Raw genomic sequence first — 57,671 nt, 5'->3', positions numbered from 1 at the left:
CTCAGAAAGCTGGACAAGCCTGCTCAAACCGGACGCCAAAAGTCCGAATAGCCGCTGATCAAGGTCCGGTAAAGCGGGATGGATCGCCCTTATACTGAAGGTGTCCCAAGCGGATGGCGAATCCGGCAGAGGACGCCGGTTATTTTTCAGACTATATAAACAAAGAAAGAAGGAGGGGATGTCATGAAAGCCGGCCAAAGCCAAACCTTAAGCCGAGGGCGGAGAATCGGGCAGATCCGGAGAAACTGGGGCCTGTATGTGCTGCTGCTTCCCGCCGTGGTGCTGTCGCTGCTGTTCGCTTACAAGCCGATGTACGGCGTGCTGATTGCCTTTAAGGACTACAGTCCGGCGCTTGGCATTGGAGGCAGCCCGTGGGCGGGATTTAAATATTTTGAGAAGTTTTTTCACTCGTACCAATTCTCGGCCACCATCAAAAATACGCTGATTATCAGCTTGTACAGCCTGGTCACGTTCCCGATTCCGATCCTGCTGGCGCTGATGGTCAACCAGATGCGGGCGAACCGGTTCAAGCGGTTCTTCCAGACGGTGTCGTACATGCCGCACTTTATCTCAACTGTCGTCATGGTCGGCCTGATGCTCATTCTGCTGTCGCCAAGCACCGGCCTGCTTGGAAGTGTATACCGGCTGTTCGGCGCCGAAGCGCCTGATCTGATGGGCTCCTCCGGCTGGTTCAGCAGCCTGTATGTCTGGTCGGACGTCTGGCAGCATGTCGGCTGGGACAGCATCATCTACATCGCCGCTTTGTCCGCGGTGGACCCGAGCTTGTATGAAGCCGCAACGGTGGACGGGGCGAGCCGCTGGCACAAGATCCGCTACATTGATATTCCGATGCTGATGCCGACGGCAATTACGCTGCTCATTCTGCGGGTAGGCGGCCTGCTGGGGGTAGGCTTTGAAAAAGTATACCTGATGCAGAACGACCTCAACATCACGTCCAGCGAAATTTTATCTACCTATGTATATAAGATCGGCCTGCTGAGCAGCCAGTACAGCTTCTCCTCGGCGATCAACCTGTTTAACACCGTCATTAACTTTATTCTGCTGATTATGGTCAACCAAATCTCCAAAAAATTCAGCGAAAACAGTCTTTGGTAGAAAGGGGGATGAAGGATGGCGATGCTGGAGGCAGAACTTAACAAGAGGGCGGATTCAGGAAAGCTTGATAACAAGAAATCCCATAACAAAAGGATCAAAAATAACCGGTCCTCGGACACCGTCATGGAAGTGCTGCTGTACGTGTTTGCGGTGCTCTTCCTGATCGTCCTGATGTATCCGCTCTATTTCATTATTATCGCGTCATTCAGTGATCCGTCTTCGGTGGCGAACGGGCAGGTCTGGCTCTTTCCGAAGGGTTTTACGCTGGAGGGTTACCAGGAGCTGCTGAAGCATAAGAACATCTGGGTCGGCTACCGCAACACCATTCTGTATACGGTCGTGGGCACGCTGATCGGGCTGGCCGTGAACATTTCGGCGGCTTATGCGCTGTCACGGAAGGATCTCGTCGGCCGCAAGTTCTTGTCCTTGTTCTTCATCTTCACGATGTTCTTCAGCGGCGGACTGATTCCAACGTTCCTGACGATCCGGGACTTCCATATGTATAATACCTTCCTCGTCATGGTGCTGCCGTTCTCGGTGATCGTGTACGACATTATCGTAGCGAGGACCTTTTTCCAGACGAGTATCCCGGGCGATTTGTGGGAAGCGGCGCAGATCGACGGCTGCGGCAACCTGCGGTATTTTTTCCTGGTTGTGCTGCCGCTCTCTAAAGCGATCATTGCGGTGCTCGGCTTATGGATTGCAGTCGGGTATTGGAATTCTTATTTTAACGCCTTGATTTATCTAAAAGATCCGAACCTGTTCCCGCTGCAGCTCATCCTGCGCAACATTCTGATCACCAACCAGATGCAGTCAGCCATGGGTACGGGCGAAGCGGCGCAAATTGCGCTGCGGCTGGCCAGCATGATGAAATATTCCGTCATTATCGTGGCAACGGTGCCGATTCTGTGTGTTTATCCGTTCATCCAGAAGTATTTCAACCAGGGGGTGATGATCGGCGCCGTAAAGGAATAGCGGACAAGGAATAGCGGACAAGGAATAGCTGTCTTATCTTCTAATTTAGAATGGGGGAGTATCCATGGGCAAACTGTTAAACCGAAAGTCCGGCAAAATGCTCAGCGCCGTTGTGCTGGCAGGCTCGCTGGTGCTGGGCCTCGCCGGCTGCGGCGGCTCGAACAGCGCGAACAACACGGCGGCAAGCACGTCCGATAATTTCAATAAAGAAGGGCTGCCGATCGTCAATGAGCCGGTGACCCTGAAAGTGCTGACCATGCGCTGGGGCAGTATGGGCGATACTTTTACACAGAACCAGTGGCTGAAGGACCTTGAGAAGAATTCGAATGTCAAGATCGAATGGCAGGTCGTTTCTTCGAACGACTGGTCCGAGCAGAAATCGATTATGCTGGCCAGCGGCACGCTGCCGGATATTATTTTGGGCGACCAGACTTTTTCAGACTCCGATATTGTCAACAATCTGAGCTATTTCCGCCCGCTGGACGACTATATTGACCAGTACATGCCAAACCTGAAAGCGGCCATGGCCGAGACGCCGGAGCTGAAGAAGATCAGCACGTTCCCTGACGGCAAAATCTATTCGCTGCCAACCCGCCTGCCATCCCGTCCAAAGACGAAGAACCAGCCGGTCATCAACAAAACGTGGCTCGACAAGCTCGGCCTGCAGGTGCCGGACAACACCGATGATCTGTACAACGTCCTGAAAGCGTTTAAAACCCAGGACCCGAACGGCAACGGCAAAGCGGACGAAATTCCTTACACAGAAACCGGACTCGGCATGGACTTCCTGAACCCGTTCGGCATTACCGACATCAACGCGAACAACATGATGGTGAAAGACGGCAAGCCGGTTTATTATCCGATCTCCGATGAATACAAGGAAGCGCTGAAATACGCCAATAAATTGTACTCGGAAGGCCTGCTGGACAAAGAATTGTTCACCCAGGACGCGAGCATGACCTCGGCCAAGCAGCAGAATGCCGACGCGCCAATCGTAGGCTTCACCAACCAATGGACGCCCGACGCCGTCTTCGGCAAATGGAGCGACCAATATGTAACAATTCCGCCGATTGCGGGACCGGACGGCAAACGCTATGCTCCCGGCGATCCAAACGGCATGAGCTATAACCGCAACGAGCTGCTGATCACCACATCCTGCAAATATCCGGAAGTCGCTGCACGCTGGGCTGACCAGTTCTACACGAACGAAGCCAGCATCCAGAACTTCTGGGGCGCGATCGGTACGGTTATCCAGAAAAATGACGACGGCACCTTCTCGCTCATGGATCCGCCTGCCGGAACAAGCGCGGACGCCTGGTATTGGGACCAATCCCTGCGCGATTTCGGACCTAAATACGTAAGCCCATCCTTTGAGCAGAACATCAAGCTGAGCGAAAAAACCGGCGACGGCCTCAAGCTCCAGCTCGACAAGCTCGGCAATGAATACGTAACAACGCCATTCCCGAACGTCATGTACACGGCCGATGAATTCAAAGAGCTGCCGACGCTGACGACGGACATCGACACCTACGTAGCTACGACGCGTGCGGTATGGGTAACCAAAGGCGGCATCGACGAGGGTTGGGACGCTTATGTGAAGAAGCTGAACGACATGGGCCTCGAGCAGCTGATGAAGATCCGGACCGATGCGTATGACCGGTATATGAGCGTGAAGTAGCATGCTTTAAAAATAGTCATCATCAAGGGCCGTCCCGCGGCGTGTCTGCGGGACGGCCTTGTATTAAGTGCGCCTAATGCCGCGAGGGCCGGTCTGCTAGGCGCAGAATTATCAGAACTTTCAGGATTTTCTCCAGCGAAGTGGACGGATGATTCTGAAAAGCGAAGCGTTCGCCTTTGCTGCCGGATTTCTACCTTGTCATCAATTAAGGAAATCCGGCAGCAACAGCGATTGCAAGAACATCCGGGAACGGAGCGGTGCTCGAAAGAACATTTTTCCTAGAGAGGAGTTAGAGAAATGAATCACGTTATTAAGGAGCAGGAAGCCGCCGGCCTGCCGGAGCATCTGAAGCTGGGGGGCGTCCAGCCGGCTGCCCACGAGGATGCTATGGTGATCGGTGGCCGTTACCGGTTCACCGTGCTCACACCGCAGCTGATCCGCATGGAATACTGCGAACATGGCCGGTTTGAGGACCGGGCGACGCAGACGGTGGTGAACCGTCTTTTTCCAGTGCCGGAATTTCAGGTCGTAGATCAGGAGAACCGGCTGCAGATCATCACGCAAAAGATGCAGGTGGAATATGACAAGGGGCCGTTCACGCGCCACGGGCTGAGCGTTCAGGTCCGGAACGGGGCAGGCCGCCTGATGAGCGTCTGGCGTTTCGGCGATACCGCGCCTAATTGGGACGGAAGGCCGTCTAATCTGGGCGGGACTGCCCGTACTCTGGATAATGCCGATGGGGCGATCCCGCTGGAGCCGGGCTTGCTGTCGCGTTCCGGCCATACGGTGGTGGACGACAGCCGCTCTCTTGTGCTGAAGGAAGACGGGGAGGTGGAGGTTCGGGAGGCAGGCGGGCTGGACCTTTATTTGTTTGGCTACGGGCATGAATATTTGGCCTGCCTCAAAGATTTCTACCATTTGTGCGGCCGAACGCCGCTGCTGCCGCGCTACGCGCTGGGCAACTGGTGGAGCCGGTATTACCGGTATACGGAGGAAGAATATAAAGCTTTGTTCGAGCGGTTCGGGCGCGAGCAGATTCCTTTTTCCGTGGCGGTGCTGGATATGGACTGGCATCTCGTCGACGTCGATCCGAAGTACGGCAGCGGGTGGACGGGGTACACGTGGAACCGGGAGCTATTTCCCGATCCGAAGGGACTGCTGGAATGGCTGCATGAAAATGGGCAGCGCGTGACCTTGAACGTCCACCCGGCTGACGGGGTGAGGGCGTTTGAGGAGCCTTATCTGGCGATGGCCGCAGACCTCGGTAAAAATGTGGAAGAGGGCGAAGCCGTCGAATTCGATATCGCCGACCCGAAATTTCTGCAGGCTTATTTCAAATACCTGCACCATCCGCTGGAGGAAGAAGGGGTCGACTTCTGGTGGATCGACTGGCAGCAGGGCGGCGTCACCAAGGTGCCGGGGCTGGACCCGCTGTGGATGCTGAACCATTATCATTTTCTGGACAGCAGGCGGCGCGGCGGCAGGCCAATCACCTTCTCCCGTTACGCGGGCCTGGGCAGCCACCGGTACCCGGTGGGTTTTTCCGGGGATACGATTGTGACGTGGGAGTCGCTGGACTTCCAGCCATATTTCACGGCCAATGCCTCCAATGCCGGTTACGGCTGGTGGAGCCACGATATCGGCGGGCATATGCTCGGCTATCTGGACGATGAGCTGGCGGCGCGCTGGGTGCAGTTCGGCGTGTTCTCCCCGATTATGCGTCTGCACAGCTCGGCGAGCCCTTTTAACAGCAAGGAGCCTTGGCGCTTCAACCCGATCGCGGAAAAAGTCATCAAGCAGCATCTGCGCCTCCGCCACCGTCTGCTGCCATATCTCTACACCATGAACCGCTATGCCAGCCGCGACGGTCTGCCGCTGGTACAGCCGGTGTACTATCGGCATCCCGAGAAGCACGAGGCTTACGAAGTGCCTAACCAGTATTACTTCGGCACCGAGCTGGTCGCCTGCCCGGTTACCCGGCCGATGAACCGGGAGATTGGCGTGGCCGAGGCCAAAGCCTGGCTGCCCGAAGGGCGCTGGATCGACTTCTTCAACGGCCGGATTTATGACGGCGGGCGCAAGCTGTCGCTGTACCGGGATTTGGAGCATATCCCGGTACTGGCCAAGGCTGGGGCGATCGTGCCTATGGCCGATTTTGCCGAATTTACCCATTCAACCGAGAATCCGGCGCAGCTGGAGGTCCGTATTTTTACCGGGGCCGACGGCCGGTTTGAGCTTTGGGAGGATGCCGGGAACACGGCGGAGGACCTGGATGAGAACTGGTGCCGGACGGAGATGGTTTGGAAGTGGGAAGCGGCGGGTGGATTGGTTGATAGAGAAGGGGAGGGAAGAGCTGGGGGAGCAGGCCGAACAAATCGAGTTCGTCAAGTCGATGAAAACTTGAAAATATTGGAAGAATCCTCTCAAGGCAGCTCTTTCCCCCTTCTGCCTGCGGAAGGGAATTTGAGCGTAATACCGGAACGGCGGAGTTGGAAGCTGGTGTTCTGCGGGATAGCGGAGACCGAGGTTGCGGCGGCGGTTAGCGGTGCTGGCTATGAAACGGCTAGTGCGTTCGAATCCAGTTATGACAATCAAAAGCATACGTTGACGGTCACAGTGCCGGAAGTACCCGTTGGTGCTTCCTTTACGGTCCGCTTGGCAGACGCCCGATTGGCGGCGAACAACGTAGTCGGTGAAGTATTTGCCCTGCTGGACCGGGCTCAGATCCGCTTCCAGCTGAAGGAGCAGCTCTATCTGCTTGTGAAAAAGGCATCGGCTCCAGCTCCGCTGTTGGCGTCTTTGTCTTCGATGGGGCTTGAACCAGCGCTGTATGGGGCGCTGTGTGAGATTTTGTGTGCTAGGGTTTAAGGGGTCAAGGATTGTCATGTATATTTATTAAAATGCTGAAGAAGCGCCTTTCTGATTTCGAGTCGGAAGGGCTTTTTCTGTGAGTAGAACGGGCAGAAGAAGGATGTAAAAAGGATTTAGGGATTTTTGGTCAGTCATATAAGGTAGATATTAATTGGTTTGGAAGGAAAAGGATATTTAGGGAGAGAATTTATTGAATTACGTGAATATCTAGGTTGTGGTAATATTTGCGAAGTTCGTGAATAAGACGTTATGTGAAACTTCCTAGGTCAAGAACATATGGGTAAACCCTCAAAGCCAGAAGCATCTAAGGTCAAGATCGGATAAGGGTATAAAAAGATCAAGACAAATTTCGGAGGGTTACTCGAAGAAGAGGAAGCATCGGATAACACCGTCATTCTCGCTTCGGTCTAAGCCCTCAATCCTGACCGGAATTGAGATGCAAGGTAGCAGATTCAGTTGGACACATCCGACTCCGTCGGACGTCGAGAATTCAAGAACGTTAGCCGAAAGAAGTTCGTACATGTTTAGGAGGAGTATATATGATATTAGAAAAAGTCATAAGTCATAAATAGAATTGCAATACAAAGTGAATATAAGGATTTTGTTGATAAGTATATAGATAATTTACTTGCCGAATTTAACGGTAAGATTCATAGCATTTATATGTGTGGCTCTATTCCAAAAGGAACTGCTAAACCTTTTAAGTCAGATGCAGACTTTACTATTGTATGTGTAAATCCCAAAGATATTGATTACGAAAGATTGTCAAATATTAAAGACAGGCTTTTGAAAGAATATCCAGTATTAACTAAGATTGATACGATAATTTGCTCGATTGACGATGTATTAAGTAAACCGCATGAGTGGGGTTTTTGGGTTAAGATAATTTGTGTTTGCATATATGGTCATGACATTGGTGAAAAAGTACCACCGATAATTATTTCTCCAGAGTTCATTATAGACTTAAATACAGAGACCAAGGAGGAGGTAGATCGAATACATAGTTTACTTACTAATGCTAGAGATAACACAATGAAAACTAGATATATTAAAGGTTATTCTAAGAGATTAATTCGTGCATTATACTCTCCGGTTTTAGAAGATACAGGTGTGTGGCAAGATGACATTATTAAGATGAAGAATGCCATATTAAACTATTGCGAGATTGACTCCGCTTTAGTTGATTATCTGTATGCTTGTTACTTGGATAGTCATGTACTTGTTGAAGAGTTTCTGGGAATTGCAGATGAAGTATATAGCTATTTTGAGAACGCCTTAAATACAATGGCTTCTTCCAGAAGTTCCTTCAACTAACACCAATAGGTGTTCGGCAAGCCTCACAACTATAAGCAGCGGCTCTAAGGGGCCAGGACGTCGTCAATACAAAACGTTAGCCGAAATTTCCTTGGTCAAGAACATATGGTTAAACCCTCAAAGCAAGTAACATCTAAGGTCAAGATCGGATAAGGAGATAAGAAGATCAAGACATATTCGGTGGGTAACTCGAAGAAGAGGAAGCATCGGCTAACACCGTATTCACGCGGCGGGCCTGAAGGCCCTTGGTCTGCAGAGGCATTTCGGGGAAGCGGATTCAGCAGACAACCCTGCGAGGCTAAGTGGCGGAGCCACCCGGCAGCTGATGCTGCCTTAAGCCTCTCGGGTTCGTGAATACAACAACGTTATACGAAACCCTCTGACAATACTTAAAACCTAATTTCATAAAAATCATTGAAACAAATCATTTTTATTGGGAGGGCTTTACATGGATGATTGTTTAATTTGTAATCGAATTAGAATGATAAAAGAAGGGACAAACCCATATTTTGTTGCAGAACTCGATACGGGATATGTTGTTATTGGGGATCATCAGTACTTCGAAGGGTATACGCTGTTTCTTTGTAAATATCACATACACGAACTTCATTTATTAGATTCTAGTACGAAAGAACATTTTTTAAACGAAATGAGCATTGTCGCAGAGGCTATGTATAATGCATTTACCCCAAATAAATTGAATTATGAAATGCTCGGGAATGGGGATGCACATATGCATTGGCATCTTTTCCCTCGAAGAAACACAGAACCTAATTTTAGGGAACCAGTCTGGTGGACTGATCGAGAAATAATGTATTCAGATGATGTTAAGCCTAACGAAGATAAATTGAAAGAACTTAAACAAAGTCTATTAGTAGAATTAAAGAAAATTTGCACGAACATAAGGCGTGTGGGTGAATTCTAAGAAGAGAGGGCTTCGTATAACACCGCATTCACGCTGCGGATCAGCAAGCTGATCCTTGGTCCGCCCGAGGAATTTCGGGAGGTGGAATCAGACGGACACATTCAACCGGCTAAGTGGCAGAGCCACCCGGACCTGACGGTCCTTAAGCCGCTTGAACGTCGTGAATGCACGAACGTTATATGAAAGATATGCAGATTTATAAACAGAAGGGATGTTATCAATTGAAACGAGTGGATATTACTTATTCTCTAATAACTAATAATTCAAAATCTAAAGTCCTCATGGTACACAATATTGATCGTGATAGTTGGTCTCTACCAGGAGGAGCCGTTGAAACCAATGAAACTTTAGAGCAAGCAGTAATAAGAGAAGCAAAAGAAGAAACGGGGTTAGATATCAAGATATTTGGATTAGTAGCTCTAAATGAATGCAAATTTGAAAAGATTAGTGAACATGCAATCTTTTTTACGTTTAGGGCTGAAATCATTGGAGGGAACGAAGAGATTGTTAGACCTGATGAAATTTCAAAGATAGCTTGGATGGATATTCATAAGGCTGAGAAATTAATGCCGTATTATAAAGATGGACTTAGAAAATTAATTGAAGGAAATGAAATAACATATGCAAATGAGGGAAACAAGTAATCTGTGAGGGTATTTCTTCGAAGGCATATCCTTCATATAACACAGTATCTACGCTGCGGGCTTCGCCCTTGGTTCACATGAGGCAGTAGTCAGAGAAGTGGATTCAGCTCACAACCCTGCGAGGCTAAGTCCGTCGGACCCGGTCGCATACCCTCCCTTAAGCCTCTCGGGTTCGTAGATACCCAAACGTTATATGAAATAGCATGAAATAATAAGGAACAGATTTAGGAGGTATATTCATGGAAGTTGGAAAGATACTGGGAATTGCCTATAACGTCATTCCCGTTAAAAATATTAAGAACTCCGCAGAATGGTTTGTAAAACACTTTGGTTTTAATATTAGGAATCAAAGAAAAGACTACTTGAGTTTGTTTAGGGATAACAGACCAATCCTTGATTTAATACAAAGCGATAATGAATCTAGAGCAGTATTTGAAATAAATAATAAGAAGAGATGGGTTATTACCTTTTTTACTAATGATATTACATCTTTACATACCTATTTAAAATCAGAAGATGTGAAGGTTGGAAATATTGTTGATGAAGGAAAGTATGGGAAATTCTTTGTTCTAGAAGATCTTGATGGAAATTTATTTGATGTATGGGAACATCATGACTGTGAGTTGATTTACTGAAAGTAATTCAAGATGTCATGCTACTTCATATAACACCGTATTCACGCAATGGGGCTATCGCCCTTCGGTTGTCCAGATGTATAATCGTGGAAGAAGCTCAGACAACAAACGACCCAGCCTAAGATAAGAGCTATCTAGGGCTGGGTCGTTTCGTGAATACAAGAACGTTATACGCAAGTTCGTTAAAGATTATTTTAATAACTCTAAATTTTCAAAATCTATCTTCAAACCATATTTGAACATGACATCTACACCAAGTATAGCCTCAAAACCGTAGGATTCTTTTGTAATTCCAAGTTGTATAGAGAATTTATTGAGGAATAGATTGTCTATAGTCAAATTTGAAATTGTTTGTTGGTAACATAATTCACTTTGTTCACCGACACCGTACATGCGAACAGATTTACCGTTAATAAAGTCAATGTCTAAACCAATTGGTTCAACGACATCAGTATCAAAGATTGTAGTGGAACAACCCGTATCTAAGAGGACATTATTTAAGTGAGTGGATCGTTTGATTATTGTATGTCAGGAGGAAGGAGATGATAGGGAGACCGTTGATTAGTTCAATTTTCATTGAAGACCCCTGATTCCTGTGAATGGTTGTTCAATAACTTCAATAATTTCATTACCTGTATAGAATACATAAAGTTCTCTTGAAGGATCAGATAAGTGAAGTTTTTTATATGAGGACCATGCATCTTTTGGATCTAAGAAGTCCAAGATAACTGACATGTTATTAATGCTTCTTTTATGGTTAGAAGATTCAGCCGACAGAGCCTCAACTAAAACCCATCTATCTGGATATTTATCTCGAACGGTAGACCAATTCATGTAACTCACCTCCAAGGAGAAGACTTATAAAATAATTGTACAATTCATTAAAGGAACAAGCAATGTGGGAAACTCGAAGAAGAACGAACCAGCGTATAACACCGTATTCACGCGGCGGGCCTGACGGCCCTTGGTCTGCCAGAGGGATTTCGGGGAAGCGGAGTCAGGCAGACAACCCTGCGAGGCTAAGTGGCGGAGCCACCCGGCAGCAAGCTGCCTTAAGCCTCTCGGGTTCGTGAATACAAGAACGTTATCGGAAATTACTGTAAACATATTCAAAATCCATATTATTAGGAGGCAATCAAATGAGTAAAGTCCAATTCTCAGTTCAAGTACTATTGGTTTCCGATTTAGAAGTCTCGAAAGCATTTTATAAAGATGTCTTAGGTTGTGATGTAACAGATTGGTGGGCAGTAAGAGATGATTTTAGATTAGGATTCAAGTTAATTCAAGCAAACAACCCGCTTGATGTAATTCCAAACAAACCTGGTAAAGGGCAATACAAATCATGGGATACATACGCTTATGTTGATACGCATGATGACATAGATTTTTTATTTGAACAACTTAAAGGCAAGGGAGCAATAATTGTTCAAGAACCTGAAGTTTATGATTTAGAGTGGGGCTCATGGAAAGAGTTCTCAATTAATGATCCAGATAATTATGTAATTGCTTTTGGATCAGGAAAGAAGAATGTGTGAGTATTTCAAGGAAGGCAGTAACTTCTGATAACACTGTATTCACGTTGCGGAGCCTTGCGGCTCCTTGGTTCGCCCGAAGGGATTAGCAAGGAAGAAAGCTCAGGCGAACAACCCTGCGAACCTAACCGCAGTCGCGGTCGCCCCTTTGGGGCTTAAGGCTCTCGGGTTCGTGAATACACGAACGTTATACGACAGAACGAAGAGATTATAATTAAAGTGGGTGATGACAATGGAGCAGGAAACGTAACCTATAAGAAATTAATTTTATAAGGAGATTATATGACTAAGAACGAATATAAAACAATAAATAGAATACCTACAATCGAGGAATATAAGAACCTTTGTACAGCTGTTGGATGGGAAGACTATATGAATTTTGATGTTGCAGAAGAGTCTTTAAAGGAATCAATATTCAGCGTTGTCATTCAATTTAAAGATGAGATTGTAGGTATGGGAAGAGTAGTTGGAGACGGTAAGATTTATTTTTATATTCAAGACGTGGCTGTGGATCCGGAACATCAAAACAAAGGGTTAGGTAGTCTAATTATGGTTGAAATTACAGAGTACTTAAAGGAAAATGCACCAGAAAAATCTTTTGTAGGCTTATTCGCATCAGAAGGAAAAGAGTCTTTCTATACAAAATACGGATTTAATAAGCACGAAGGAATGACTGGGATGTTTGGAGTTATTCATGAAAGTGAAATAAAGTGATCGTGTGAGTATCTCAAAGTTCCGTCGTATAACATTATATTCGCGCTGCGGGTCGGCTGGCGCCGCCCCTTGGTCCGCCAATTGCATTTCGAGAATTGTATCAGGTGGACAACCCTGCGAACCTAACCGCGTCGCGGCCGCCCTCCGTAGGGGCTTAAGGTCTCGGGTTTGTGAATACGGGAACGTTATAAGATTGGCGCAAGATCGGCTTTGTCTGGGGTATCTCGATGAAGGGGGTACAAATCATGAGTGTCCCAAATGATGAACTCGAACAAATTTTAAAGGCAATTGAGCAAGGGCAAATCGATTTTCAAAGCGGTAAAACTTAATCCTTGGAGGACTTGCGACGTGAGCTCGGAATATAAAGAAAATGAAGGGTAAGATGGTAATTATTATAGATTACGTGTTGGGAATTATCGAATAATCTATGAAATCAGAAATAATGAATCAGTTATATTTGTAGTACGCTTAGGTCCTAGAGGAGATATATACAAATAACAACAAGTGCCCTGACATTATACGTTAGGATTATTTTTATATGGATAACAGGAATGATAATGAAAGTAACTCAAGAAGGGGCCAACATCTTATACCATCATATTCACGCTTCGGGCTTTGGCCCTCGGTCCGCAAAAGCTGATCCATGAAGCCGATGCTGCGGACACATCCATCTCCCTAAGATAGGAGCTATCTAAGGGAGATGGACGTCGTGAATATACGAACGTTATATGACATCTCTGTATTGCATTAGTGGAGATAGGGCAAAGCTGAAATAATAATTATGATAGGTGGATTTACAATGAAGATCTATTTAAAAAAAGCTAATGATAATGAATTTGCAAATCACAACTTTTATGCTGCTTATGATGGATTTAAGCAAATGGGATTTGAGATGAAGCATTTTTATAATGTAGATGAATTAATTGATCTTCAACGTGAAGATATAATTGTGGGATTCGTTGATGATGTCAGGAGAGCGCTTCAAAAGTTTGATGTTATTGCGCCAGAAATTGATTATCCGGAAGAGGTTACTGGATATCTTGGTAGACGTGTTTGGAAATCCCGATTAAGTACCATAGCTAATAATCCAGAAAACTGGAATGTCTTTATTAAACCTATTGAGGATAAAAAATTTACTGGAATTGTGGTTAGAAATAAAGCATAGTAAAGCAATATTTGTCTGCTCCTAATGGATATGCCGTTGATATTGGATTAACCGATAAAGGAGAAACGTTATTAATAGAGGTCAATGACGGATATGCCTTGGGGCAATACGGGTTGAATACTCTTGATTATGCAAAGTTATTGTCGGCCCGATGGTCAGAGCTTACAAATACTATAGATGGGTGTAATTTTTAGAATGAAAGTTTGATAGTAATTCGGAAGTCAGAGACGTCATATAACACAACACCGTGTTCACGCTTCGGGATGACGCCCTCGGTCTGGAGAGGAGTAGTCGGGGAAGTGGGAGCAGCCAGACAACCCTGCGAGGCTAAGTCTTCGCCCCGTCTCCCTTCGGTCGCCTTAAACCTCTCGGGTTCGTGAATATCCAAACGTTAGGCGAAATGTCTGCAATTTGGGTAAAACCATAGTTATAAATCAGTTTAATCAAGTTGCTCTATTATTTGTTTCAAAGAATAACTATCATAAATTGTCCGGCGGTGGGGTTGAAGAGAATGAAGGTATTCTTGAAGCCTTAATTCGTGAAGTCGATTAAGAAGTATTCGACGAAGCAATATCTTTACTACAATATGATAAACCACTAGATTATATGGGCAAGTTTATTCAGAAGAGAGACTATACATTTTATTAAAGATAATATTTAAGGAGATCATTTATGAAAGGTAAGATACTCTTATTATTTTTTATTACGATAGTGTGTTCATCCTGCCAAAATATTAATCATTCGACTGCCTTGAGCAGCGAAACGAAATCAGGTCAATCAGGTTCTTCAAATAATGAAGTGTTATCCATGAGCATTGGGGACTATGATTTGAAAGGAGAATTTTATGATGAAATGCTCAGAAATCCTATAGATCATGATTATGAAGTAGAATTTAATGAATTTCAAAATTCCAAAGAGACTATTACAACATTAGAATGGGGAGCGTTGGAAAGCAAATATGCAGAGATTTGGGATAAAGAGTTGAATCAAATCTATCAAACGCTTCTTTCTAAGCTGGATAGAGAACCAAGAGAAGCGCTAATTAAATCGCAGAAAGAATGGTTACAGTATCACTTAGGAGAAACAGAATTTGTAGAGAAGACATTTATTAATAATGGTTACCTTGGCTCACAAGGATCGGTAAGCTTAGGCAGGGTTATAAAGGAGAGAATTAGGCAAAGAACAATGCAATTATTTGAATATCGATATTTGCTAGATGGTGAAGTAGAGTTTTTATACCAAAGCAACAAATAGAGTTGGAGACTTGATTATATTCACGCTGTGACTACCACTCCTTGGTCCGTCAGATGTATAATCATGGAAGAACACTCAGACAACAAATGACCCAGCCTAAGATAAGAGTTATCTAAAGGCTGGGTCGTTTTGGGAATACAGGGACGTTATGCGAAATCGCTGAGAGATAAACAAGAAAGAATGCAAATCCAATGGCGCCAAAAGATGGCTCAATACCGAGACTAGTAAGCTGAAAATTTGATGATTAAGTTGTAGAAGATCCAACGGAATGGAATTGGATTGAAATACACCAGGACTACATATAGGACATATGATAATAGTAAGGAGTTATTCGGAAAGAGATATTCAAAGAGTATTGGAAGATCTAGAAATGAATAATAAATTAATGGAAGCATCAAGAATATATGAAAGTTGAATCAAGAAGTCAGCAGCATCGGATAACATTGTTTTCGCGCAGCGTGCCGTAGGCCTTTGGAGTGCCAGAAGTTATGAAGTCAGGAAGTGGAATAGGCAATTAACCTGCAAGGCTAAGCGGCGGAGCCGCACGGAACCTGAGCTACCTTAAGCCTTTCGAGTTCGTGAACTCTGAGAACGTTATGTGAAATTATCATAATAATTTCTTTTTCACTTTTACCTCTCCCCTACAAAATAGTGCATATTTTTCTAGGGCCTGTATGCAAACCTAAGCAAGCCATAACATAATGGAAGCCAGCGATAAAAAAGCCATGAAGGAACAGGCCAATTTATCATAACGGGTTGGTTGCTAACCGGCAGTCATGTTTAACCTTATTGAATGGTTTGCATACACTGCCTAATTTAATATAGAGAAAAGTTTAAAGAATTGTTTTAGCAATTTGATCTTTCTCAGATAGTCGCTTTATCAATTCGGTGACCGTTTATTTACTAACCGCCATAATCCTCTATTTTAAAAATAACTATGCAATGTTACTATTAAATAAAAAAAGGTAACGGAGGAAAAATGAGTAACGAATTCTCGGAGTCTGGACAACCGATTTATCGTCATACAGAACGAACAAGAGAGTTTGAATTTGCTGTTGAGAATGAAGCGGCCTTGACTGCCATTTCCAAGCATGTAGAGCAACACATTGGTCCCATAGACTATGTACTTCATGAAATCATCTCGGATCTCATCCATCTAGACATTCTTGTCGTGAATCCATCAAAGGAAAGAAATTATTATACCTTTGTAACTTGCGGCATGAGCAATCTGCCAATGACGGTTCCTGAAGGGGCAGAGGATTATAAATTTGCAGAGCTAATGATCTGTCTTCCAGCTGATTGGAAGGTGTCTCAGGAATCATTTGATATTGAAGAGAACTACTGGCCGATTCGTTGGTTGAAAACGCTTGCCAGGCTGCCTCACGAATATGAGACTTGGCTCTATTGGGGGCACACGGTGCCGAACGGCGATCCCGCGCAGCCTTTTGCAGCGAACACCTCTTTTTCCGGGATGATTCTATCTTTTCCAACGGTGGTTGAGGAAGTAAACAGCTTTTTCACACTAAGATTGGCAGATGATAGGGATGTGCACTTTCTTGGCTTGATTCCGCTTTATAAAGAAGAAATGGATTTGAAGCTAAAGAGCGGAGCAGAGGTTCTCTTCGAGAAATTGGAAAAGGCCGGAGTTAATGAAATAGTAAATATTAAGCGGAAAAATACAGCTAAGAAAGGATTTTTGTTTTTTTAAGGGGGCCAGGGGTTCCCTTTTTTTAAATTATTAAGTTGTAAAAGAGCTGTCTGCATCGTAAGAAAGGCCGGGAATAGACCGTTACAAAGCCGTCACTGGGAAGGGGCGAGGGATCTGATTAACTTGAAGAATTATCATAACAAAAAAGAAGTAAGAAATTTATTAGCGGAATGTATGTGGCCGGATGATGAGAGAATAGAGAACGAATATTTAAAGTACTGTGAAGATAACGACAGGGATTTATTCGGCATGCTTATTAACGACAATTTAGTGGGATTGATGGGGATCCTGCATCTTTCGGAAGAAGTGAAGGAAATAAAACATATTGCAATAAAAGGTAATTTTAGAAGACAGGGCATAGGCAGAGCCATGATTATGGAATACATAAGACTAAACACATCGAGCGAATTGACTGCGGAGACAGATAGGGAAGCAGTAGGCTTTTATGAGCAGATGGGCTTTGAAATCACCAGTCTAGGGGAGAAATATCCTGGAGTAGAGAGATTTAGGTGCATTTTAAACACGATTGAATGATGGAATATGAAAAATAATTTACGAGGTTGATATGGAAAACAATTTTCGTAAGCTGCTAGAGTTGAATCAATCCAACAGATTAATAATTGGGTTAGACGGATTAAGCCGTTCGGGCAAAACAACTTATGTAAAGTCACTACTCAAAGAGGGGTGGGAAGCCCCTAAAGAGATTAGAATTTTTCATCTAGATGATCATATAGAGACTAAAAGTAAAAGGTACAATACAGGAAATGAAGAGTGGCGGGAGTACTATTATTGCCAATGGAATGTCCACGACTTAAGAGCACGGCTATTTGAAAAGCTTCATGAGGATGACGAGGTAAATCTTCACTATTATGAACCAGAGTTAGATAAGCAGTACTTGAAGACAGTAAGAATACCTGATCAATGCGTGATCATTATAGAAGGGGTGTTCCTTCAAAGACCGGAATGGAGAGCATTTTTGGATTATGTGATTTATTTGGATTGTCCCAGAGAAGTTCGATTCCTGCGTGAAGCAGCAGATACAAGGAACAATATTCAAAAGTTTAAAGATAGATACTGGAAGGCAGAGGATTATTATTTGGAAACAGTAAGACCGCAGGAGATTGCAGATTTTACAATTAAGAATTAGTAATGTCCATAAACAGTGAGGCCGCGTAAACAAGGAAACCGTTATTTAACCTGCCCGCAAAAAAGATTTAAGAGAAAAGATTGGGAATCAGTTATTGTTCATGCCTGCAGTCGTAGGCATCATTCGCAATGAAAATAAGGAAATACTCTTTGGCAGAAAGCATGGGGAAGAGAACTGGGGTTTAATCGCTGGTGCAATAGAACCTGGTGAGACTCCAGCTGAGGCTGTTATTCGAGAAGTATTTGAGGAAACTGGTTTGCATGTTAATCCAGAATCAATTATTGGGGTTTATGGCGGAAAGGATCAGAGACATATCTATCCCAATGGTCATCAAGTGGAATATTTGACGATTGTGTTTAAATGCACGATCAATGGTGGAAGGCGGATACAGAGAATGAAGAAATGAAAGAATTGCGTTTCTTCCAATCTGATAAATTACCGAAAATTATGAACAATATTCCTGAATATATCTTTCAGGCTGACCTAAAGGAAAAAGCAGACTTTAAGTAAGCTGAAAGAAGAAGCCCAGCCAACAAACGACCCTGCCAGATAAGTATTTGTTCCAGCAGGAGCTTGAGGAATATTGGGAGGAATATTGGGGAGCTATTGTATCCGGGATGGAATCACCGAATGAGAGCGATGCATGCAAGGGATTTTAAAGGGAATCCGGAGGGGCAGGGACATCAGGGACATTTGGGGCATCAGCTAATGCCTTGTTCATGCTGCGGCACCTAACGAAGCCGAGGCCTGCCCGCAACGTTTTGAATTGGATGTAGTCAGCACTGCTCCTTCTTTAGATCATATCTCGGAGCCTCTTCTTTAGATCATATAAAAGTATTCTTTAACACGCCAAGCCCTTCAATCCGCACTTCCACTTCATCTCCCGGTTTGAGCCACTCTTGATCCTCTTCAGGCACGCCAAGCATGACCCCTTCCGGAGTTCCGGTGAAGATCAGGTCGCCCGGCTTGAGCGTCAGATGAGAGGAGATATAGCTGATTAAATACTCGCAGTTAAAAATCATGTTCCGCGTATTGGAAGCCTGCCGCACAGAGCCGTTAACCGTGCAGGAAATATCCAGCTCCGACGGGCTGATGTCTGCACTCGTAACGAGATAAGGGCCTGTTGGGGCAAACTGATCCGGCGATTTGCCGAGGAGCCATTGGCTCGTTCTCATTTGCAGGTCCCGTGCGGAGAGATCGTTCCCGATCGTATAGCCGTAGACATAGTCCAAAGCCTCCGCGGGCGAGAGGTTTCGGGCTTCTTTGCCGATTATAATGACGAGCTCCGCTTCATAATCAACCTGCTCGGCAGCCGGCAGCAGCTTTATCGGCTCTCTATGGGCAGCCAGGGCGTTGCCAAATTTGCTGAAGAGAACCGGGAATCCCGGGATCTCCATTTTGGATTCCTGAATGTGCGGAAGGTAGTTGAGGCCGACACAAATGATCTTCTCGGGCTGGTTCACGGCAGGCAGGTACTGAATCTCCGCTTCCTCCAGGAGATAATGCGGCTCCCGGCCGGCAATCTCCCGCAGCGCGGATTTTATGGACTGCAACCCTTCCTCTCCTAAGGAGATCAGCTCATCTATTGTGTTCGGAACCGGCTGGTGAACGTCATGGGCGATGGCGGATAAATCCAGATGCTGCCCATCCTGCACAAGGCCCAGCTGCTTGGCGCCGTCTTCCCTTTTCCACTGAAATAGTTTCATGTTAGCCTCCTGTTTCGTTGATAGATGGTAGTTCTATTATATTTGACTATATCATTACGGAGGGAGCGGCTCAATTTGCGGAGGAGGCTTCTTCTGGGGTGCTGCCAGAGGCTGGCAGTGATAGCAGCGAATACCGACGCCACAGGAGCGGAAGTGAAATCAGGCATTATTAAGGACTTGATCAGCCGGGCTTTGGTGCAGTCGGACCAGGATAGCAACCCGGCGGCGCCCAATCTCCCCATTGTTGAACTGAAGGAAAAAGGCGTCATTCTCAAAGGCACTACGCTGCTGCCCGCCGCTGAATTATTCAAGGAAATGGGCGTTCAGCTGCAGGTTAACAGCGGGACCGGAGCGATTCGCATTGCAAGCGGACAAACCAAGATCAGTGCTCAAATGAACGATAGATATATTTGGGTGAATGGCATTAAGAAGTTCTATGCAGTTCCGCCGCAGGCGGTCGGGGGCAAGCTGATGCTTCCGCTTCAGGTGCTGAAGGATGCCTTTCAAATAAGTGTAACGGCGGATTATAATACCTCACTGGATGGAAAGCAGCGTCCGCTCAGGGCGGTGACCCTTACAACAGCAGCCAAGAAGATAATGGTTGACATTAACAGCGCCTACGAAACTTATCGGACCTATTTAGGCAAGACCGCGTGGATTCATAAGTTTATAAATGAAGAGGTTACCCTGCTGGACGGGACCCCAACCCAAACGATTAAAAATATGGCGCAGGTAACCCTTCTGAAAATTGAGAATGCTGCTCTTATTTCCGGCTGGCTGGATGTTTATTTTACCTATCAAAATAAGACGTATAAGATTAAAGATCTTCATACCGAAGATTTTCAAACTACGTTTTTGACTGCCAACCCTTATCAAACGTATTCTTTCTCCCCTAAATACTGGCAGCTTATTGAGAATAACAAGCTTGAACCTGGCATGACTGCAAAAATGGTTGAGCTGTCCTGGTACAAGCCTGACCGAACCTACAGCAGCGGAGAGAATTTGACAACCTGGGTTTACGAGATGGATCCGGATTTGTCTGTTGATCTCACTTTTGAAAATGGAGTCTTCGTCTCTTACCAAACTGAAGAATAGAAGTTTTAAGAGAATAGAAGTTTCAAGAGCCTTCTTATAGAGGAGGCTTCTTCTATTTTTACAGCAGATGTGGAACTGCTCCGCGCCGGATAGTAAATTTTTTTCGATCAAAAGAATTTAAAGAAGGTGTCAGATAGGGTGGATTGATACAAAAAGTTCATTTTATTACCGAATTATTGATTTTATCGGCGGGAATGAAGTAGTATTATGGTCATAGAAGTGAAGCAGCAGATGTCTGGGCCAAGAGGAGTGCAAAGTCGTGTTAGAGCTTAATTTTGATGATCCGGAGAAGCTGGTGACGGTGGCGCATGCATTATCGACGCGTTCAAGGGTGGACATTCTCCGCCTGCTGGTAACGAAGAATTTGAATGTGATTGAAATTTCCGAGCAGCTCAAGCTTCCTGTGTCCACGGTAGCCAATAATATCAGGATCCTTGAAGCGGCCAAATTAATAAATACGGAGCTGCTCCCGGCGTCCAGAGGGGCGATGAAGGTGTGCAGCCGGAATTATGATGATATTCATATCGCTCTGAATCAGGAGAAGTCCATTCCCAAGGGCGATATCCGGGTGTACGAGGTGGATGTGCCGATCGGCCATTACAGCGACTGCGAGGTGGTGCCGACCTGCGGCATGGCCAATGCCGAAGGGATGATCATCCGCGAGGACGAGCCGGCCAGCTTCTATCATCCGAAGCACATCAGCGCGCAGCTGATCTGGTTCCGCAAGGGGTATGTAGAATATTTGCTGCCGATGGAGATTCCTGGAGGATCGCGGATTGAATCGCTGGAGCTGTCGATGGAGATCTGCTCGGAGGCGCCGAATTATGACAATAACTGGCCATCTGATATTACGGTATGGATCAACGGGGTGGAGATCGGCATGTGGACCAGCCCGGGGGACTTCGGCGACCGCAGGGGCAAGCTGAATCCGGCGTGGTGGCTGGATTGGGCGACCCAGTACGGGCTGCTTAAGACCTGGAAAATCGACCGCGAGAAGACGACGCTGGATATGGAGAAGGTGTCATCCGTGAATCTCAGCCAGCTGAATCTGGAGCAGAGCCCCAAGGTGCGTTTAAGAATCGGCATTAAGCCCGATGCGGTGCATCAGGGGGGCATTAATTTGTTTGGCAAGCAGTTTGGCGATCACGAGCAGAATATTGCGATGAAGGTCCACTTCATCCCTGAGGAAGAGACCGAATAGCAGGAGCCGTCAGGCTGTTAGTTGCAGGAAAACTGTAGCTAACAGCCTTTTTTAATCTTTTTAATTACAAAATATTTGTTTGAAAGCGTTGACAAAGAATCTTTATGGCCCTATAATCACCTCAAAGATACAAAAATCATGTAATAAAACCATTTTGATGTTTGTATCTTTCACTTTTCCATTAAAGGGGAGACACGGATGAAGAAGAGAAGCATCGGTTATTTGGTGTTGACAATGCTGCTGTCATTTTCCGTTATTTTGAGCGCTTGCGGCAGCAGCGGAGGAGGGAATTCGGCTAACGGCGGCAGCGGAAACGGGGCAGGCTCCACAAACAGCTCCGGGAACGCGGGGAACTCCGGGGACGGAGGGAATGCTTCCGGAGATACGGGCTCAGGCAATTCTTCCAGCACTGACAGCGGAGGCAGCGGCAAGCAGGTCACACTGTCCTTCTGGACGCTGTTTGACGGCGGTGACGGAGACAACATGCAGGCCATGGTGGATGAATTCAACAAGACACACCCTGACATTCAAGTGAAGAACACCAAGCTGGCCTGGGGCGAGTATTACACCAAGCTGATTACTGCCGTAGGGAACGGCAATGGGCCGGATGTCGGCATTTCCCATACCTCCCGCCTTCCTGACCTCATTGATCAGGGCGTCGTGACCGAGCTTGACGATACGGCAGCAGACGCAGGCGTGGACTGGAGCACCTTCAACCAGAACCTGCTGAACGCCACGATTGTAGACGGCAAACACTATGCAGTACCGATTGATACCCACCCATTCATCATGTTCTACAACACAAAGCTGCTGAAGGAAGCCGGACTGCTTGGTGCGGACGGCAAGCCGGTGCTCGAACAGTCGGCCGACGGATTCATGACCTTCCTCAAGACGCTTAAAGAGAAGCTTCCTGCCAAAGTGACTCCATTTGCGCTCTCCAACTCCAATGACGATCCTTACCGCTTCTGGTGGGCCTTGTATTCTCAGCTTGGCGGCAACGACCTGGTTGCAGATGATTTGAAGACGGCAGCTGTTGACAAAGAGAAGGGCATCAAAGCGGCCGAATACATCCAGAACCTGTATAAGCAGGGCTACATCAAGAAAAATGACCCCGACTTTTATAAAAATTTCCAAAGCGGCACAGCCGCCATCATGATGACCGGTGTTTGGGCAACCGGCACCTGGGAAACCACAAAAGGATTAGAATTCGGCGCGATGCCGATTCCGAAGATCTTCGATCAGGAAGCGACCTGGGGCGATTCCCACACGATTATTTTGCCGGTAACGAAGAAGGAAGACCCGGATAAACGCAAAGCGGCCATCACGTTCGCCAACTGGATCGCCGACAACGGCCAAATCTGGGCCAAAGCCGGGCATATTCCTTCCAAACCTTCTGTTCTTGAGAAGGAAGAATACAAAGCGATGCCTTACCGCAGCGATTATGCGGTCGTAGCCAGCACGGTGAAGTTCAACAAGCCGTCGACCAAGAACTGGCAGATCCGCGACAACGTCTCCTTTAAATTCCTGAACGAGGTGTGGGCCGATAAAATGACGCCGGCGGAGGCTATGGACAAAATGCAGGAAGGCGTGCAGAAGGAACTGAACGACTAAGATCCCAGTTTGATAACAGTCAGGAATGCCGGGGCCCGCAAGGTTAGCGGAGAATGCGCTTGTACCTAATCGTACCTGACCAGCGGGCCTTCGGATCGTTCGAATACGGGGGTGGACCGAGCATGAAGATGAAGAAAGGAAAAGCAGACCTTCAGGCGCTGCTGTTCCTGCTGCCTTTCCTGGCGGTATACGGCTTGTTTACGATCTGGCCGATGATTAAAGGCGTTGAAATGACGTTCTACAAATGGACCCTGATCCGCAAGATGAGCTACATCGGCTGGGATCATTACCGGGAAGTGCTGAAGGACCGGGAGGTCTGGGCGGCACTGTGGCACTCCGCTATTTTTGTTGTTTTCACAACACCGACCATGGTTGTGCTGTCGATTACGCTGGCGCTGATTGCCAACCGCAGATCCGTGCTGCAGAAATTTTACCGGAGCATCTTCTTTATTCCGAGCGTGCTGTCAGTGGCAGTGGCCTCCTACCTGGGCTTGTTTGTCTTCCAGCCGTATACCGGCCTGTTAAATTCGGTCATGCACTGGATCGGTCTGCTGCCGGGGGATCAGGAGCTGTTCTGGTTGACCGAAACCGGGCTGGCCTGGGTAGCCATCACCGTTCTGACGCTGTGGTGGACTGTCGGCTTCAACTTTATTCTGCACCTGTCGGCCATTCAGGAGATTCCGGAGGAGATCTATGATGCCGCCAAGCTGGATGGAGCGAATGACCGCCAGATGTTCTGGAAAATAACGCTGCCTTACCTGGGGCCGATCACGCGCACGATCACCATGCTGCAGATCATTGCTTCCTTTAAGGTGTTTATGCAGATTTATATTATTACGGGCGGCGGTCCGCTGGACCAGACCCGGCCGATCATCCAGCTCATCTACCAGACGGGCTTCAAGAAAAATGATCTCGGCTATGCCGCTACCATGTCCTATCTGCTGTTTGTTGTCCTGCTGATCTTGTCCGCTCTGCAGTATTGGCTCAATAACCGGAAAGGAGCCGATGTGCGATGAAATGGGTGTACCGTATTGTTTCATTATTCATGGCTGTCGTATTCGCGGCTCCGCTGGTGTGGATGCTGGTGGTCTCCATCAAGGAAGAGGGCATGAAGATCATCAATGTGCTTGACTGGTTCAAGCCGCCTTACTCTTTTGCAGTCTATGATGAAATACTTACCGGAACCAAGCTTTCGAACTGGATCATCAACAGCCTGCTGGTGGCGGTGGTCGTGACGCTGTTTACCGTGCTGTTTGCCGCTCTGGCCGGATTTGCGCTCTCGAAGCTTCCTTTCCGTTACCGGACCTTGACCTTCTTCCTGATTCTGGCGGGGCTGCTTATTCCGGGCGAAGCGACAATTATCCCGCTCTATCAGGTGGCCAAGGATATGAGCCTGCTTAATTCCTATCAGGGACTGATTATTCCGGCGCTTGCTTCCCCGGTAGCGGTCATTGTGTTAAAAAGCTTCTTCGACGGCATTCCTGCGGACCTGCTCGAAAGTGTGCAGATCGACGGGGGAGGAACATGGCGGATCTTCAGCCAGGTCATGCTGCCGCTGACCAAGCCGGCGCTTGCCTCGATGGCGATTCTGACGTTTATCGGCTCTTGGAACAATTTCCTGTGGCCGTTCCTGTCCATTACAGATGACAATCTGTTCACGCTGCCAATGGGCATTCCGACGCTGATGAGCCAATATTCCGAGGATTACGTGAAGCCGATGGTCATCAATGCGATCTCGTCCATTCCGATCATCATCTTGTTCGTTATCTTTGAACGGCAGATTGTCAAAGGCATCAGCATGTCGGGGATCAAAGGATGAGCGGGCCGGAGCTGAATTTGGTGCCGGGAACGGTGCCGCTTGAGCCGGCGCTGAGTTCTTCCCGGGTGCTGCCATCGCCGCTGCAGGCTTCCGCTTCAGTTACCGCAGAGCGGAGACGCGACAGATCGATCGATCTGTTTAAAGGCCTGCTGGTAGCCGGCATGGTGTACTGCCACTGCCTGCAGTTCTTCAGCGACCAGCAGGTGTATCCGGCCGGGCAGCGCTGGATTGACATCATCAATCTGATCACGTTCTCCGGCTTTGTCTTCAGTTTTGGTTATGCCTCCCAGCTGGCCTATTACAGCAAAAGCTTCCGGCGCGCCGCGCCGCGCATGCTGCTGACTGCCTTCAAGATGCTGGTCGCCTTCTGGCTGTCCGGCCTCGCTTACCGGCTGTTTATCGACGGCAGGCCCCTGTCCTGGGCAGGGATCCGGCCGGTTCTGCTGGTGGAGGAAATGCCGGGCTGGTCGGAATTTCTCATCTCCTTCGCTTACCTGACGCTGGCCGGACTGGTGCTCTTTGTACCGCTGAAATGGGCGGTAAGGCGGAAGGCGGCCGGCTTTCTGGCCGCTGCCCTGCTGCTGGCTGCCACTTATATTCCTTACGGCGCCATTCATGCCGTCAAGTTAGGGCCGCTGATCGGGACGCGGGACTTCGCCTCTTTCCCGGCGGTGCAGTATTTTCCTTATTATCTGCTCGGCATGCTGTTCGCCAAATACCGGATCGGCTGGGACTGGCGGGTGCTTGCAGGCGCGGCGGCCGCCTCGGCCTGTTTTGTCTGGAAATGGCTGGCGCCGGGGGAGGGCGGCGTACTGCCGGAGCGTTTTCCGCCGTCCTTATGGTGGATTATCGGCCCTGCTCTCGTGCTCTACGGCTATTACCTGCTTGCGAGGGTGCTGGGGCGGTTTCAGGACCGCTGGATGGAGCGCTCAGCCCATCCGTTTTACCTGCTTCAGCCCCTGGAAGTCATGGGCCGGAACGTCCTCTGGTTTCTGCTGCTGAGCAACATGCTGATCTTCGCTGCGGCCGCCAGCCAGCGGTCTTACGGCCTGCTGCTTCCGCCTGGCGAAGCCTTCATCCTGGCGCTTGCCCTGCTGGCTGTGACCGGGTTCAGCCTGTGGATCATGAGTCCGGGGAAAGCGGCGGGAAGACCGGAGAGGAGACCGGAGAGGAAACTAAAGGGCTGACCAGAGGATAAATCTTATACAAGCAGGCTTTGACCGGGCCGCCCATTTGCGGGATTGTTCCGAATACATTGCTCTGAATACATTGCCCTTATAACGTTAATTCCTGGAGAGAGGACAGATACCATGACCACTAAATCCTACATTAAAAATTATCCCAGACCGCAGTTTGTCCGTCAGCTGTGGGTGGATCTCAACGGAGAATGGGATTTCAGCTTTGACGATGAAAGGGCTGGAGACGCTGCACAGTGGATGATCCAGTTCCCGGAGGGCCGGACTATCAACGTCCCGTTTACTTACGAAACGCAGGCCAGCGGCATTGGCGAGGAGAAGCTGCATCCGCAGGTGTGGTACCGCAGGCGGATTACGCTTCCGCCGGGAGCGGAAGGCAAGCGCACGATTCTGCACTTTGAAGGGGTGGACTACAGGGCAGTCTGCTGGGTAAACGGCGTGCACGCGGGGGAGCATGAGGGCGGATATGCCGCGTTCAGCTTTGATATTACCCCTCATCTGAAGGCGGACGACGACAACGAAATTGTGCTGAAGGTCGAGGACAGCCAGAGCTGCACGCAGCCGAGAGGCAAGCAGCGGTGGATTAACGAGAATTTCGAATGCTTTTACGTGCAGACGACAGGCATCTGGAAGAGCGTCTGGATCGAGCAGGTCAGCGAGACCCGCATCGGCAGCGTCAAGATGACGCCGGATATTGACCGGCAGATGATCCGGTTTGATTTTCAAATGGAGGGTCTGGCGGGGAAAAAGGATCTGAGGCTCGAAGCGGAAATCTCGCTCAAAGATCAGCCGGTCAGGACGGTCAGCCTCTCCGTGGACCGGGACTGGCTGACGGTAGAAACCAGCGTACTGCATGAGGCGGGAGGGCCGTGGAAGCAGAGCTTATGGTCGCCGCAGCAACCGAATTTATACGACGTGGAATTTGTGCTGTATGAAGGAGAGCAGGAGATTGACCGGGCGGCTTCTTATTTCGGCATGCGCAAAATCTCCATCGAGAACGGCCAGATCCTGCTGAACAACGGCCCGCTGTACCAGCGGCTGATCCTGGATCAGGGCTACTGGGCGGACAGCCATTTGACGCCTCCCTCTGAAGAAGCGCTCATTGAAGATATTGATGCCATTGCGGCGATGGGGTATAACGGGCTGCGCAAGCATATGAAAATAGAGGACCAGCGCTTCCTGTACTGGTGTGATGTGAAAGGCATGCTGGTCTGGTCTGAAATGGCCGCGACCTATGAGTTCAATGATGAAGCCGTAGCGCGGTTCACGCGGGAATGGCTGGAGATCGTGCCGCAGCAGTACAATCATCCCTGCATCATTACCTGGGTGCCGTTTAACGAATCCTGGGGCGTGCCGCAGATCGGCCGTGAGGTGAAGCAGCAGAAATTTACGGAAGCGATTTATCATTTGACCAAAGCGATGGATCCCTACCGCCCAGTGGTGACGAACGACGGCTGGGAGCATACCGTGTCTGATATTTTGACGCTGCACGATTACGTGGAACGCGGCGAAGCTTTCCTGGAGATGTATAAGGACAAAGACGCGGTGGTGAACAACGGCGTGTCCTTCAACAACTGGAAGCATGCGTTTGCCGAAGGATATGGCTATAAAGGCCAGCCGGTCATCATCAGCGAATTCGGCGGCATTGCGTTCCAGACGGACAAAGGGTGGGGCTACGGCAACCAGGTTGCTTCCGAGGAAGCTTTTCTGGAGCGGTTCAGCAGCATAACCGGGGCGATCAAGGCCACGCCTTACATTTCAGGCTACTGCTACACGCAGATTACGGATGTGCAGCAGGAGGTCAACGGCCTCTTGACCGAGGACCGGAAGCCGAAGGTGCCGCTGGAGAAGATCCGGGAGATTAATCTGGGATAAGCCCGGCTCTGCTCAGGCAGCTGAAGCAGCTGAGGAAGTTGGGAATGAGGGAATGGCGCTGTATAAAAAAATAGAGCTGGCCTCCGGGAATCCGGGGGCCAGCTCTGTATTTAATTCTTTGTGGTCGGAAAGACATAGCTCTTTCCTTTAGACGGCGCAATCCCGGAAAGAATCAGCACGGCCGCGGCGGCGAACAGCAGCAGCATCGGCACTTTCCAGGAATCCGCTGCGTCATGCAGGGCGCCGAACAGGAACGGGCCGGCCGCGGCCAGCAGGTAGCCGACCGACTGGGCCATGCCCGAGATTTCCGAGGCCTCCTGCGCCGTGCGCGTCCGCAGGCTGAAGAACATCATGGCCAGGCTGAAGCAGGTGCCTCCGGCCACGCCGAGCAGGATGACGGAGACGGACAGGACGGCGAGATGGCCGTCCGCCAGCAGCACTCCGGCGAAGCCGATAACATACAGGCAGCAGCTTGCGGCCATGATCCCCAGCTGGCTTCTCATTTTGGCCGCGGCGATCGGGATGATCAGCGTGAACGGAAGCTGGCCGGCCTGAAGCAGGGAGAGCATATAGCCCGCTTGATCATGGGTCAAGCCCTGATCCACAAGCATGTCCGGCAGCCACGCGATAAAGATGTAGAAAATAAACGACTGCACGCCCATAAACAGCGTGATGCTCCATGCCATGCCGGAGCGCCAGACGCTGCGTCCGGGGCGGGAAGCCGAGCGAGCGGCTGCCGGCGAAGCGGCGCTTGCGGAAATGCCTCCGGAAGATCCGGCGGCCGCAGACAGCCGGCTCTTGTCTGGACTTCCGGAGACATGGGCTGCGGCGCCTGTTCCCGGCTTGTCCTTGCGCTTCAGCTGCGGTATCCAGAACAGGACGGCCAGCAGCGCGAGCAGCGAGATGGCCAGCATGGTGCCTCGCCAGGCCAGTCCGGTGCTCCGGGCGACAGGCACGCTGGCAGCGGAAGCGATGGCGGCAAACAGATTCATCGAGATCGAATAGATGCCGGTGATGAGGCCGAGGCGCAGCGGGAAGTTCTCCTTGATCAGGGCCGGGAGCATGACGTTGCCGGCGGCAATGCCGAGACCTGTTAACACCGTGCCAAGCAGCAGTGAAGCAGCGCTGCCGCCCTGCCGGACCAGGCTGCCTGCAAGCAGGACGAGGAGGGCGGCGAACAGGGTGTTCGCCATGCCGTACTGCCGCGCCAGCCTTGGCACAAAGGGAGACAGGCCCGCAAAGGCGAGCAGCGGTAGTGTTGTAAGAAATCCGGCAAGCGTGCTGGAGATCGGAATATCCACCCGGATCATGTCCAGCAGGGGACTGAGGGACGTCAGCGGCGTACGCAGATTGGCGGCGATCAAGATAATGCCTGTCAGCAGCAGCGCAGCACTCGTTCGAAGGCTGCCCTGCTCTTTATTCCGTTCCTGCAAACTTGTCTTTGAAGGCTGCAGGTTCTTGCTGCGGGACTTAGGGGCTTCTTCTTGTGCTCGGTGAGCTGTCTGATTCGTAGCGAGTGTATTCTTCATGAGCAGGTTTACTCCATTTCTATCGAGCTATGCTTTTAGCTGATGCTTCTAGTTAGTGATTCAAGCTAATGATCTATCCTAATGATCCAGACTAATAATCCTGACATTCTATATGAACCGAGGTCCAGCAGATAAATAGGATAACGTAAGGGAAGGGCCTATGTAAAGATTTTTATAGCAGGCCCTGCCTTAATCCGCAAACCTTCCGGTCCTGATAAACCGCGCCACAGCTGCCGCCGTCTCCATCTCGTAATGAATCTGCAGATGGTTGTAGGGCAGGATCAAAAAATCCGTAAGCCCTTCGATCTGCACGGAGCTGATCTCCACCCGCCCGTCGCTTTCGGGACTGAGGAGTCTTCCCAGCAGCAGATCGTTCCGGCTGCCGGCGATGGCCCCGGTCTCAACGGGAGGAGCCGGCAGTCCGGCAAACCGGCTGCTCTGCAGCGACTGCATCGTTTTAAACAGCCGGACATAAGGCTTGACGTATTTGGCGGCTATATCCGCAAGTACGGTGCCACTGTTCGGGGTTCCGATCAGCACCGCCCGGTGGACGCGGGAGGCGAGAGGGGATTCGGCCAGGAACTGCCGGATCACCAGACCGCCGCTGCTGTGCCCCGCCAGGGAGACTTTTTCGCCGGGAGCAAGCCGCTCCGTATATCGCTCGAAGACTCCGGCAAACAGCTCGGCACAGGCTTCAATCGTTTGAAAAGTTAAAGGAAGGCGAACCGATTCGCACTCGAACCCAAGCAGCGACAGATTCCGGCCCAGCACCTGCATATCCTTAGGCGTTTTGTGATAACCGTGCAGCAGCAGAATTTTATGCATAAGGGGCTCCTTTTTTCGAATGGATATAGTAATTTTTCATAGTATAGTAATTTTTCATATTATTTTTCATAGTATAGTAATTTTTCATTTTACGCCGGGATGGAACTTCTATAAGATGAATAGTTAAAAAGGAGTGTGTTGTTGAAGATGAAGCAGATCTCCGTTTATCACGTGGATGCTTTTACCCGGCGTCCGTTTGAAGGGAATCCAGCCGGGGTAGTGCCGGATGCAGGTGAATTAACCCTAACGCAAATGCAGAAAATTGCCAACCAGCTGAACCTGTCTGAGACGGCCTTTTTACTGCCGCCTTCTGATCCGGAGGCCGATTTTCGTGTCCGCTACTTCACTCCGCAGGTGGAGATCCCTTTTTGCGGTCATGCTACTATTGCTTCCGCCTGGCTGCTTGCCAATGAGTCCGGCTGGGCCGATCGGGCTGATCACATCACCTTCGAAACGCAAGTCGGCTTGATTCCTGTCTATTGGGAAAAAGAAGGAAAAGAAGCCGTCAAGGTGACCATGACACAGATTCCGCCGAAAGTAAAAGAAGCGCCGTTCATTGACAAGCTCGCGCTTGCCGGTTTGATCGGCATTGACGCCGAGCAGCTGGATGAGCGTTATCCCATCAAGCTTGCCCATACGGGCAACTGGACGCTGATCGTTCCGGTGAAGACTCATCAGGCCGTCGATGCAGCCAAGCCGAAGCAGCAGGAACTCGCGGCGTTTCATAAGCAGCACTCCATTAACAACACGCATCTGTTTACGTTCGATGCCAAGCCGGGGGTTGATCTCTATACCCGGGATTTTGCGCCTTCGATCGGGATTCCTGAAGATCCAGTGACCGGATCGGCGAATGGCGCTTTGGCCGGATATCTTGCCCTGGAGAACCTGACCGGCGGAAAAACAGACCTCATCATCGGCCAGGGCGATGCCCTCGGACGTCCCGGTACGCTCTATGTCACCGTCCTGAAGAAGGGGGCGGGTAAGGAGGCGGCTGCCGAGCCGGGGACCGATACGGATGACGCTGCCGATACGGATGTCATGATCCAGGTTGGCGGAGCTGCACATGTAACGATTGAAGGAACGCTGAGGTTAACGGAAAGCTGAGATTAATGGAAAGCTGAGCCGGTTTCAGTTTTAATCACATCCATTTTCCGATTGGGAGGGATTCACATGGCAGAACTGATCAAGGACGTGTTGGAAGACCTGAACAAACAGCTGGGCCGGATCGAGCGGAGCCTGAATCTGCTGAACGATGAACAGATCTGGAAGCGGCCTAAGGATACGATGAACAGTATCGGCAATCTCTGTTTGCATTTGGCAGGCAACGAATATCAAAATATTAGCAGTGCAATCGGGAACAGGCCGTTCATCCGGGAGCGGTCCCGCGAATTTACGTCAGATGGGGGACTGTCGAACAAGGAGCTGACAGCGCTCCTGCGCACCACCCGCGCTGAATCGGAAGCTGTATTAGCGGATCTGACGGACGATGATCTGCTGCGGGAGGTCATCATCCATTACGATCTGGAGGACTGGAACCGGATGTACCAGGTTCAGGCTTCTGCAGGTGAAACCTGTGAAACCCGAGTAATTGGCCGGCTGCTGGTTCAGGTTGCCGCACACTATGGATACCATGCGGGCCAGATTGTCCTGCTTACCAAACTGTTAACCGGTACGGACGAGCATCTGACAGGGCAATACCACTGACTGCGGCAACGGAGAAGGGAGGAGAGTTATGATCCGGCTTGAATATTTCCGGCATGCGGATTTTGCCCAGCTGATGGAATGGATCAGTTCGCCGCAATTTTTAATTCAATGGGGAGGCCACACCTTTCAGTTTCCCCTGGATCAACAGCAATTGGCGGCTTATTTGAGCCAAGCCAACACGGAGGCAAGCGACAAACACATCTATCGGGTGGTCCATGAAGCAACGGGTAAAGTGATCGGCCATATTAATCTACAGATCGACCGAATCAACAATTCGGCGCGGGTCGGTAAAGTCTTGGTCGGAGATCAAAGCCTGAGAGGGCAAGGTATCGGACAGCGCATGATAGAAGAGGCTGTGCGAATTGCCTTCGGCGATTTCAAAGTCCACCGGGTCAACCTGGGCGTGTTTGCTTATAATCATTCAGCCCTAGCCTGTTATGAGAAGGCCGGCTTTGTCAGGGACGGACTGCTAAGAGAAGCGAGAAAATTCGGCGATCAATACTGGGATTTATGGGAAATGAGTATGCTGGAGAACGAATGGGCTGGGCTGCAATAAGAAGAAGATAATATAAACGCTTCAAGGCATTATTACGGGCATTCCCTTACGGGAATGCTCAGGGTAATGTCTTTTTTTATTTGCGGAGCGGTTTGTAACCGGCTGAAATAGGGGTTCCATTTTATGAAAGGGCTTAATTTTTCTGTTGACAACATGTATATACAGGTTTAAAATGAGGCCATAAATTAACTTGTATATACATGTTATAAACAAGCGTATTCATTCTTAATCGCAGTTTAAAAGTTGAATTCAAGCCGGCTTACCGGGCAATGATTCAATTACAGCAATGGAGGGAGAGTTCATCCATGCATCAAGGGCAGACTTCGGATTGGTGGAAGAAATCAACCGTCTATCAGGTTTATCCCAAAAGCTTTAAAGACACAACCGGCAGCGGAACCGGAGATATCCGGGGGCTGACAGAGAAGCTTGATTATCTGCAGGAGCTTGGCATCGACATTATTTGGCTCCAGCCGGTGTACGTTTCCCCGCAAAATGATAACGGTTACGACGTGGCCGACTATTGCAGCATTGACCCGGCATATGGGACGATGGAGGATTTCGACGAGCTGTCGAGAGAGGTACGCAGACGGAATATGCATCTGATGCTGGACATTGTCGTGAACCATTCCTCCACGGAGCACAAGTGGTTTAAGGAAGCCCGCAAGTCCAGAAGCAATCCGTACCGGGACTATTACATCTGGCGGGATCCGGCGCCGGGCGGCGGCGTGCCGAATAACTGGCAGTCCAAGTTTGGCGGTCCGGCCTGGCAGTATGATGAAACGACGCAGCAGTATTTTTTAACCTTATTTGATAAGACGCAGGCGGATTTGAACTGGGAGAACCCGGCCGTCATTGAGGAGGTTGTCAAGCTGATGACCTTCTGGGCGGAGAAAGGCGTCAGCGGTTTCCGGCTTGATGTCATTAACCTCATTTCGAAAAATCAGAATTTCCCGAACGACGACGGCAGTGTGCCGCCGGGTGACGGCCGGAAATTTTACACGGACGGGCCGAGGGCCCACGAGTTTCTGAAGGAGCTGAACCGGCGTGTGTTCAAGCCTTACAAGCTGGTTACGGTCGGCGAAATGTCCTCGACCTCGCTGGACAACTGCATCCTGTATTCCAGCCCGGAGCAGGAAGAGCTGTCCATGACCTTTAATTTTCATCACTTGAAGGTGGATTACCCGAACGGGCAGAAGTGGGAGCTGATGCCGTATGATTTTGAGCAGCTGAAATCACTGCTCTCCGGCTGGCAGACCGGCATGCAGGAAGGCGGGGGCTGGAACGCCCTGTTCCTTAACAACCATGACCAGCCGCGCGCGCTGTCGCGGTTCACGGACGACGGCGGGCACCGCATAGAAAGCGCGAAGCTGCTCGCGACCACGCTGCACGGGCTGCAGGGCACCCCGTATGTGTTCCAGGGCGAGGAGATCGGCATGCCGAATCCGCAGTGGAAGAGCATTGAGGAAATGCGGGATGTGGAGTCCCGCAACATGCACCGGATTTTGCAGGAGCAGGGCAAGAGCGCTGAAGAAGCCTTTGCGATTATCCGGGAGCGCTCCCGGGATAACGCCCGCACGCCGATGCAGTGGAGCAGCGATGTGAATGCCGGCTTCACGGCGGGCACGCCGTGGATCAACGTGGATGAGCGTTATCTGCAGATCAACGTGCAGGAGCAGCTTGCCGATCCGGATTCGGTGTTCCATCATTATAAGAAGCTGATCGCTTTGCGGAAGGAGCTGCCGGTCTTTGCCGAGGGCAGATTCATCCGGCTGGATGAGGGGCACCCGCAGATTTTTGCATACGGGCGTATCGGCCAGGGCGAAGCTCTGCTGGTTGTCTCCAATTTCAGCGGAAGCCAGGCGGAGTACCGCCTGCCGGACTCTTTCGCCGGCGAATGGCTGGAGCAGGGTGAGGCAGAGCTGCTTGCGGGCAGCACGAAGACTGCACCGGCCTTGAAACAAGAATTGGTATTGCCGCCATACGGCTCCTATATGTGGCTGATCCGCCGCTAAGCGGGCGGACGGTACTGCAAGTGCAAGGCAAGGCCCCGCGCCCCGGCGCGGGTGCCGCCCCAGGGCGGGGAGCTTGATCAAATACAATATGGTTTGAACAATAGGAAGGAGTGATCCAGATGGCGATCGACAGAAGAAGTGTGGAACAGATCGTGGAAGCCGTAGGCGGCGCGGGCAATATTGAGGCAGCCACCCACTGCGTAACCCGGCTCCGTTTTGTACTGCATGATGAAAACGCTGTAAATACGAAGATGCTGGAGCAGAACGATCTCGTCAAGGGACATTTTTCAACACAAGGACAATTCCAGGTGATCATCGGCCCGGGGCTGGTGGATAAAGTTTATGATGAAATGATTACGATTACAGGCGGACAGCGCGCCTCCAAGGACGATATAAAGAAAGCGGCGGGCAAGAAGCAGAACCCGCTGCAGCAGGCCATCAAGACGCTGGCGGACATCTTCATTCCGATCCTTCCGGCCATCGTAACCGCCGGTCTGCTGCTCGGTATCAACAATATCCTGACCGGTACGGGAATCTTCTTTGAAGGCAAGTCGCTGGTGCAGGTGTACCCGGCATGGAATGATTTTGCGTCGATTATTAATCTGATTGCGAACACGGCCTTTACGTTCCTGCCTGCGCTGATCGGCTGGTCCGCTGTTACCCGGTTTGGCGGCAGTCCGCTGCTCGGGATTGTGCTCGGCCTGATTCTGGTCCATCCAGACCTGCTGAACGCCTGGAGCTATGCGCAGGCCAAGGTTGACGGATCGGTTCCTTACTGGAACCTGTTCGGCTGGCATATCCAGAAGATTGGATATCAGGGCCAGGTGCTGCCGGTATTGGTATCCTCCTATATCCTTGCGAAAATTGAACGTTATCTGAACAAGCATGTGAAAGATTCGATCAAGCTGCTGGTCGTTGCGCCTGTAACGCTGCTGATCACGGGCTTCCTGGCCTTTACGATTATCGGGCCTGTTACTTTCGCCATCGCCAATGCGATTACGGACGGCGTGGTGTACATTTTTGACAGCTTCCCGGTGCTTGGCGGTTTGATTTACGGCGGTTTCTACGCTCTGCTGGTCGTTACCGGCATGCACCATACGTTCCTGGCCGTGGACGTTCAGCTCATTGGTTCCGAGGGCGGCACCTTCCTGTGGCCGATGCTGGCTTTGTCCAACATTGCCCAAGGCTCAGCAGCGCTTGCCATGTTCCTTGTATTCAGAGAGCAGAAGAGCAAAGGCCTGGCCGTTACTTCTTCGGTCTCCGCTTTTCTCGGGGTGACGGAGCCTGCGCTCTTCGGTGTGAATATCCGCTATAAATATCCGTTTATTTTCGGCATGATCGGTTCGGCATTGGGCGGCATTCTGCTGTCGATCAACCATGTGCTTGCTTCCTCCATCGGGGTCGGCGGCATCCCGGGCTTCCTGTCGATTTTCCCTAAACAGTGGGGCGTATTCTTCGCCGGTATGGGCATTGTGCTGGTTGTTCCGTTTGTTCTGACTGTATTGTTTGGTAAAGTAATGCTGAGAAAAAATCCCTCCCGCGCTGCAGCCGGCGCCGAGTCCGGGACTGACGCCTCCGAACTGACAGCTGCCGCTTCGGAAACAGCGGTGCAGGCTTCGCGTCCTTCGGGCGCAAAGGCTGAGCGTGCGGGGGCTGCCGTTAACACGGCGGACAGAACGGCCCGCACCGTCGAGATTTCGGCTCCGGTTGCCGGAACCGTCGTGGCCTTGGAGCAGGTGCCGGATCCTGCTTTTGCAAGCGGACAGATGGGGCGGGGAATTGCAATTGAACCCGCAGAGGGCCGGGTGACCGCGCCTTTCGATGGAACGGTCCTGCATGTGACCAAGACCAAACATGCGCTGATGCTGGAGGACCGCAGCGGCGTGCAGATTCTGATTCATGTCGGCATTGACACCGTCAAGCTGAAAGGGGAAGGCTTTGTATGCCATGTGCAGACGGGCGATCAGGTCAAAGCCGGACAGCTGCTGCTTGAATTTGACCGGAATCTGATCCGCGAAGCGGGACTTCCACTCATTACCCCGGTCATTGTTCCGGAAGGCCAAGCAGGAATTGAAAGTGTCGAGGAAATGCCGGCAGGTCTTCAGGCAGGCGGGCAGCAGGCTGTTCTTAAAGTTCATTTGTTGTCCTGATTCATAAATCTTTAATGAGGCGCAGTCCTGCCCAGGGCTGCGCTTTCGTTCTCTGAACGGGTTGTGTTAAGATGGGGACGGTGATTAACATGGTCAAAAATATTTTTCTTCATATTTATAAAGAATACGTCGAACGCATTCAGCATGGACAGCTGGTGCCGGGAACGAAGCTCCCTTCGGAAAGCGAGCTGGCGGCCGAATACGGAACGACCCGGGAAACGGTCCGCAAGGCGCTGAACCTGCTTGTGCAGAACGGTTATATCCACAAAATGAAGGGAAAAGGCTCCTTCGTGCTGGACGTGCACCGGATGGATTTTCCGATTACGGGTCTGATCAGCTTTAAGGAAATGGCCGAGAAGCTCGGCAAGCCGACCAAGACAGCCGTTTATAAGACCTGCAGGGAACCGGCGTCTCCTGAAATTGCGCGCAATCTGCAGATTCAGCCGGGCGATCCGGTATGGGCGGTGATCCGGTCCCGGGACATTGACGGTGAACGTGTGATTTTGGACAAGGATTATTTCCTGCCTGAAATTGTGCCCGAGCTGACGGAGGACATTGCCTCCAAGTCGATCTACGACTATCTGGAGAACGAGCTTGGCCTGAAGATCAGCTATGCCAAGAAGGAAATTTCGGTTGAGGAATCGACGGATGAGGACCGCCGGCTGCTGGATTACCGGGGAATGTCGCATGTTGTAGTCGTGCGGAACTATGTCTATCTGGAGGATACGACTCTATTTCAATTTACAGAATCCCGGCACAGGCTGGACAAGTTCCAGTTTGTTGATTTTGCGCGCCGGGTCCATTAGGACAAGAAAAGGCCGTTTATCGGACATACAGACAGGGTGTTGGTTCTCCAATCCGGGGGACTTGGCAGCCCTGTCTTCTTTTTTGGTGCTTGTCGGCATAACCTTGTAACAGAGAGCATCAGGCCGGGAGGTTATCATCATGCGCATAGGCGGCAGAATAATTGTTCCAAGAAGGCGGCGGTGGGGCAGCAGGCGGATTCTGGGCATTCGCACCAGGCCAAAGGCGTCCAAAGGCTGGAAGTCCGGCGGAAGCGGCCGGAAAGCAGGGGGTAGCGGCGGATGGAAGCCGGCCAGCGGCCCTCCGCGCCGGGAGGTTAAGTCCAATAAGAAGCTGGTCTGGCTGATTGCCATTCTGGTATTCCTAATCCTGTTCATCCAGATGTTTGCTTACGTGGAGAAGAAGATGGAAGGCCCGCTGATCGAGCTCGCCAAGATCCGGGTCAAGCAGATTGCCACGGAATCATTAAACGAAGCGATTACCGAACAAGTCGCAAACGGCAAGCAGTACGGGGACCTGGTGGACTGGAAGACCGATTCAAATGGAAAAATCACCGGCTTCATGCTGAACTACAAAGCCCATATGGAAATTACGTCAGAGACGGTTCAGACGGTCAAGCAGACCTTGAACCAGGTCTCCAAGCTGAACGAGAAGATTCCGCTCGGCCAGGCACTCGGCAGCACGATTCTGGCCTCCTTCGGCCCGCGGATTCCGATCCGGATTGAGCCGCAGAGCGATGTGAAGGTCGATCTCAATACACGCCGGCAGGATGCGGGCATCAATATGATCCTGGTCGAGGTGTACCTGCATATCAAGACAGAGGTTTCGGTCATTGTCCCCCTCAACATGGGTCCGCAGGCGGTTGAAACGGATATCCCTGTCTCCTATCTGCTTGTCGTGGGCGATGTTCCGATGTATTACTACGACAATAAAGGCCAGCCGGTCGGGGAAAATGGCTCCAACGCTCCGAGCCTCGCGCTGCCATCGGAGCAGGCGGAACAAGGAGATTCCGCCGGAGCCTCAGAGACACCGGCAGAAACGGGCAGCATGTCCGGCTCGGGTTCGGGCTCCGGAGCAAGCTCAAATTCCCGCTCGGGCGCAAATTCCGCTTCCAATTCCACATCAGGCGCGGCTGACGGCTCAGGCGGAAATTCCCTTATTCAGCCTTAGAGGAGAAGTCATTTTCGCCTTCTTTCCTCGTTCTCCCAGCGCTTCAGCAGCGGATACGGATCGAAGGCCCATTCGTGGTGGCCGGTATCGCGGTAGATTCCGTAGTGAAGGTGCGGCGGGAATTTCCCGGAAGTGCCCGGCCCGCCGTAACCGCTGCTGCCGACCCATCCGACAACCTGACCCGGAATGACCGGGCTGCCGACTTCAATCTTCTTGTCGAAGCCCTGCAGGTGCGCGTAATAATGGTAGCGGTTCTGGATGTCGCGGATGCCGATCCGCCAGCCGCCGAACCGGTTCCAGCCTTTGGTCTCCACGATGCCGTAGCAGGCGCTGCGCACCGGAACCCCGTAGGAAGCGAACAAATCCGTGCCCTCGTGGATGCGCAGCCCTCCGAAGCCGCGCCGGTCCCCCCAGGTGCTCCGGTAGCTGTAGCTGCTGGATAACGGAAGCACAAAGGCCGTTTTGTTCAGATCAAGCGTCTCGAAGGTTTGATACAGCTTGGCGAACTGGCGGATGCGCGTCACCGCCCGCTCATTCTGGTAATAACGCCATAAAGCAATCTGGAAGTCATCCTCCGCCAGTCCGAGGCTCTTCATATAAAGCGCGAGACTGTACAGCGCGTCGTGGTCATCGTCGGGACTTGCCACCCCGTCACCGTCCGCATCCCTTCCGATGCCGCCAAACAAAGCGATCGTCGCCGGATGGGTATCGGAGGAATCCGGATTCAGCCAGCCTGCCCAAAATTCAGGACGGGGATTCAGGCTGACCAGCTTGCCCTTCAGGCGCTCCTGTTTGGATTTGGGCGTAACGGTCCGTTCATATTGATCCAGTGCGGCAAGGTAGTTCCACGGCACTTGGGTCAGTTCGCTGATTTCCTGGCACAGCATATACCGCTCCTGCAATATCTGCGCTGCCGTCGGTTCTGCCTTCTTGCCGGCTGCGTCCCCTGATTCTGACCTTGATTCTGATCCCGCTTCAGCTTCTGCAGTGATCTGGCCGGCACCGGTGAAGAGCAGCAGAGCCGAAAGAAAGCTTAATGCTGTTTTGCGTGCGGCTTGGCAAGTGAAGCTCATCTTGTTCCCTCCCGTATTAACGCTTCAACGTTAATTTGGTACAGGAATCCGATTTTTATCCATGGGGGAACGGAGTAAATGAGCCGCTTTCATGTTATAATGGGGGCAGTATGTTCGGCGCGGCGGTGACAACCCGGCCTAACGGACAAGGAACAGATGTAAACGGCAGTTGTTTACGGACAAGGGGGGCCATCGGTGTATATTCAAATCGGCAGCAAAAGCTATGAATTGGTTCAGGACCACAGAAACGGCTGGAATCCGGAAGCATTTAAGCAGCGCTACAGCGAGGTGCTTGACCGCTACGATTATATTGTGGGGGATTGGGGCTATAACCAGCTGCGGCTTAAGGGATTTTACAGGGACAATCATCCGAAAGCCAACCGGGATACGGCAATTTCCGGCATGGCTGACTATATTAATGAATACTGCAATTTTGGCTGTGCTTATTTTGTGCTTCAGAAGACGAAAGAATTGATCAAGGATATCGACATGGTCAGTCCGGATCAGCCGGATTCCGGGGAAATGACGGCAGACGGGCAGCCGAAAGAGCAGCCGCCGCTCAGGGAGCACTTATCCTCGCGTGAGCATCATGCCAAGATGAAGCAGGCCAAGGAGGCCAGCAAGGCCGCTGCCCGCGAGGCACGCGAAGCCCGTGAAGGGAAAGAGCACCGCGATTCTAAGGACCAGAAAGACCAGAAAGACCAGAAGGACCAGAAGGACCAGAAGGATCACAGAAACCAGAAGGATCATAAGGACGCTAAAGAGGCTAAAGAGCCTAAAGAGCCTAAAGATGCTAAAGATGCTAAAGATGCTAAAGAGCCAAGAGAGGCTTATCAAGCAAGAGAGGGCAAGGAAAATCGGGATAATCGCGAGAATCGGGATAACCGGGAAAGCCGCGAGAACCGCGAAAGCCGCGATAACCGCGAGAAGCAGGCTGCCCGGGAACGCGCCCCGCTTGCAGCGTCTTCTGCGCGGAACAAGCAGGATCATGAATAGCTGAATTCAGCAGACCAAACCATACAAGCAGACCAAATCATAAGCAAAACAACCCCTACCAGCAAAACAACCAAAACAAGCAGGCCGGAGCTCAACGCTTCATGCCTGCTTGTTTTTTAGTCTAATAGTATTCTCAAGATTAATCGAGGAACGCGTTGCGGACGCGCTCCCAGAACGGGAACGGTCTATACCGGACAAAGCTGATCTTCTGGCGGGCCACCTGGCAGCGGACGGACAGCAGATCGTTTAAATGCAGGCTGATGTGGTCCAGCGTGATCGTGAGATTCTGCTCTTTGCGGGAGTAAATGTCGCAGTGGTGGTGCTTGGGAAGCAGGAGCGCCGAGCCCATCGTCCGGAATACCCGGTTGTTGATCGAAGCGATTTCGGACAGCTGCATAGCCTCTATGGTCGGGTGGATCAGCGCTCCCCCAAGACTTTTGTTATAGGCCGTACTCCCTGAAGGGGTGGAGAGGCAGATGCCGTCGCCCCGGAACATTTCAAACATCTGGTCGTTAATATCCACTTGGGCAACCAGGGTTCCGTCCGTGCCCTTCAGCGTAAATTCGTTCAGGCAAATGTAGGACAGGGTGCCGGATTTCTTGGTAATCTCAACCTCAATCAGCGGGTAGTTCACAATACGGGGCTTGATGCTGCCTGGGGTGCTCTTTCCGCTCATCAAGGAGACCAGCTCCGGAAGCTCGTCCGCCTTCCAGTCCGCATAGAAGCCGAGATGGCCTGTATGTACGCCTACAAAAGCTATGGAAGGAATCCGGTCAATAAAGGTGTGAAAAGCATGCAGCATGGTTCCGTCGCCGCCGATCGAAACCACGATTTCCGGTGATTTTGCGTCGAGCTCAAAGCCATGTTCACCAGCTAATTTATGAAATTGTTCGGCCAGCTCAACCGAAAGGTTATCTCCGCGGTCTAGCACGTAGTATCTCAAGTGAAAGCTCCTTTACCCGGTTGTGGTGTGTTCGTTTGCTCTGCCTATCATTATACCGTAAACGGCCATCAATTCGTAACAATTCAGCAAGTACATGTCAGCCAAAACGATGATAATCCAATAACGGGTGCAAAAACAATATCAGCTTTGGATAAATTTGATGCTGCTGCGGAAAGGAAAATCCGGCCAAAGCGGGTTTAGGGTTTAGCGTATGCGCACAAAAATAAGACCGCCCCTAAGAGCGGTCCAAAACGTCCAGTCTGCATCCCATAATCAGCAGGCCTGTCTATTCATAAACATTTATTCATAATCGGAGCTGTAGCCGGCTGCACCGTCCAGGTTATCAACCGGGCGTACGATCGAATAAATCAGCCAATTGCCGTCATTTCCCTTCATAAAGGTGTATATGCCTTTAGTTAGTTCGCTCTCAGCCCCGGCTTCTATTTTTTCTTCCGTGTACATGACAATCATGTCACTCGAATTATAGAGATACTGGGATTTCAGGAGGGTGAATTTGAAGCCCGCGTCAAACGTGTCCTGGTAATTAAGCTGATCCTGGTTCTTGCGGTAATCATCTTCATATGCCGTAAAAGTTGCAAGCACCCCTTGCCAGTCCTTGTTATTAACCGCCTGGAGGTACTTGGCCAGAACGGCCTTCACGGCCTGATCGGCATCCGCCGGCACGGCAGCCGGTTTTGTTAAATCAGGGACGGTGTTGTAGGTATCATAAAGCTCAATGGCTCTGACTTTCCATTTCCCTTCGTCTTTAAAGAGCGTATAGATGTAGGTATCCTCGGAATCGGCAAAATACTCGCCGCCTGTCCATTTGAACTGCTCCGTTACATAGACCGAGGCTTCATAGCTGTCCAGGTAATCCAAATCCATAGCGGTAATCTCATCTGAGAAATCACTGCGCTTCATAAAATCGGAATGATCGGAGAAGTCAAACTCTGTTGGATCGAAAAATGCACCCTCATAACCGCCGAGGTTCTCATCGGCATAATCCTTCACCATCTGCTGCAGCAAAGCGGTAATATCGGCTTTATCCTGCTCTTTGGCTTCGGCTGTCGCAATCTCGATGATACCGGAGCCGGGCTCCCAGTTCACCTCTGCACCTGCCGCCTGGCTGATGAAGCGCAGGGGAACAAAGACCGAGTTGTTCCTGGAGACGGGGGCTGCCGCCATCGTTTGGGCCGCTCCGTTGACTCTGGCCGTCTTGCTGCCCAAGGTCAGCTCGATCGTCAGGCCTGCCTTTTTGCCGGTAACCTTATGGGTCTTGGCGTCCCATCCGACCTGCATGCCCAGCTTTTGAAAGATCGCCCGGAAAGGTACAAAGGTCGTGCCGCCGGAGGAAAATGGAGCTCCGCTGGTCTGCTGCAGAGCTTCGCCGTCAACCAGAATCAGAGTGGGGTCTGAGGATGCGGCGGAAGCCGGGAGGGATATGGCCGAGGCGAGCAGGGCGCTTCCCAGTAAAGCGTACATTTTTTTCATCAATACTTCTCCTCTTAATTTAAGATGATAAATAAGGCATATTCTACCACCCGGATTTAAAAATTGTCCACGCTCCCTTTTCAGCCTGCAGCAGGGGCCGGCCTTGCTGCCGGGGGCTTTTTGCACCGCTTGGCAATTTGCAGCGCCGCCGCCCTGGCGGCTAATGTACCGCTTGGCTTTTGCATCTGCTATCTCTTGGGCCGCCTGGCCAGTCTGCGCGTCCTGAATTTCTGAATGAGAATGACTAAAATAGACAAAATAAGCATGACCGCAATCAGCTTTATGCCATAACCGAGGTTGCCGGCGCTGGCCTGCCAGGCGTAAGAGGCGTTCCGGCCTCCCCAGCCTGCAAATGCAGTGTCTGCACGGGAGCTGTCCGGGCCGAAGAAGGGCCACAGCAGCAGAAGGAGCAGGGCCGAAAGCACCGCGTGGATCGATCTTGCGACTAAGAATGGGGTATAGCGCAGGTCCGTTGCGTTTAAAATGCTGGCCACCTGCGCATGAACCGACAGCCCGCCCCAGGACAGGATAAACGCCGCCGCTGCCGCCTTGTAAGCAAGCGGAACGCCGTCCGGCGCTGCAGCCGCATTTTTGGCCCCGAGCGTCACTTCAAATATACCGCTCATAAAGGGCTCGGCCAGCGAGGAAGGCAGACCCAGCAGCGGAAGCAGCCTTTGAAGGCCTTCATACAGGACGGCCATTGCCCCCGACGCGGACAGAATCTCAAGAAAGACGGAGAAGAAGACGACAAGGCCGCCGACTACGGTCATCAGGCGGAGGGAGGTCAGGATGGCCTGGCTGAGCAGCTGTCCCAGCTCCCGGCCGTCCGCGATCCGGGCCTCATGCATGGCCAGCAGCGCGGCCTTCAGACGGGGAACCCTGCGGATCTCCGCCGGGGTGCTGCTGTTCATGCTGGCCGGGCCGGTCCCTGTAGTCCCTGAGGTCCCTGAAGCGGGCTGCTCCTGATCCCTGCGCTTGTAGAAGCGCATGAAGAGGCCGATGACCACGGAGCCCCCGTAATGAGCCAATGCCAAAACCCCGGCAATGCGGGGATTGTGAAAGAATCCGACGGAGACTGCCCCGATCAGAAAGATAGGATCTGACGAGGTTGTGAAAGAGACGAGTCTTTCCCCCTCGACGCGGCTGATCAGCTTCTGCTCCCGCAGCTTGACGGTGAGGCGGGCGCTGACCGGGTATCCGGCGGCAAAGCCCATGGCGGCAACGAAGCCGCCGCTTCCGGGAATACGGAAGGCCGGTCTCATAAAGGGATCGAGCAGCTTGCCCAGGAAATGCACGATGCCGAAGCCGAGCAGAACCTCGGAGATCACAAAGAAAGGGAACAGGGAAGGAAAGAGGACGTCCCACCAGATGGACAATCCCCTTACCGCTGCATCCCAGGACGATTGGGGGAAGGTCAGCATGAGCAAACAGATGGTGATGAGCGCCAGAAGGATAAATGGCAGCCCCAGCCTGGAAATCCGCACCTTAAACGCCTCCACAATCATAGAATATGTATCGGTCTCCTTAGTTCTATGAACACAATAGGACAAACAGTACAAAAAAATAAGAAAGCGCTCACTTGATAGCTGATTTTTAAACCCCGCTATGATAAACTAGAAACTGTAAGCAGCAACAGCATCGCGGTCTCTTATGATTTTCCACAAATCCTGATGAGCGGAGTGATGTATATGAGTTTTGTAGCAGGTGTTCTCGTATGTGCGTTTGTATATGTCATACGCGCCTCTCTAGCCCGTTCAGGCGAAGAGGATTGGCGCAGCTACTAGACGGCAATATTGAAGAGGGTATGGAGCGCTGGGAGCAGCGCTCTTTTTTTGCGGCTGGGCATTATGCGGCCGTGCATAACGTAATTCGCTTAAATCTTTGCTATAATTAGGATAATAGTCTTGAAAGGTGATGAAGCTCATAATGAACCCGGAACAGGGACAAAGTTTATATGAAATTCTGGGCGGCGGGGAGGCCGTCCGCAGGATTGTTGAAGCTTTTTATCCCAAAGTGCAGCGCAATCCTCTGCTTGGGCCGCTGTTTCCGGAAGATATTACCCCGGTAATGGAGAAGCAGTATATGTTTCTGACGCAGTTCTTTGGAGGCCCTCCGCTGTATTCCGACGCCTTCGGCCATCCGATGATGCGGGCCCGGCATCTTCCGTTCCCGGTGACTCCTGAACGCGCGGAAGCCTGGCTTGCCTGCATGGGCGAAGCGTTAACTGAAGCGGGCATTGAGGAGCCGCTGCGCAGTGCTGTTCTTCAGCGCTTATCCGGTCCGGCTATGCATTTCGTTAATACACCATCGTCTAACTAACCACCCGCCATAATGAAATTAAGCCGGAAGGAAGGAACTGGCCATGCATCTTGAGCCCCTATATACAACCAAAGCAAAATGTCTCATGTGCGAGGAAGAATTCGCGACCTCCCGGGTGCGTCCAAGCTTTAAGCGGGCGACCCGGATGGATACGGATTTCTGCGGCTATTATCAGAATGAGAATCCCGATTTTTACGTGGTCAAGGTCTGTCCGCACTGCGGATTTGCCTTTACTGAAAATTTCGGGGCGAATATCAGCGACAGACAGAAAGAGGGCTTTAAGAAAGAGCTGGGCGGGCGTCTTCATCCGCGTGACTTCAGCGGCAAGCGCGACTGGGAGGCTGCGGTGGAGAGCTACAAGCTGGCCCTGCTGTGCGCGCAGTCCATCAACGAGAAGGAACGGCTGATTGCAAGCCTGCTCCAGCATATTGCCTGGCTCTACCGGTACAAGGGGAATGAGGAGCAGGAGCTGCGTTTTCTCAAATACAGCCTTGAATCTTATATCAAAGTCTTTGAATTGGAGGGCGTCGGCGCGAACGATGCTAGGCTGATGTACCTCATCGGGGAGCTTTACCGCAGAACGGGCAGCTTCTCCGAAGCGGTCCGCTGGTTCTCCCGCGTAATCAATGACCAGAAAATTATGGACGCAGCGATGATCCGGGCTTCCCGCGAGCAGTGGGCGGTATTGCGTGAGCAAATGCTTGCGGCCAAACACGAGCTGCCGGAGGAGATGAAAAAATAAACCGGCAGGCGCAGGCGCCTGACCGGTTCAGCGGATTACAGTATCAGTCAGAAGATAATCGTCATCGCTGTCCAGAATCGTCAGCCTGTGGTAGCAGCAGGGGAACACCAGCAGTTTCTTCTTCCCCTCGCGTACGCTGATGATTTCTTTAGGCTTCATGGGAAGCAGGACATTGTCTTTACCACAGAAAGGACAATCGGGTACATAAACGTCACCCATCGTAACATCATAAGGCAGGGCTTTATTGAACGGAATCATTGCCCGGCTTTGTCGTCCTTCGCGGATTCCTCTTTGGCCAGCTCGGCCAGCTTCTGCATCAGAATATGCTGCGGCATATGCATCAGCCGTTCGATGGGAACATTCAGCTTCTCAGCCAGCTTCACCGCTGTCTCTGCTGATATTTGTAAAGGTCTCATAATTAATGCCTCCTTTATGCCTGTTGAGCAGGATATACCTATAGTTATACACTCTGTTACACAGAAGTATCAACCTATCTGACTGGGAAAGGATGTATGTGAAGATGAGCACACTGAAACAGCCTGTAAGCCTGACCTGGGATTTGGAATCGGTTTTTCCCGGGGGTTCGGATTCAGCCGAGTTCCAGAATTATTTGCAGCAATTGGACAAGAGCATTAAGGAATTGGAGCAGTTTGTGAAGCAGGCCTCCGCGCCGGCTTCGGTTGAGGAGACCAAAGGCTTTGACGAATTTCTGGACAAGCTGCAGGAAGCAGCAGCCAAGGCCGGGCAGGCTAGCAGCTTCATTAGTTGTCTTACCGCACAGAATGTTAAGGATAAGAAAGCGGTCCAGCTGTCGGATAGAATCACTTCCTACAAAGCTCAGCTGCAATCCGTTTCAGCCTTATTTGAAAATATTCTTCGCTCCACCCCTGATGAGGTGTTTGCAGGCTGGATCCAGGGGGACAAGGCTTCACAGATCGCCTTCTACCTGAACGAGACCCGTGAGAAAGCCAAGGACAAGCTGCCGCCGGAGCTGGAGAGCCTGGTACTCGATCTGTCCATTGACGGCTACCATGGCTGGGGTGAGCACTACGACACGATTGTCAGTAAGTTCAGCCTTCCATTTACCGATGAGAACGGGAATACGGTTAATCTGTCCGCGGGTCAGGCCCATAACAAGCTGCACGATCCGGACCGCAGTGTCCGGGACGAGGTGTTCGCCCAGTGGGAGGAAAAATGGTCCGAGCTGGCGGATTACGGCGCCGACACGCTGAACCGCCTGGCAGGCTTCCGCCTGAAGCTCTACAACAAACGCGGCTGGGAGGATGTGCTGAAGGAGCCGCTGGCGTACAACCGCATGACCCGGCAAACGCTTGATGCGATGTGGCAGGCGATCACGGAATCGAAGGCCGTATTCGTCAAATACCTGGAGCGCAAAGCGAAGCTGATGGGAGTAGAGCAGCTTGGCTGGGCCGACGTAGAAGCACCGCTTGGCGGCACTGCCGGCGATCAAATTCCTTACGGGGAGGCTGCCGAGCTGATCGTGAAGGAATTCGGCGGCTTTAGTCCAAAAATGGCCGAGTTCGCGGCGCACGCCTTTAACAGCAGCTGGATCGAAGCGGAGGACCGCTCCGGCAAACGTCCTGGCGGCTTCTGCACCACGCTTTCAGAGAGCAATGAAACGCGCATCTTCATGACCTTCGGCGGGACGGCCTCCAACGTGTCTACGCTTGCCCATGAGCTGGGCCATGCTTATCATTCGTTCCTGCTGAAGGAGCTGCCGGAATTCAGCCGCGATTATGCCATGAACGTGGCCGAAACGGCATCCACCTTTGCGGAGAACATCCTGTCTTCCGCCCAGGTCGCCCGCGCTTCCAGCAAGGAAGAGAAGATCAAGCTGCTGGAAGAGAAGGTGCAGCGCAGCGTGGCCTTTTTCATGAACATTCACGCCCGGTTCCTGTTTGAAACCCGTTTCTATGAGAAACGGAAGGAAGGCCTTCTCAGCGCCGAAGATTTGTCGGGTCTGATGGAGGAAGCGCAGAAAGAGGCTTTCTGTGATGCCCTGGCCTCGTATCATCCGCATTTTTGGCTGTCGAAATTGCATTTCTATATTACGGACGTTCCTTTCTACAACTTCCCGTACACATTCGGCTTCCTGTTCAGCAACGGCTTGTTCGCCCGTGCGCAGGCCGAAGGACCTGCTTTTGCCGGCAAATACGACGCTCTGCTCGAAGATACAGGCCGCATGACGGTAGAAGATTTGGCGAAGAAGCATCTGAACGTGGATTTGACGAAGCCGGACTTCTGGCGTGAGGCTGTAGCAGTCTCCGCAGCGGATGTCGAACAGTTCCTGGAATTGACGAAGGATTTGTAAGAGCTGTTTGTGATGCAATTGAAGCGAATAGCTAAGCATGAGAAGCGGTCCTGAGGGGCCGCTTTTTTCACTGCCGCTGCTATCCAGGGAAGTTGGAGAATAACGTCGATATCTATCTGTTGACCGCGAATACTGGCGAATTTTAGAATTTTGAAGCATGACAAATTAGGAATAAATACCCAAAAATGTACCATATTTCTGTTAAACGATCGGATAATAGAATATAATGTGACATAAGCCCTAAATAAAGGGAAATCACATCATTAAGGGGAGTGGGAATTCTGAAGGCAGAGCAACTTTCATTGTCCAGGCAGCTTGATTTGGTATTTAAGGAATTAGAAGCAGAGCTGGGGAATTTATCCTCAGGAACAGTATTTATTCAGATCCGCAACAACGTGGTTGGCAAATTCGGCATCCGGCACAACCCCATAGCCGGGAGGAACGGGCAGCTGTCCGATGACGATGAGGGTTTGAATGCCGGCCAGCTTCAAGCTTTCCGGAATATGGCTATTGAAGCTTTGAAATTCAAGAAGTCGTGGACGCACGGAGAAATCAGTTACGAGTTCGCGCTCCGTCAGGGGACGATTGTTGTGGATGCCACGCTTGAATCCAACTATAATATGGCGAATCTGATGATTCGTTACCCGAGAACAAGCCATACATACGGAACGTACGGAGAATGGAAGGATCTGTCTTAGCAGCATTAAACAGCATTAGTTAGATAAAAATAAAGGAATAACAGCAGAAGGTATGCGAGCCCGCATACCTTCTGCTGTTATTCCGCGAAAAATGTACAGTGCGCCGGCGCCGAAGCCGGCGTCAGCGCACTGATGGTGTTTATAAGGAACAAATTCCATTGTTATTTACCGGACAATTGTTGTTCAGCCAGTTGAACCAAACGCTTTGTGATATAGCCCCCAAGGGAACCAGTCTCACGGGAAGTGTAGTTACCATAGTAACCGTCTGCTGGAATTTGTACGCCCAGCTCTTGTGCAGCTTCCATCTTCAATTGCTGCAAAGCTGCAGTTGCTTGAGGAACGACCAGGTTGTTGCTGCCGCTGCGTCCTTGTGCCATGTTTGTCACCTCCTTCGTTCGTTGTGAGGTTAGTATGATCCTGAGCGCCGAAAATATGCGTTTCAAATTTCAAATATTAAAGAGTTAAATATTTCCTGACAATCGCAATAAAAAAAACCCGCAGTTATGCGGGTTCAGGTTCTGGATAAACCATCTGAAGGTTAAGCGTCAGCTCAAGCGACTGCTCCGGTTTGATATCGAGCAGGCCGCTCTCCTCGTGAGGAATGCTGAGATTAGGAGCATCCGGCAGCCAAGTATAAGGCTCGATACAGAGGAACTGATCGGCTTCCCCTTTGGTATACAGCACCCAATGTTTGAAATAAGCCGGATCGGCAGAGTATTTCAGGCCATAGCCGTCCTTTCGGAGCAGCAGGGCTTCAGCCGGCTTCCCGCCGATTTGCAGCGGAGTATCAAAGTTCGTGCCCTTGAGATTCAGGCTGTCATTCAGAGCCTCCAAATCTCCCAGCGGGGCTGTTTCTCCCGTAGTAATGATCTCCTCGTCCGTAACGTACAGCCTGCTTACAGGCAGCTTGAGATTCCAGTTCTCAGGCTCTCCGTCAATCAGGAACCAGGTATGCAGGCCCAGACCAAACGGAGCGGCAGCTGTACCCAAATTGGTGATGCGGAAGGTTTGGGTGAGCGAAGCTCCCTGCAGGCGCAGAATCATTTCCAGCTTAAGCGGCACCGGATACTGGCGCATCCAGTTTGGATCATCGCTTGTTACAAATTCGGTCGTAACGGAGCAGCCGTCCTCATCCTCTTCAATATCACTGACGCACCAGCTCTGTGTGCGGTGAAGGCCATGAATATGATTGTCGTTAGCGGTATTCTGGTCAAATTGATACGTTTGTCCGGCATAAGTAAATCTTCCGCGGCGGATTCTGCCCGGCGGAATAAGCAAAGGAATACCGAAATGGTAAGGTTTCTGCAGATAAAAGTCCAGGTCATTCTCGTCCGGGCGGCGCAGCACTTCGCGCTGATTCACCAGGTCTCTGATTCCGATAATGTTGTTGCCGAGGCGAGGCAGCAGCGTGACTTCAAGCTCCCGGCTATGTAAAATGTACGTGTCGTAACCATTCCATTGCCCTTTGGTCACTTTTTTCATAATTAAGCTCCTTTTCCCAATTAAAGATGTTCAAATCAGGTAAATCAGGTTAAGCCTATCATAACATTTTTGGCCTTGCCCGTAAAAATGGATTTGACTTGCCAGATGCTCCCGGCTATGATGACTATATCAAATTCATTTCTAACACAAAGTGATGACGGGGACAAGTAAACGCATATGATTTTTCCAGGCAGAAAGCCGGTGGTTGATGCGAACCGGCGGAAAGCGATGCGGCGAATGGACCCCTGAGCGCTGAAGGGAACGGAAGGCCGGATGGTCCTCTCAGTATGTTCAGCCGTTAATCCGCGTTAAGGATTTTAAGGCCGGGTTTGTATGCAGCGTACGGGCAGCTAACTTCGGCGAATTAGGGTGGCACCACGGTCTCACGTCCCTTGCGGATGTGGGGCCTTTTTTTGTTGTCCGCAGCTTCTTTATTGTCTTGAACAAAATTGGTTCAATTAAGAAACTGGAAATGATTGAGGAGGTCAGACCTGTGAAAACTGTATTTTCGGGCATTCAGCCCAGCGGCAAGCTTACCATCGGCAACTACATCGGAGCGATGAAAAATTTTGTGAGCCTGCAGCATGAACATAACTGCAACTTTGTTATTGTCGATATGCACGCGATTACGGTTGCCCAGGACCCGGCCGCTCTCCGCGAGCAGTCGGAAGCCGTGGCAACACTTTATATTGCGGCCGGAATTGATCCGGCCAAAGCCAACGTGTACATGCAGTCGCATGTGCCGCAGCATGCGGAGCTCGGATGGCTGCTGACGACCCTTACCTCCATGGGCGAGCTGGAGCGGATGACGCAGTTCAAGGACAAATCCGCCGGCAAAGAAACGGTAGGCGCGGGGCTGTTCGTCTACCCGTCCTTGATGGCGGCAGACATTCTGCTGTTCAATGCCGACCTGGTTCCGGTAGGGGACGACCAGAAGCAGCACCTGGAGCTTACCCGGGATCTGGCCGGACGCTTCAATTACCGGTTCGGGGAATTCTTCAAGCTTCCTGAGCCATACATTCCTGAAATTGGCGCGCGGATCATGTCATTGGATGATGCCTCCAAGAAAATGAGCAAAAGCAATCCGAATGAAGGCAGCTACATCGCGCTCCTGGATCCGCCGGATGTGATACGCAAGAAGATCAGCCGGGCAACCACGGATTCCGGCCGCGAAGTGAAATACGATCCGGCGAACAAACCGGAAGTCAGCAACCTGATCGGAATCTACAGCCAGCTGTCCGGCTTGTCTGTCGCCGAAATCGAGCAGCGCTATGAAGGACAGATGTACGGCCCGTTCAAGAAGGAGCTGGGCGAGGTGGTTGTATCCGTCCTTGAGCCGCTGCAGCAGCGTTACCGCGACATCCGCGAGTCCGGCGAAATCCGCAAGATTCTGCGCGAGGGAGCAGAGCGGGCGGAGGCGGTTGCGGCGAAGAATCTTAAAGAAATTCAGCATCTGATGGGATTTCTGCCCAGAGGCTGAATTTGGCAGAGGAAGAGCTGCACAGGCCGTGCAGCATCCGGAGGACGCCGGCGAGGCGTCCTCTTTTTTATTTTTCGAACAGGAAATGTTGCAGTTCCCGGTTATCCGGGCTATTTTCGCGTTTAAAAATGGATATGCTAATGAAATGGCTGACTCAGGACCGCACGGTCTCCGTCACTAAATTGTCATACAAAAATCACGTTTTTCCCGCCTTAATTGAACATGTTTCCCGGTTGATATGATAAAGTTTATAGAAGAGATTGTTCACAATTATATTTTTGTGTGAAAGAGTGCTTGTTGGATTTTAAAATTAGGGAGGCAGTAACATGGGCAAACCATTAAGATATCAGGCGGGAGCGGATGGAGCGGCATTGTCTGTTAATCCGTCTGCGGAGTCGGCGACCTGGCGTGATTTCGTTGCGCTGACCAAGCCGGGCATTCTCCGCTCGAACCTGATTGCAACTTTTGCAGGGTATTGGCTTGCCGCCCACTGGCATATTGATTTCATCATGCTGATTGTAACGATGATCGGCACGGCGCTGGTGATGGCGGGGGCTTGCGTATTTAACAACTATTATGACCGTGAGATGGATACCAAGATGGCGCGGACCCAAAACCGGGCGCTGCCGCTTGGCAAGCTCTCCCCGCGGACGGTGCTGATTTACGGGGCGGTTCTGGGACTGGTCGGACTTGCCATGCTGTTCCTGTTCTCCGGTGTTCTGGCCGGATTGTTCGGAATCGTCGGAGCTTTTGTATATGGCGTCGTTTATACGATTTGGCTGAAGCGTTCATCGACGTGGAGCACTTCTGTCGGTGCTATTTCCGGGGCCATGCCGCCGGTGATCGGATATGTAGCCGCATCGGGCCAAATTGATCTCGGAGCCTGGATGATCTTTGCTATTCTCTTCCTGTGGCAGCCGCCGCATTTCTGGGCTCTCGCCATCAGACGGGTGGAAGAATACCGCGCCGCCGGATTCCCGGTTCTGCCGGTCGTGAAAGGCGTTAACCGTACCAAAATTCAAATGATTCCTTATATCGCCCTGCTGCTTCCGATTCCTTACATTATGTATGTAAGTGATGTTACCGGCGTCTGGTTCCTAATTATCGGCACCCTGCTGTCCGCTGTCTGGCTGATTATGGCCCTTGTCGGCTTCGGGAAGCAGGATGTGGAGAAGTGGTCGAAGCGGGTCTTTCTGTTCTCGATCAACTATCTGACGCTGAGCCTTATCGTGATGTTCCTCGATACGGTTCATAAATAACAGTTCATAAATAACAGTTCATAAATAACGGTTCATAAATACCAAAAAATAAGACGCTCTCAGCGGCTCTGCCGCCAGGAGCGTTTTATTTTTTTGCGCGGATATATGCTTACCAAGTCTATTCCAGACCGGGCTGCGGAGGGGGATACAAAATATACTCCTCCAGGCCGGCCTTCTCCAGCTGGGCGATCACATATTCATCCGGCGTGCCCTCCACGCCCGCGTAGCCGCGCCGGGTATACATATGCTCCGCATCGGGAAAAGCATCCCGCAGAATAGCTCTGATCTTCTTCCCGGAGGAATCGTTGTCCATAAACAGGTAAACTTCGTCGTTTCTGGTTTGCCTGCGCAGCTGTTCGAGCCGGAGACTGCTCAGGGAACCAAAGGTGCACAGGATGTTGACTTCGCCGCTGAGAAGGCGGCGCAGCTTGCTGCGGTCATTTTTGCCTTCGACAATGATTGTAATCTCCGCCATGTCTTCACCTCGCTGCCCTTAGTGTAAACGTAACTCCCCCTTTCATGCAAAATAGTGAGGCGTCAGGCAGCCGGAGGGCCGCCGACCGTCAAGGGCTGCTTTGGCAGGCGCCGGGCCGGCGGAACGAGGATCAGCAGCAGCATCAGAATGACGAAGGCCAGGAAATACGGGGAAAAGGTCAGGTGCAGCTGCCCCGCAGCAATCGGACCGATAAAAGAGCCGAGTGACATCGCAATGGACTGGAAGGAGAATACTCTGCCCATCTTGTCTCCGCCGCTCAGTTCGATGAACAGAGAGGAGATCGCCGGGAAAATGATGCCCTTCGACATGCCCATGACGAATAAGACGGCAGGCATCGGGATTTGGCCGGGCATGGTTAGCCCGAAGAAGCAGAGGGCGAGCAGCAGGATGCCGCCAAGCGCTCTTAGAAACGGAGAGTAGCGGTGCAGGAACAGCATGCCCAGCGTAACCAGCGAACCCAGACTTAGAATCGAAAAATATATACCGGTGTGCAGAATGCCCCCGGTTCCGCCGCCGTCATGCAGCGGCAGCTCAAAGAACAGGATGCCCTGGGAGCAGGCGACGCCCAGCGGCAATAAATAATAGATCAGCGAAATGCCCGGAAGCACGCCTGCATGCTCAGACTTGGCAGCATGCTGCCTGGACATGTCAAGCTGCAGCTCGGCTGCCTTGCCGCGAATCGTTACAAAGGCCAGCAGGCCGGCGGAGATGAGAATCCAGCCCAGGGTCTGGAAGGTCATGGAGAACCCCGCAAATTTAACGAGAAAAGCTCCGGCCGCAGGCGACAGCACCGAAGCGAGGGTATGGGTGACTCCATGACCGGCCATCAGCTTGCCTTGGGTTACAGCGTCTTTGGACAGGGAAGCAAGCAGGGCCAGGCAGGCAGGCGACAGGAAGGCCAGCACGAAACCGCTGATCGAGCGCAGCGCCAGCAGCTGCCAGGGCTCGGTCACCTGCGCCTGGAGCAGCAGGACAACACCGGCTGCAATCAGGCTGAAGACGATATAGCGCTTGCTCCCGTGCTTGTCAACTCCATGACCGGCAATCAGGTTGCCCGGCAGATGCGTCAGCGCATAGATGCCCATCATCCAGCCGATAAACGCCGGAGCAGCTCCCAGCGACACCGCAAACGGCGTCAGGATCGGATATTGGGCATGCAGGTCAAAGAAGGCAATGAACATAAAGAAATATAGCCCTATAGCGATTTTCATGGGGATCCTCCTAAAAGTTTTGTTGAGCATAGCTACCTTGAAACAACTTCGAAACAAAACTTGCTTCGGAAGCATAGGCTTAGTTTTGTTGAGCATAGCTACCTTGAAACAACTTCGAAACAAAACTTGCTTCGGAAGCATAGGCTTAAGTTTTGTGAAGCGTTACCGCTCCGAATAGACTTCGCAGCAAAACTCGCTTCGGAAGCATAGGCTTAGTTTTGTTGAGCATAGCTACCTTGAAACAACTTCGAAACAAAACTTGCTTCGGAAGCATAGGCATAAGTTTTGTGGAGCATTACCGCTCCGAATAGACTTCGCAGCAAAACTCGCATCGGAAGCATAGGCTTAGTTTTGTGGAGCTTACGCTTATTTTTGGTAATTAAAGGCTGCGAGGCCGCGCCGGTCCTGTCCAGGAAGCGGGCCATGCTCTACTTGTACGCCTGGTTCCGGGCAGATATGCCATTTTTGTGATAACCGCACTGGAATTGGGGAGCTGCAGGGTTAAGCTGGGCTATGATTTGGCGATCATGTATAATAAACATGGCATTTACTGCAGAGCAGCATGACATAGGTCCGATAAAATGGATACAGGGGTGTTATATTCGATGGATTTTCAAAGCTGGGATTATCAAGTTTGGGTCGATTATTTCAAGCAGAACTGGCTGATTATCGTGGTTGCTCTGGTTGCGTTGTTCCTGGTAGCCAATCTGGTGAAGACCGTGATCAAATGGGTTCTGATCCTGATCATCGCCGCGTTTCTGATTGTTTACAGCGGAGTTACCCTTAATGATATTGGCCAGGCGGTTTCGACCGTCAAAGACCAAACGGTGGATACGATGAAATCCGAAGCGCTAAATTTAATGAAAAATGAAGCCAAAGAAGCAGCCTTTACCCAAAATCCGGACGGCTCGTTCACGATCAAAACGCCGAATCTGGAGGTTACCGGAGAAAGCGGCAGCGACAAGGTGAAGGTTTCGCTGCATGGAGTCTCTCTCGGGGAATGGAGCCGCAGCGATACGCTGGAGGCGTTTATCCAGGAAGCGAAGAGCAGCAGCGGACAATAGCTTTTTTGTGAACAGACTGGGTTGGCCAGTGCAGATGAGAACAAGAGAAAGGAGGAGATCCTATGGCAGGATTTCAGCAGCTGACGGGCTACAACTGGATCAACATCATACTGCTCGTGGTCATTGCGGGCTCCATTCTGCAGGGCATGTTAAGAGGAACCTCGCGGTCCGCCGGGCGGCTGCTGTCCATTATTGGCGGCGGCATTATGACGGCGCTGAGCCTGGCTGCGGCCATACCGCTGACCGCTTATCTGTCGCCAAGGCTTCAGCAGTGGCTGACCGTAAATGCGCAGATGCCCGGAAGTGACCTGAGCGGGGCGGAGCGGACGCTCTATACGCTGGCTGCGGCGGTACGGGACTTTCAGCTTGTGCGGTATGTGATCCTCTTCTTCCTCTGCTACTGGGTCATCCGGTTTCTCATGGGACTGCTCGGGATTTTTCTGCCCGGGATCAAGTGGATCAATGGCCTGGGGAAGCGTGAAGCGCCTTCCGGCCTTACCGGCCGCCTCTTCGGGGGGCTCATCGGGGCTGTCATCGGCATGTTCCGCGGAATCGTCCTGATTGCGCTGCTGTTCGTGGCGGTGTCTATTTTTCCAAACAGCGGTTTCAGCAAGTATGTGGAAGCTTCTCCGGTTTACCGCCAGGGGGCGGAGGTCATATTGGAGCCGCTGTCAGGCAAACTGATCAAAGGCAAGCTGCCCGTATTGACTCAGCATGTCGAAGACGAGCTGAACGGAATTTTTGAACGGAAATACGAGGTTATTGACGCCCAGATTCCGGATGAGATCAGCTCGCAGGCAGCCCAAATTGTATCCGGAGCGGGCTCGGACCGCGAGAAGGCCAAGCGGCTGTATGACTGGGTCGGTACGGCAATCAAGTATGATTACGATAAAGTGAAGGATTACGAAGAGAATAATAACTGGCACGAGCAGACCCCGCAGATGACCTTTGATACCCGAAAAGGGGTCTGCATCGACTACGCCCGGCTCTATGCCGTGATGGCCCGCTCGCAGGGGCTTGATGTCAAGGTCATTACAGGACTGGGCTACGACGGCCAGGGCGGCTACGGGTCTCATGCCTGGAACGAAGTTTATGTGGATAACGAATGGATTCCGCTTGATGCCACTTGGGCGGGCAGCGGAGACTGGTTCGAC

Annotated in this window: 54 protein-coding genes, 1 pseudogene and 1 other annotated feature (1 of these 56 only partly in view); of the genes and pseudogenes, 41 read left to right on the top strand and 14 right to left on the bottom strand. The window is 50.9% G+C overall.

What is annotated here, in order from left to right:
* Positions 1–183: 183 nt before the first annotated feature.
* The 8 genes from FCN15_RS12240 to FCN15_RS12205 all read left to right on the top strand — a co-directional run bounded on the left by FCN15_RS12240 (position 184) and on the right by FCN15_RS12205 (position 10,158).
* A complete protein-coding gene (locus tag FCN15_RS12240; protein WP_138495292.1) occupies positions 184–1,116 on the top strand; it encodes an ABC transporter permease in 933 nt (310 codons plus the stop codon).
* Positions 1,117–1,239: 123 nt separating this feature from the next.
* Positions 1,240–2,091, top strand: coding sequence for a carbohydrate ABC transporter permease (locus FCN15_RS12235; protein WP_238996664.1), 852 nt, complete (start codon positions 1,240–1,242; stop codon positions 2,089–2,091).
* Between the two features lie 64 nt (positions 2,092–2,155).
* Positions 2,156–3,769: an extracellular solute-binding protein gene (locus FCN15_RS12230; protein WP_138495291.1), complete on the top strand. Its 1,614-nt coding sequence runs from the start codon at positions 2,156–2,158 to the stop codon at positions 3,767–3,769.
* A gap of 297 nt (positions 3,770–4,066) precedes the next feature.
* A complete protein-coding gene (locus FCN15_RS12225) occupies positions 4,067–6,637 on the top strand; it encodes a glycoside hydrolase family 31 protein (protein ID WP_138495290.1) in 2,571 nt (856 codons plus the stop codon).
* A gap of 567 nt (positions 6,638–7,204) precedes the next feature.
* Positions 7,205–7,954: a nucleotidyltransferase domain-containing protein gene (locus FCN15_RS12220; RefSeq protein ID WP_420819573.1), complete on the top strand. Its 750-nt coding sequence runs from the start codon at positions 7,205–7,207 to the stop codon at positions 7,952–7,954.
* 448 nt (positions 7,955–8,402) lie between these two features.
* Positions 8,403–8,879 carry an HIT family protein gene (locus tag FCN15_RS12215; RefSeq protein ID WP_138495289.1) on the top strand — a complete coding sequence of 159 codons (477 nt, stop codon included), beginning with the start codon at positions 8,403–8,405 and terminating at the stop codon, positions 8,877–8,879.
* A 221-nt stretch (positions 8,880–9,100) separates the two neighbouring features.
* Positions 9,101–9,523, top strand: coding sequence for an NUDIX hydrolase (locus FCN15_RS12210; protein WP_138495288.1), 423 nt, complete (start codon positions 9,101–9,103; stop codon positions 9,521–9,523).
* 239 nt (positions 9,524–9,762) lie between these two features.
* Positions 9,763–10,158 carry a VOC family protein gene (locus tag FCN15_RS12205; RefSeq protein ID WP_138495287.1) on the top strand — a complete coding sequence of 132 codons (396 nt, stop codon included), beginning with the start codon at positions 9,763–9,765 and terminating at the stop codon, positions 10,156–10,158.
* Positions 10,159–10,731: 573 nt separating this feature from the next.
* On the opposite strand, the gene FCN15_RS12195 is transcribed toward FCN15_RS12205, so the two are convergent.
* Positions 10,732–10,992: a hypothetical protein gene (locus FCN15_RS12195; RefSeq protein ID WP_138495286.1), complete on the bottom strand. Its 261-nt coding sequence runs from the start codon at positions 10,990–10,992 to the stop codon at positions 10,732–10,734.
* A gap of 305 nt (positions 10,993–11,297) precedes the next feature.
* Between FCN15_RS12195 and FCN15_RS12190 the strand changes: the two genes are divergently transcribed.
* The 10 genes and pseudogenes from FCN15_RS12190 to FCN15_RS12150 all read left to right on the top strand — a co-directional run bounded on the left by FCN15_RS12190 (position 11,298) and on the right by FCN15_RS12150 (position 18,084).
* A complete protein-coding gene (locus FCN15_RS12190) occupies positions 11,298–11,693 on the top strand; it encodes a VOC family protein (protein WP_138495285.1) in 396 nt (131 codons plus the stop codon).
* Between the two features lie 279 nt (positions 11,694–11,972).
* Entirely contained in the window at positions 11,973–12,404 is a 432-nt protein-coding gene (locus tag FCN15_RS12185) for a GNAT family N-acetyltransferase (protein ID WP_138495284.1), read from the top strand.
* A 399-nt stretch (positions 12,405–12,803) separates the two neighbouring features.
* Positions 12,804–12,902 (top strand): annotated as a pseudogene (locus FCN15_RS19710) (type II toxin-antitoxin system RelE family toxin); the annotation flags it as partial.
* A gap of 301 nt (positions 12,903–13,203) precedes the next feature.
* Positions 13,204–13,569 carry an ATP-grasp domain-containing protein gene (locus FCN15_RS12175; RefSeq protein ID WP_238996655.1) on the top strand — a complete coding sequence of 122 codons (366 nt, stop codon included), beginning with the start codon at positions 13,204–13,206 and terminating at the stop codon, positions 13,567–13,569.
* 11 nt (positions 13,570–13,580) lie between these two features.
* Complete coding sequence (locus FCN15_RS19480) at positions 13,581–13,763, top strand: ATP-grasp domain-containing protein (protein WP_238996654.1); 183 nt, start codon at positions 13,581–13,583, stop codon at positions 13,761–13,763.
* Positions 13,764–14,241: 478 nt separating this feature from the next.
* The gene (locus FCN15_RS12170) at positions 14,242–14,823 is read left to right on the top strand and encodes a lysozyme inhibitor LprI family protein (protein ID WP_138495283.1); all 582 of its coding nucleotides are present in this window, start codon (positions 14,242–14,244) and stop codon (positions 14,821–14,823) included.
* A gap of 979 nt (positions 14,824–15,802) precedes the next feature.
* Positions 15,803–16,531, top strand: a complete 729-nt coding sequence (locus tag FCN15_RS12165; protein ID WP_138495282.1) for a suppressor of fused domain protein — start codon at positions 15,803–15,805, stop codon at positions 16,529–16,531.
* A gap of 123 nt (positions 16,532–16,654) precedes the next feature.
* Positions 16,655–17,065: a GNAT family N-acetyltransferase gene (locus FCN15_RS12160; RefSeq protein WP_238996653.1), complete on the top strand. Its 411-nt coding sequence runs from the start codon at positions 16,655–16,657 to the stop codon at positions 17,063–17,065.
* A gap of 31 nt (positions 17,066–17,096) precedes the next feature.
* Complete coding sequence (locus FCN15_RS12155; protein WP_138495280.1) at positions 17,097–17,678, top strand: kinase; 582 nt, start codon at positions 17,097–17,099, stop codon at positions 17,676–17,678.
* 100 nt (positions 17,679–17,778) lie between these two features.
* Entirely contained in the window at positions 17,779–18,084 is a 306-nt protein-coding gene (locus FCN15_RS12150; protein WP_238996652.1) for an NUDIX domain-containing protein, read from the top strand.
* A 418-nt stretch (positions 18,085–18,502) separates the two neighbouring features.
* On the opposite strand, the gene FCN15_RS12145 is transcribed toward FCN15_RS12150, so the two are convergent.
* Entirely contained in the window at positions 18,503–19,384 is an 882-nt protein-coding gene (locus tag FCN15_RS12145) for a fumarylacetoacetate hydrolase family protein (protein WP_138495279.1), read from the bottom strand.
* Positions 19,385–19,501: 117 nt separating this feature from the next.
* Between FCN15_RS12145 and FCN15_RS12140 the strand changes: the two genes are divergently transcribed.
* From FCN15_RS12140 to FCN15_RS12110, 7 genes are all read left to right on the top strand, one after another.
* Complete coding sequence (locus FCN15_RS12140) at positions 19,502–20,479, top strand: copper amine oxidase N-terminal domain-containing protein (protein WP_162515351.1); 978 nt, start codon at positions 19,502–19,504, stop codon at positions 20,477–20,479.
* Between the two features lie 259 nt (positions 20,480–20,738).
* Entirely contained in the window at positions 20,739–21,680 is a 942-nt protein-coding gene (locus tag FCN15_RS12135) for an ArsR/SmtB family transcription factor (protein WP_138495277.1), read from the top strand.
* Between the two features lie 198 nt (positions 21,681–21,878).
* Positions 21,879–23,291 (top strand): ABC transporter substrate-binding protein, encoded by a 1,413-nt coding sequence (locus tag FCN15_RS12130; protein ID WP_238996651.1) that lies wholly within the window; start codon positions 21,879–21,881, stop codon positions 23,289–23,291.
* 122 nt (positions 23,292–23,413) lie between these two features.
* Positions 23,414–24,307 carry a carbohydrate ABC transporter permease gene (locus tag FCN15_RS12125; protein ID WP_138495276.1) on the top strand — a complete coding sequence of 298 codons (894 nt, stop codon included), beginning with the start codon at positions 23,414–23,416 and terminating at the stop codon, positions 24,305–24,307.
* Positions 24,304–25,110, top strand: a complete 807-nt coding sequence (locus tag FCN15_RS12120) for a carbohydrate ABC transporter permease (protein WP_138495275.1) — start codon at positions 24,304–24,306, stop codon at positions 25,108–25,110. The genes FCN15_RS12125 and FCN15_RS12120 overlap by 4 nt, the downstream gene beginning before the upstream one ends.
* Complete coding sequence (locus FCN15_RS12115) at positions 25,107–26,297, top strand: acyltransferase family protein (protein ID WP_138495274.1); 1,191 nt, start codon at positions 25,107–25,109, stop codon at positions 26,295–26,297. The genes FCN15_RS12120 and FCN15_RS12115 overlap by 4 nt, the downstream gene beginning before the upstream one ends.
* Before the next feature lie 123 nt (positions 26,298–26,420).
* The gene (locus tag FCN15_RS12110) at positions 26,421–28,181 is read left to right on the top strand and encodes a glycoside hydrolase family 2 protein (protein WP_138495273.1); all 1,761 of its coding nucleotides are present in this window, start codon (positions 26,421–26,423) and stop codon (positions 28,179–28,181) included.
* Positions 28,182–28,291: 110 nt separating this feature from the next.
* On the opposite strand, the gene FCN15_RS12105 is transcribed toward FCN15_RS12110, so the two are convergent.
* Both FCN15_RS12105 and FCN15_RS12100 read right to left on the bottom strand, forming a co-directional pair.
* Entirely contained in the window at positions 28,292–29,710 is a 1,419-nt protein-coding gene (locus FCN15_RS12105) for a CynX/NimT family MFS transporter (protein WP_138495272.1), read from the bottom strand.
* Positions 29,711–29,899: 189 nt separating this feature from the next.
* Positions 29,900–30,535 (bottom strand): alpha/beta hydrolase, encoded by a 636-nt coding sequence (locus FCN15_RS12100; RefSeq protein WP_138495271.1) that lies wholly within the window; start codon positions 30,533–30,535, stop codon positions 29,900–29,902.
* Positions 30,536–30,682: 147 nt separating this feature from the next.
* Here FCN15_RS12100 and FCN15_RS12095 point away from each other — a divergent pair, with 147 nt between their 5' ends.
* The 7 genes from FCN15_RS12095 to yunB all read left to right on the top strand — a co-directional run bounded on the left by FCN15_RS12095 (position 30,683) and on the right by yunB (position 38,931).
* Positions 30,683–31,639 carry a PhzF family phenazine biosynthesis protein gene (locus FCN15_RS12095; RefSeq protein ID WP_138495330.1) on the top strand — a complete coding sequence of 319 codons (957 nt, stop codon included), beginning with the start codon at positions 30,683–30,685 and terminating at the stop codon, positions 31,637–31,639.
* A gap of 66 nt (positions 31,640–31,705) precedes the next feature.
* Positions 31,706–32,239, top strand: coding sequence for a DinB family protein (locus FCN15_RS12090; protein ID WP_138495270.1), 534 nt, complete (start codon positions 31,706–31,708; stop codon positions 32,237–32,239).
* Between the two features lie 28 nt (positions 32,240–32,267).
* Positions 32,268–32,795, top strand: a complete 528-nt coding sequence (locus tag FCN15_RS12085; protein WP_138495269.1) for a GNAT family N-acetyltransferase — start codon at positions 32,268–32,270, stop codon at positions 32,793–32,795.
* A 305-nt stretch (positions 32,796–33,100) separates the two neighbouring features.
* Positions 33,101–34,807, top strand: a complete 1,707-nt coding sequence (gene treC / locus FCN15_RS12080) for an alpha,alpha-phosphotrehalase (protein ID WP_138495268.1) — start codon at positions 33,101–33,103, stop codon at positions 34,805–34,807.
* Positions 34,808–34,926: 119 nt separating this feature from the next.
* A complete protein-coding gene (gene treP, locus FCN15_RS12075) occupies positions 34,927–36,957 on the top strand; it encodes a PTS system trehalose-specific EIIBC component (RefSeq protein ID WP_138495267.1) in 2,031 nt (676 codons plus the stop codon).
* An 89-nt stretch (positions 36,958–37,046) separates the two neighbouring features.
* Positions 37,047–37,763, top strand: a complete 717-nt coding sequence (treR, locus tag FCN15_RS12070) for a trehalose operon repressor (RefSeq protein ID WP_138495329.1) — start codon at positions 37,047–37,049, stop codon at positions 37,761–37,763.
* 139 nt (positions 37,764–37,902) lie between these two features.
* Positions 37,903–38,931 (top strand): sporulation protein YunB, encoded by a 1,029-nt coding sequence (yunB, locus tag FCN15_RS12065; protein ID WP_138495266.1) that lies wholly within the window; start codon positions 37,903–37,905, stop codon positions 38,929–38,931.
* Positions 38,932–38,939: 8 nt separating this feature from the next.
* On the opposite strand, the gene FCN15_RS12060 is transcribed toward yunB, so the two are convergent.
* Positions 38,940–40,004 (bottom strand): M23 family metallopeptidase, encoded by a 1,065-nt coding sequence (locus FCN15_RS12060; RefSeq protein ID WP_138495265.1) that lies wholly within the window; start codon positions 40,002–40,004, stop codon positions 38,940–38,942.
* 195 nt (positions 40,005–40,199) lie between these two features.
* Between FCN15_RS12060 and FCN15_RS12055 the strand changes: the two genes are divergently transcribed.
* The gene (locus tag FCN15_RS12055; RefSeq protein ID WP_238996650.1) at positions 40,200–41,000 is read left to right on the top strand and encodes a YutD family protein; all 801 of its coding nucleotides are present in this window, start codon (positions 40,200–40,202) and stop codon (positions 40,998–41,000) included.
* Positions 41,001–41,139: 139 nt separating this feature from the next.
* Here the strand turns inward: FCN15_RS12055 and FCN15_RS12050 are convergent, their stop codons facing one another.
* From FCN15_RS12050 to ylbJ, 3 genes are all read right to left on the bottom strand, one after another.
* Positions 41,140–41,943: an NAD kinase gene (locus FCN15_RS12050; RefSeq protein WP_138495264.1), complete on the bottom strand. Its 804-nt coding sequence runs from the start codon at positions 41,941–41,943 to the stop codon at positions 41,140–41,142.
* Between the two features lie 300 nt (positions 41,944–42,243).
* Positions 42,244–43,434, bottom strand: coding sequence for a copper amine oxidase N-terminal domain-containing protein (locus FCN15_RS12045; protein WP_138495263.1), 1,191 nt, complete (start codon positions 43,432–43,434; stop codon positions 42,244–42,246).
* Positions 43,435–43,622: 188 nt separating this feature from the next.
* A complete protein-coding gene (ylbJ, locus tag FCN15_RS12040; RefSeq protein ID WP_138495327.1) occupies positions 43,623–44,918 on the bottom strand; it encodes a sporulation integral membrane protein YlbJ in 1,296 nt (431 codons plus the stop codon).
* A gap of 442 nt (positions 44,919–45,360) precedes the next feature.
* On the opposite strand from ylbJ, the gene FCN15_RS12035 reads away from it, so the two are divergent.
* Together FCN15_RS12035 and FCN15_RS12030 are read left to right on the top strand one after the other, a co-directional pair.
* The gene (locus FCN15_RS12035) at positions 45,361–45,753 is read left to right on the top strand and encodes a globin domain-containing protein (protein ID WP_138495262.1); all 393 of its coding nucleotides are present in this window, start codon (positions 45,361–45,363) and stop codon (positions 45,751–45,753) included.
* Between the two features lie 43 nt (positions 45,754–45,796).
* Positions 45,797–46,495, top strand: a complete 699-nt coding sequence (locus FCN15_RS12030; protein WP_138495261.1) for a DUF2225 domain-containing protein — start codon at positions 45,797–45,799, stop codon at positions 46,493–46,495.
* 27 nt (positions 46,496–46,522) lie between these two features.
* On the opposite strand, the gene FCN15_RS12025 is transcribed toward FCN15_RS12030, so the two are convergent.
* Both FCN15_RS12025 and FCN15_RS12020 read right to left on the bottom strand, forming a co-directional pair.
* Positions 46,523–46,753 (bottom strand): hypothetical protein, encoded by a 231-nt coding sequence (locus FCN15_RS12025; protein WP_138495260.1) that lies wholly within the window; start codon positions 46,751–46,753, stop codon positions 46,523–46,525.
* Complete coding sequence (locus FCN15_RS12020) at positions 46,750–46,911, bottom strand: YycC family protein (protein ID WP_138495259.1); 162 nt, start codon at positions 46,909–46,911, stop codon at positions 46,750–46,752. The genes FCN15_RS12025 and FCN15_RS12020 overlap by 4 nt, the downstream gene beginning before the upstream one ends.
* Before the next feature lie 104 nt (positions 46,912–47,015).
* Here FCN15_RS12020 and FCN15_RS12015 point away from each other — a divergent pair, with 104 nt between their 5' ends.
* Both FCN15_RS12015 and FCN15_RS12010 read left to right on the top strand, forming a co-directional pair.
* Positions 47,016–48,827 (top strand): M3 family oligoendopeptidase, encoded by a 1,812-nt coding sequence (locus tag FCN15_RS12015; protein WP_138495258.1) that lies wholly within the window; start codon positions 47,016–47,018, stop codon positions 48,825–48,827.
* Between the two features lie 278 nt (positions 48,828–49,105).
* The gene (locus tag FCN15_RS12010) at positions 49,106–49,525 is read left to right on the top strand and encodes an O-methyltransferase (RefSeq protein WP_138495326.1); all 420 of its coding nucleotides are present in this window, start codon (positions 49,106–49,108) and stop codon (positions 49,523–49,525) included.
* 161 nt (positions 49,526–49,686) lie between these two features.
* Here FCN15_RS12010 and FCN15_RS12005 read toward each other — a convergent pair whose 3' ends face one another.
* Positions 49,687–49,902 carry an alpha/beta-type small acid-soluble spore protein gene (locus FCN15_RS12005; protein ID WP_138495257.1) on the bottom strand — a complete coding sequence of 72 codons (216 nt, stop codon included), beginning with the start codon at positions 49,900–49,902 and terminating at the stop codon, positions 49,687–49,689.
* 124 nt (positions 49,903–50,026) lie between these two features.
* Entirely contained in the window at positions 50,027–51,007 is a 981-nt protein-coding gene (locus FCN15_RS12000) for an aldose 1-epimerase (protein ID WP_138495256.1), read from the bottom strand.
* 145 nt (positions 51,008–51,152) lie between these two features.
* Positions 51,153–51,403 (top strand) — a binding site (T-box leader).
* 97 nt (positions 51,404–51,500) lie between these two features.
* Here FCN15_RS12000 and trpS point away from each other — a divergent pair.
* Together trpS and cyoE are read left to right on the top strand one after the other, a co-directional pair.
* A complete protein-coding gene (trpS, locus tag FCN15_RS11995; protein WP_138495255.1) occupies positions 51,501–52,487 on the top strand; it encodes a tryptophan--tRNA ligase in 987 nt (328 codons plus the stop codon).
* A gap of 326 nt (positions 52,488–52,813) precedes the next feature.
* Complete coding sequence (gene cyoE / locus FCN15_RS11990) at positions 52,814–53,746, top strand: heme o synthase (RefSeq protein WP_138495254.1); 933 nt, start codon at positions 52,814–52,816, stop codon at positions 53,744–53,746.
* A gap of 118 nt (positions 53,747–53,864) precedes the next feature.
* On the opposite strand, the gene FCN15_RS11985 is transcribed toward cyoE, so the two are convergent.
* Positions 53,865–54,221 (bottom strand): toprim domain-containing protein, encoded by a 357-nt coding sequence (locus FCN15_RS11985; RefSeq protein WP_138495253.1) that lies wholly within the window; start codon positions 54,219–54,221, stop codon positions 53,865–53,867.
* A gap of 62 nt (positions 54,222–54,283) precedes the next feature.
* The gene (locus FCN15_RS11980; protein WP_138495252.1) at positions 54,284–55,453 is read right to left on the bottom strand and encodes an MFS transporter; all 1,170 of its coding nucleotides are present in this window, start codon (positions 55,451–55,453) and stop codon (positions 54,284–54,286) included.
* A 605-nt stretch (positions 55,454–56,058) separates the two neighbouring features.
* Between FCN15_RS11980 and FCN15_RS11975 the strand changes: the two genes are divergently transcribed.
* Both FCN15_RS11975 and FCN15_RS11970 read left to right on the top strand, forming a co-directional pair.
* Positions 56,059–56,517, top strand: coding sequence for a hypothetical protein (locus FCN15_RS11975; protein WP_138495251.1), 459 nt, complete (start codon positions 56,059–56,061; stop codon positions 56,515–56,517).
* A 62-nt stretch (positions 56,518–56,579) separates the two neighbouring features.
* A protein-coding gene (locus tag FCN15_RS11970) for a transglutaminase domain-containing protein (protein WP_138495250.1) crosses the window boundary here: on the top strand, positions 56,580–57,671 show its 5' portion. It continues 48 nt past the right edge of the window; 1,092 of the gene's 1,140 nt are visible here — the first part of the coding sequence; the start codon lies at positions 56,580–56,582; its stop codon lies off the right edge, out of view.

This window comes from Paenibacillus pinistramenti, assembly GCF_005869875.1.
GTDB classification, from domain to species: Bacteria; Bacillota; Bacilli; order Paenibacillales; family Paenibacillaceae; genus Fontibacillus; species Fontibacillus pinistramenti.
Note: the sequence above shows the minus strand (reverse complement) of the source record. Positions and strands in the feature narration are given on the sequence as shown.

Bases quoted from the DNA above. Each gene is read 5' to 3' on its own strand.
- FCN15_RS12045 (WP_138495263.1), bottom strand. From the start codon at position 43,434: ATGAAAAAAATGTACGCTTTACTGGGAAGCGCCCTGCTCGCCTCGGCC.
- FCN15_RS12120 (WP_138495275.1), top strand. From the start codon at position 24,304: ATGAAATGGGTGTACCGTATTGTTTCATTATTCATGGCTGTCGTATTC.
- FCN15_RS12125 (WP_138495276.1), top strand. From the start codon at position 23,414: ATGAAGATGAAGAAAGGAAAAGCAGACCTTCAGGCGCTGCTGTTCCTG.
- FCN15_RS12110 (WP_138495273.1), top strand. From the start codon at position 26,421: ATGACCACTAAATCCTACATTAAAAATTATCCCAGACCGCAGTTTGTC.
- FCN15_RS12230 (WP_138495291.1), top strand. From the start codon at position 2,156: ATGGGCAAACTGTTAAACCGAAAGTCCGGCAAAATGCTCAGCGCCGTT.
- FCN15_RS12175 (WP_238996655.1), top strand. From the start codon at position 13,204: ATGAAGATCTATTTAAAAAAAGCTAATGATAATGAATTTGCAAATCAC.
- FCN15_RS12205 (WP_138495287.1), top strand. From the start codon at position 9,763: ATGGAAGTTGGAAAGATACTGGGAATTGCCTATAACGTCATTCCCGTT.
- FCN15_RS12020 (WP_138495259.1), bottom strand. From the start codon at position 46,911: ATGAGACCTTTACAAATATCAGCAGAGACAGCGGTGAAGCTGGCTGAG.
- FCN15_RS12225 (WP_138495290.1), top strand. From the start codon at position 4,067: ATGAATCACGTTATTAAGGAGCAGGAAGCCGCCGGCCTGCCGGAGCAT.
- FCN15_RS11980 (WP_138495252.1), bottom strand. From the start codon at position 55,453: ATGAAAATCGCTATAGGGCTATATTTCTTTATGTTCATTGCCTTCTTT.
- FCN15_RS12115 (WP_138495274.1), top strand. From the start codon at position 25,107: ATGAGCGGGCCGGAGCTGAATTTGGTGCCGGGAACGGTGCCGCTTGAG.
- FCN15_RS11975 (WP_138495251.1), top strand. From the start codon at position 56,059: ATGGATTTTCAAAGCTGGGATTATCAAGTTTGGGTCGATTATTTCAAG.
- FCN15_RS12100 (WP_138495271.1), bottom strand. From the start codon at position 30,535: ATGCATAAAATTCTGCTGCTGCACGGTTATCACAAAACGCCTAAGGAT.
- treP (WP_138495267.1), top strand. From the start codon at position 34,927: ATGGCGATCGACAGAAGAAGTGTGGAACAGATCGTGGAAGCCGTAGGC.
- FCN15_RS12145 (WP_138495279.1), bottom strand. From the start codon at position 19,384: ATGAAACTATTTCAGTGGAAAAGGGAAGACGGCGCCAAGCAGCTGGGC.
- FCN15_RS12035 (WP_138495262.1), top strand. From the start codon at position 45,361: ATGAACCCGGAACAGGGACAAAGTTTATATGAAATTCTGGGCGGCGGG.
- FCN15_RS12170 (WP_138495283.1), top strand. From the start codon at position 14,242: ATGAAAGGTAAGATACTCTTATTATTTTTTATTACGATAGTGTGTTCA.
- FCN15_RS12060 (WP_138495265.1), bottom strand. From the start codon at position 40,004: ATGAGCTTCACTTGCCAAGCCGCACGCAAAACAGCATTAAGCTTTCTT.
- FCN15_RS12150 (WP_238996652.1), top strand. From the start codon at position 17,779: ATGCCTGCAGTCGTAGGCATCATTCGCAATGAAAATAAGGAAATACTC.
- FCN15_RS12000 (WP_138495256.1), bottom strand. From the start codon at position 51,007: ATGAAAAAAGTGACCAAAGGGCAATGGAATGGTTACGACACGTACATT.
- treR (WP_138495329.1), top strand. From the start codon at position 37,047: ATGGTCAAAAATATTTTTCTTCATATTTATAAAGAATACGTCGAACGC.
- cyoE (WP_138495254.1), top strand. From the start codon at position 52,814: ATGGGCAAACCATTAAGATATCAGGCGGGAGCGGATGGAGCGGCATTG.
- FCN15_RS12155 (WP_138495280.1), top strand. From the start codon at position 17,097: ATGGAAAACAATTTTCGTAAGCTGCTAGAGTTGAATCAATCCAACAGA.
- FCN15_RS12095 (WP_138495330.1), top strand. From the start codon at position 30,683: ATGAAGCAGATCTCCGTTTATCACGTGGATGCTTTTACCCGGCGTCCG.
- FCN15_RS12085 (WP_138495269.1), top strand. From the start codon at position 32,268: ATGATCCGGCTTGAATATTTCCGGCATGCGGATTTTGCCCAGCTGATG.
- treC (WP_138495268.1), top strand. From the start codon at position 33,101: ATGCATCAAGGGCAGACTTCGGATTGGTGGAAGAAATCAACCGTCTAT.
- FCN15_RS12235 (WP_238996664.1), top strand. From the start codon at position 1,240: ATGGAAGTGCTGCTGTACGTGTTTGCGGTGCTCTTCCTGATCGTCCTG.
- FCN15_RS12090 (WP_138495270.1), top strand. From the start codon at position 31,706: ATGGCAGAACTGATCAAGGACGTGTTGGAAGACCTGAACAAACAGCTG.
- FCN15_RS12195 (WP_138495286.1), bottom strand. From the start codon at position 10,992: ATGAATTGGTCTACCGTTCGAGATAAATATCCAGATAGATGGGTTTTA.
- FCN15_RS12190 (WP_138495285.1), top strand. From the start codon at position 11,298: ATGAGTAAAGTCCAATTCTCAGTTCAAGTACTATTGGTTTCCGATTTA.
- FCN15_RS12105 (WP_138495272.1), bottom strand. From the start codon at position 29,710: ATGAAGAATACACTCGCTACGAATCAGACAGCTCACCGAGCACAAGAA.
- FCN15_RS12015 (WP_138495258.1), top strand. From the start codon at position 47,016: ATGAGCACACTGAAACAGCCTGTAAGCCTGACCTGGGATTTGGAATCG.
- FCN15_RS12240 (WP_138495292.1), top strand. From the start codon at position 184: ATGAAAGCCGGCCAAAGCCAAACCTTAAGCCGAGGGCGGAGAATCGGG.
- FCN15_RS12185 (WP_138495284.1), top strand. From the start codon at position 11,973: ATGACTAAGAACGAATATAAAACAATAAATAGAATACCTACAATCGAG.
- FCN15_RS12215 (WP_138495289.1), top strand. From the start codon at position 8,403: ATGGATGATTGTTTAATTTGTAATCGAATTAGAATGATAAAAGAAGGG.
- FCN15_RS12165 (WP_138495282.1), top strand. From the start codon at position 15,803: ATGAGTAACGAATTCTCGGAGTCTGGACAACCGATTTATCGTCATACA.
- FCN15_RS12025 (WP_138495260.1), bottom strand. From the start codon at position 46,753: ATGATTCCGTTCAATAAAGCCCTGCCTTATGATGTTACGATGGGTGAC.
- FCN15_RS12130 (WP_238996651.1), top strand. From the start codon at position 21,879: ATGAAGAAGAGAAGCATCGGTTATTTGGTGTTGACAATGCTGCTGTCA.
- FCN15_RS11985 (WP_138495253.1), bottom strand. From the start codon at position 54,221: ATGGCGGAGATTACAATCATTGTCGAAGGCAAAAATGACCGCAGCAAG.
- FCN15_RS12030 (WP_138495261.1), top strand. From the start codon at position 45,797: ATGCATCTTGAGCCCCTATATACAACCAAAGCAAAATGTCTCATGTGC.
- FCN15_RS12005 (WP_138495257.1), bottom strand. From the start codon at position 49,902: ATGGCACAAGGACGCAGCGGCAGCAACAACCTGGTCGTTCCTCAAGCA.
- yunB (WP_138495266.1), top strand. From the start codon at position 37,903: ATGCGCATAGGCGGCAGAATAATTGTTCCAAGAAGGCGGCGGTGGGGC.